We start from the raw sequence: 56,687 nt of genomic DNA on the forward strand, positions 1-56,687 counted from the left end.
CTTCAGTTGGTGGCGCAGTTCAAGAGCTTTACAATATCAGCCAGGGTGTTGAAGATGCCTCTTCAAAGCTATCATCAAGTGTGCGAGATGCGGCAAATGCGATGGAATCATCCAATTCAGCAACGAGAGTCACTCACGAATCCGTTAATGACATCGTTGAGGCTGCAGATGGCCTGAGTCAATTTACGAATACGATTGGTCAGGATATGAGCGAAGCTATGAGTGTTGCCCAGCTTGCCGTATCTGAAGCAGAAAACACGGACGAGATTGTAGGCAGACTGGTTGAAAGCGGTGTGGCAATTGGCGAAGTTATTGAACTTATCAATAGTATTGCAGATCAAACCAACCTGCTTGCACTTAATGCAACAATTGAAGCGGCTAGGGCTGGTGAAGCCGGTAAGGGCTTTGCGGTGGTTGCCAGTGAAGTGAAGCATCTTGCTGGCCAGACATCGCAGGCAACAGAGGAAATCTCTAAACAAGTGAGCTCGGTACAAGAAGTCGGTGAGCAGACTGTAATAGCGATTGCGAATATTAAAGAAACAATCGCAAGAATGAATGCAATATCTGAGCGCATTAATATGGCTGTTGCTGAGCAGCGCGAACTTACTGTTGGTGTAGCAGGAAGTGCCGGTGAGGCACATCAAAATGCATTGCAGGTAAATAGCGGTATTGAACAGCTTATGCAGGATTATAGGACCACGCAAACAACATCAGAAAGTTTGCATTTGGCTGCAGACAAGCTTGGGAAAATATCCAATACAATTAAACTAGAGTCAGAGAAATTTGTGGCGCAAATGGATGATTAGGCGCTGTGATTATAACTTGGCAACGTAAGGGGCCAAACTGTTATTGACCTAAAGGCAGGAACATCGTGCAATGTTCTTGCCTTTTTGTTTTTCACGGACTGTCACATTGAAGTGATCCAATAGTATTTGTTGGGTGCCAGCGTGTGTCTCGTCCAGATCTCCTTGCGGTAAATCTAATAAAAACAGTAATTTACGATGCCTTCCTTAGCGATGGGTGTTCACGCTAGTTTTATTTCCAGTTGAATGCTTTCTTAGCGATAGTTTTGGCGCTGGTTAGCAACCGTGGTGGTGAATCAGCACATAAACCACTTATCTTGGAAGCTGGAGTGAATTCCATGAGCAAAACTATTCTTAATTCAGCCGTTTTGGCAGGTGCGATGACTGCCGCACTTGCGGGTATGTCAGCAACGCCTGTGAAGGCCGAGAAAGCCGGCATGGAAAAATGCTATGGTGTTGCCTTGAAGGGGCAAAATGATTGTAAGGCTGGAGCTGGGACCACCTGTGCAGGGACATCAACTGTTGACTACCAGGGCAACGCCTGGAAGCTGGTACCAACTGGAACTTGTGTTGATATGAAAGTTCCAGGTGATCGCTCTGGCTCCTTGACAGAGCTGGATCGGGATCTTCCTAAATCTTAAAAGCTATGTGGGCACCAAAGTGTGCTCCGCTGTTTTGTAAGGTCGCCTGTTGTGGGTGCCTGCTTATTCGCCAAGTATCTTCCTATATATCTGGAGAGTTTTATGGCTAATTGCATCAAAAACTGGGAGAAAGAGCAGGCACGTGCATTTGTCGGCGTGGGGCTTAAAAGCGAGCACTACAACGAGATTTTACGTGATAAGCCGAGCCTTGATTTTTTTGAGGTTCATGCAGAAAACTATATGGGAGCAGGGGGAAGCCCCCATGCATATTTGGAGGCTATAACAGAGAGTTATCCGCTTTCACTGCACGGTGTGGGCTTGTCTATTGGCGGCGCTGGTAAACTGGATAGGGCACATCTACAGCGTTTAAAAATGGTGCACGACCGGTACCAACCTGTTTTGTTCAGTGAACATTTGGCTTGGTCGACACATGAGGGGACGTTCTTTAACGACTTGCTGCCATTGCCATACACTAGCGAAACGTTGAGGCGTGTTTGTGAGCATATTGATGAAGTGCAGCAAACTTTAGGGCGGCAAATGCTGCTAGAAAATCCCTCGACTTACATTGTGTTCGAGCAATCAACAATATCGGAAACTGAGTTCTTGTCTCAAGTGGCGCAAGCGACAGGCTGCGGACTTTTGCTGGATGTAAATAATGTTTTTGTTTCTTGCACAAACATTGGCTGCACACCCGAGGGTTACTTACACGCTTTTCCGCATGAGCATGTTGGGGAAATGCATTTAGGTGGTCATGCCGAAGACCAGGATGAGTTTGGCAGTGACTTCTTAATTGATGCTCATGATCGGGAGGTCAGCGATCCGGTTTGGTCTCTCTATAAGCTCGCAATTTCGCTAACGAAAGGCGCACCCACCTTGATTGAGTGGGATAACGATGTACCTGAGTTTACAAGGCTATATAGTGAAGCCGAAGCCGCACGAAGCTATCTGCAGGCTTTTCATAGACAGCGGGGTAATCGTCATGTTGCCTAGTGTTGATATGAAGAAAGCAAACAACTCTATTCAGGCGCACAATGAGTTGCAAAAAGCGTTTTCTCTAGGCCTTATTGATAGTCGCCGTGAAGTCCCAACAGGGATTGTAAAGTCTAGGGGTATTATTTCAAAGAAACGATTTGATGTGTATCGTAACAATGTTATGGCCAGTCTCATTGAAGCGTTGGCAGCGAATTACCCTGCAGTTCAGAAGCTTGTTGGTGATGACTACTTTAAAGCACTGGCAAGTATCTACATATATTCGCAGCCTCCCAGCCAGCCTGTGCTTTACGAATATGGCGAGAGTTTCGCTCAGTTTCTAGCCAGCTTTCCGGGGCTTGTAGACTTCCCGTACCTGGAAAGTGTTGCCAAATTGGAATGGTCATGGCTATCGAGCTTCCATAGTGCAGATGACCGGTCCTTTGACTTTTCAAATGAGGAGAACAGGCTTGGCAAACCCATAGGTGATTGCCAGTTTCGCCCTACGAAAAGCGTTCGGCTCATATGCTGTGACTATGATGTTACCGGAGCTTATATCCGAAATACGAGCGCAAATATTAACTGTGAAATAATGCGGCTTTATTCTTCTAAAAAGGATGAGCACTATCAGGATTTGGCAGTCGGACCTGCCTATTATTTGTTTGTACGCCCAGATCTTAGTCCAGAATTATATTGCCTCGATATGGCAGGTTTTGAGCTTTTTAATGAGCTGGTTCGTGGAAAAAGCTTGAATGAAGCACTGGTTAAAGCTGCATCAAAATCTACGCCAAATGGTGAGTTGGATGCGCAGGAATTCTTGGAAAAACTATTCAGCTCTAACACGTTAGTTCTTAGTGGGTAAGCGCATACATGTGGCTGAAGTTGTCAGGTTACGAGAAAAAAGGATGGCGGATTATGCGGCTATTAAATCGTTATACTGTTTTTTGCTCAAGGCTGTCGACTTGGTCTGATCAATGGTTTTTAGGGACATTAATGCGGTTTATTTTTGCGGCCGTATTGTTTCAGTACTTTTGGAACTCCGCGCTTACCAAGCTTGGCAGTGGCCTGACGGGAATTCTTTCGCCAAGTGTTGGCGCTTATGCGCAAATCCTGCCTCAAATGATGGAAAGGGTTGGCTATGACGTTTCGCAGGTCCCATTTATGCCGTTCGGGCTGATTGTGCTGCTTGGAATGTGGGCCGAGTTTTTGCTGCCTATTATGATTGTTTTGGGGGCGATGACACGTCTCGCATCGCTCGGGTTTATTGTATTTATTGCTGTAATGTCATACGTGGATGTTACAGGGCATCACTTGGAGGCGGCTAGTATTGGCGCGTGGTTTGATGGAAATCCGGCATCGATCATTGCCGATCAAAGGTTCCTATGGGTTGGCATACTCTGTGTATTGGTGATGAAAGGGGCGGGGCAGCTCTCGGTTGATTATTTGCTCCTTCGTCACAATCCTAGATAGATATAGTAGGTATGAATATTTAGATTTTACCGCTAATATAAATAGTTCTAGAATAATTGCTTGCCAAAAAGCATAGAATTGTTATTGCCATACTATGGAATTTTCGAGTGATAACTGGGCTGGCGCTACGCAAAGTGTGATGGCTGCCTTGGCCCGTCATACAGATGGTTTTACACCTGCATATGGTGTCGATCCATTAAGCCGCTCTATTGAGCAGAAGTTCAATACACTTTTTGAACGTGAAGTTGCTGTGTTCTTGGTATCCACCGGAACGGCTGCCAACTCGCTTGCATTGGCGCAATATGCCAAGCCGGCGGGGTCTATCTTTGCACATGAAGAAGCGCATATAGCGGTTGACGAGTGCAATGCACCGGAATTTATGACGGCGGGAAACCGGATTTTCACAATGAAGGGTGAAGAAGGTAAAATAACCGCGCAAAGCGTTAGGGCTGCTATGGATTGTGTTCCCGAAGGGGTTGTGCATCACGGTCAAGCAGCTGCCGTTTCGATTACCCAGGCCACTGAAATTGGTACACTTTATCGCCTTGAAGAAATCAGAGCGATTTCAGAGGCTGCGAAAAGCCGTGGTCTTCCCCTGCATATGGATGGTGCACGATTTGCGAATGCATTGGTTTCTCTAGATGTTACTCCTGCACAAATGACATGGCAATCTGGTGTGGATGTGCTGTCTTTTGGTGCAACCAAAAACGGTTGCTGGTGTGCCGAAGCCGTTGTGTTTTTCAATCCTGATGACGCGAAAGGCTTTGAATACTTGCGCAAAAGATCTGCGCAATTGTTTTCAAAAAGTCGGTTTATATCTGCGCAGTTTGAAGGTTACTTTGAAAATGATAGTTGGCTGGAGACAGCAAAACACAGCAATGCGATGGCGCAGCGGCTGGCAGAAGGGCTGAAGGCTCTGGAAAACGTGAAACTGCCTGTTTGGCCAGAATCCAATGAGGTGTTTCCTATTATCAAGCGCGCAGATTGTGAGCGGTTGAAGCAGGCAGGAGCCGGTTTTTATGAATGGCCCGCAAGTGATTTGGCAGCTGATGAAGTGATGATACGATTGGTGACCTGCTTTGCAACAACACCGGACTCTGTCAATTCGTTACTGAAAATCTTGCAAAAGTAACACTGACAATAATTAAAAGCGCTCCGGTCGGGCTCCGGAGCGCTTTGTTTTGTCTGGTTAGTGGGAGGAGTCTCCAGACATTTAGCGGTTAAAGTGTAACCGCAGGGATTTTTGGAACTTGTCAACTAAGGGTCTTGATATAATTGCCCCAGTGACAAGCCTCACTTCAATCAAGTGCATTTGTGTTAAGGCTAGTTAACTTTGCCCTCAATTTGTTTTCGTTCCTCAGTGGAACTCGAGACATTGATATTGATCTTGCGTGGCTTCATCGCTTCTGGAAGTTCGCGTACCAAATCAATATGCAGTAATCCATGTTCCAAACTGGCACCAACGACTTTTACGTGCTCTGCCAATTGGAAGTGGCGTTCAAAGGCGCGCGAAGCAATACCGCGATACAGAACTTCTTTTTCTTCGTTATCCTCGGCCTTTTCACCATGAATGGTAAGGGTGTGCTCCTTAGCTTCAATGGTGAGCTCAGCTTCCTTAAAGCCTGCTACAGCCATAGAGATTCTGTAGGCATTTTCGCCTGTGCGCTCAATATTGTAGGGGGGGTACGCAGGTGCTTGATCGCTATTTGCAGAATCCAACAGTGATAACATGCGGTCAAAACCTACAGTACTGCGATATAGTGGAGATAAATCAAAGTGACGCATTTTGTCCTCTCATGAGCAACTATTCACCTGTAATGCTTACAGGTGTGGTCATATTAACTCTTTGCCTCCCATCATTGGCGAGGCTTTCGTGTAGCCCCTAACTGGCGACTACAAAAAACAAATGGGAATGGGTATGACTTTTTTCAAGGGCTTGGAGAGATAAAAAAGAAAAACAGCTACTTTTTTAAATCATTGTTTTATCTTATAAAAATAATGCGTCTGAAGCTGAATGACAAATGAACAGTTCTTTTTGTGTGGGTTCAGGGCTTGGCCGGTAGGGTGTTTTCATCGCTAACAAATTGATGGAGAGACAAATGGCAAAGCGTAAAACTTCGATGAAGACAGTAATGGCCTCATTGTTGATTTCAGGATGCTTGGTTGCACTCCCAACGGTTATAACTGGTACTGCACAAGCAAAAGACCGCCTTGAACTATCATTTTCTTTTGGAGATCACAGTGCGTTCAGAGGTCATAGCAACACACCCGCTTATTATGTGGGGAACCGCTGGTTTAAAAAGAACTTTCGTTTAAACAAGCGGCAACTAAAGCAGCATCTTCGTTCAATGGGGTTTCATAGTATCCGCCGGGTACGTAGTCGGGGTGACGTTTATGTTGTGCGTGCTAAATGGCGTCGCTATGGGCCTGTAAAACTCGTCATAGATGCTTATAGCGGCCTTGTTTTGCAAGGGAACTATAAAAAGCGCTAATTACATGGGAGAACTATGGGTGTGACGAAGGTGGAAACCGGTGTTTAAAAACTATAGCTTGTTTATGGAAAGCATGTTTGTCAGACTGGGTAACATAATTATTCTAGCTGGAGTTTTGGATGCAACTCACCTCAATTGACGATAACCCCGTGCCAGATGGGGGAGAGGTTGGTGCAACGATTGTTGCAGATGGGACAAAATTACGATTTGCACTTTGGCCACCTCTTGATGGAAAAGGCATCAAAGGCACGATTACAATCGTACAAGGGCGTGCAGAGTTTATCGAAAAGTATTTCGAAGTGGTTGAAGAGTTGCGTGCCCGCGGTTTTTTTGTGGTTGCTTTTGACTTTCGCGGACAGGGAGGGTCAGATCGCTTATTGCACGACCCAGCTAAAGGACACCTAAGAAAGTTTGCGGACTACGAAAAAGACCTATTACATGTGTTGGATGATGTTTCTTTAGCAAGGTGTCCTGGTCCTCATTTTCTGCTAGGGCACTCCACCGGTGGAGCGGTAATTTTAAAGACACATCAGCAGCTTCGAACCAAGGTCGAGCGTGTGGTGTTGAGCTCGCCTCTCGTTGAAATCAAAATGCCCAATTTGATGAAGTTGTTAGCTCGCCCCCTAGCAAAGGCAATGGTATGGCTGGGTTTAGGGCGCTTTTATATTCCTGGGGGTAATGGAAAACTAACAGGTGATTATAAGAATAACAGACTCACACGTGATAAAAGACGTTTTTCGCGCAATAACCGAATTATAGAGGCAAACGAGAAGCTTGGTATCGGTTCACCTACATTCGGTTGGCTGAATAGTGTACTGAATGCATTAAAAGCAATGCAGTTGCCGTTGTTTGGGCCGCATTTGGGAATAACTGCTTTGGTTATTGCCAGTGGTAATGATCGAATTGTCAATAAGTTTGCCGCACAAAAGCTATGCTCCGCGAGCGATGCGCTTGGTTACTTGGAAGTGCAAGGTGCTGAACATGAGCTGTTAATGGAACAAGATGAAGCTCGTGAGCAATTCTGGCGGGCTTTTGATGCGTTTATTCCGCCGCAAGAGATCTAAAGCAGTGCAATTTGTAAGTAACCTACCTGCTTTAGATTGTGCTTCAAGTCGTACTGAGACAAACCTTTAGAACTAATTACCAAGCATCTTCAGCAGGTACTCATGTAACTGAGGGTCTCCTGTCGCTAGTATTTGCCCGCCATCATGGGCTGAACCACCTTGCCAGTTGGTAACTGTACCACCTGCGCCTTCAATAATCGCAATTAAAGGGAAGATATCGTAGGTCTGCAAACCGCTTTCGATAACAATGTCACAAAGACCTGCAGCAAGCATTGCATAGGCATAACAATCAGTACCATACCGTGCCAAGCGTGCCTTATTTTCAACAGCTTCGTAGAGAGGGGTCTCTTCTAACGTAAATAGCTTGGGTGATGTTGTGCACATAATGGCATCTTCCAGGCGTGAGCAGCGCCGGGTTTTTAAACGGCGCTCGCCTAGCGGTCCTTTGTAATGAGCACTTGAACCATTCCCCCAAAAGCGTTCGCCATTATAAGGTTGGCTTAACATTCCTAAGGAGGCCTCTTGCTTATGCCGCAACCCGATTAATGTACCCCAAGTAGGAATACCGGTGATAAAGGCACGAGTACCATCCACGGGGTCTAATATCCATTGGTAGTCTGAGTCTTCATTCTCAGTGCCATATTCCTCGCCGATAATGCCATGGTCTGGATATTTGCCTTGAATCAACTCTCGAATCGCCTTTTCGGCAGACTTATCAGCCACTGTTACAGGGTCGAAACCTTGATCCAGTTTATTTTCGACAGTGTCTAGACTGCGAAAGTGTTCGAGAGTTTTTTTATCTGCAGCATCAGCAAGTAAGTGCAAAAATTGAACATCGGGCAATATATTAGACATGATTATCCAATCGTTATTCTAGTTTTGAACGCTATACCATACTTTTTTAACGTAAAATAGGAACGGGTGCGCCATGTGTTTTGTCGCGGTAAGCAGTTTAATACTTCTAAATAAATAGCTGCATAAAAAAACGACTTTACTTCTTTCAGGGAAAAGTAATTAGTAAATCCAGTATTTTTATTGGATTATAATTCATATTTGTTGCTCATAGAGCACGTAAAAAATAGTATTTTTTGAAATCGACTAAAGTTGAAGCTAAGAATATTGACTTTTGTGCGATGCAATGTTTTATTGTGCACTGCAAACGAGAGTTTGCGCAGCCCCGCCAGGGGCTTTCCTCCCTTGACTTAAAACCGCTTGCCCCCCCGCAAGCGGTTCTTTTTTATTCAGCAGCCCAAACGGCAGATGTGGATTGAATCATAAGCTCGGTTATATTACTGATAAATAGCAATAGGTTATGTTGAGTGTCCCGTAAACCTGAATGCGGTAATAGGGTTGTTTCATCCATGTATAGCGCACGGTTCATTTCGATTTGTAAAGCGTGGATACCTTTGCTTGGGCGGCCATAATGTTCGGTAATAAAACCGCCGGCATAAGGTTTGTTACAAACAACATGATAACCCATTTCCCTAAGCAGTCCTGTTGCCATTGCCGTTAGAGATTGACTGCAGCTGCTGCCAAAACGGTCTCCTATCACAAAGTCTGGCCTGAGACTCCTTTGGTTTTTGACAGTTGATTGCGATGGCATACTATGAAAATCCAGTAATACTGCGAAGTTATTTTGCTGTTTTAAGAACGATAACTCTTTACTTATTTGCTTGTGATAGGGTTTGTAGAGTGTTTCAATTCTTTCAAGACCTTCTGCAACAGTTAGGCTATGCTTGTATATTTCTTTTCTTTCGGTCACTATTTTGGGAATTGTGCCAAGCCCGCCGGTGACCCTTAGTGATCGATTGTTAATGTAACTTGGAAGGCGCTCGGAAAACATTTTAGGGTCAAGCTCGTAGGGCTCGCGATTTACATCTAAATAAGCCCTGGGAAAATTAGCCTTTAAAAAGGTCAAGCCCAGTTCGGAGCAACGCTCGACCAGCATATCCACGTAAGCGTCTTCAGAATCTCTGATTTGTTGTCGGTTTAAACGCGAACTGTCGAGAAAGGATTTAAGGTATGCTCTGCCAGAGTGTGGCGAGCACACTAGAAATGGAAGGGATGGACTTGCAGGGCGAATTAATTCATGGCTTGCTACGACATGTTGCGGCTGATGGTTACATTCATTTTGTTCTGGAGCCGAGCTGAGATGGCGAATAGATGGGGCAGCATAACTATCAATTTCGCATATATGGAAAGATTGTTTGATTTGCTGCACGTTTTGAACTCCTGTAATTCTGTCGAAGCCTAACCGCATATTGGCGTTTTTTTTCAATAGTACTTTTAAAAATGAGTCTCAAAGTGATTCATTTGTAGTTGCAAGGCAAACAATTTATAGCAGTGATTAATGGAAGGTACTATGGAAGAGTTCCGGTCCTTAACTTTTGGAGTAATTGGTAATAGAGCATGTCGAGGATAATACTTGCCGAAGATGACGGAGACATGAGACGCTTTTTGGTGAACGCACTGGAAAAGGCCGGTCATGACGTTGTTTCGTTTGATAACGGAAAAAGTGCTTATGAACGGGTTCGGGAAGAACCGTTTTCTCTGCTACTGACCGATATTGTGATGCCAGAGATGGATGGAATTGAGTTGGCGCGAAAAGCTACCCAATTAGATCCCGATCTTAAAGTGATGTTTATTACAGGGTTCGCGGCAGTAGCTTTAAATCCGGATTCGCAAGCACCTAAAGATGCGAAGGTTTTATCAAAGCCATTCCATTTGCGCGAACTTGTTTCCGAAGTTGAGAAGATGTTGGCGCAGTAATGCGACATAACTTCTTGCTTTACTGATGTGAAGCAGGTAACCTATTGTTTGAAAAGATATAATAGTTTGGTTTCGGCTCTTTTAAAGCGTGGAAAGTTGCTTGGCTGGTGTGGAAACTGATCAAAAAACAGCACAAGGGGCTTGCGCTGTTTCCCAATACCTCTTATATGGCTCTCCACCGCAAGCGGTTCTCTGCTTTCGGCGCTTCGTATGAAGTTGAAAATTAGGGGCGTGTAGCTCAGCGGGAGAGCACTACGTTGACATCGTAGGGGTCACAAGTTCGATCCTTGTCACGCCCACCATTTTCGCGGTTTACCGCAAATGATGATAGATTTGTTATCCAGCGCGAATATACTTGCGCGGTAGCGGAATATGATCATGGCAGAAATGCCGATACTAACCCAGAGGATCGTGATTGTTCAGGATCCCTTGAAGGCAAATCCCAACGGGGACAGGACAATGAAGATTAAGAACTCTCTTAAGGCTCTCATGGGCCGTCATCGCGATAACCGTATGGTTCGCCGTAAGGGTCGCGTATACATCATCAATAAGAAAAACCCTCGCTTTAAAGCTCGTCAGGGTTAATCCGAAGAGCGGTATTTTACTGTCTGTGTAAAGTGCCTCCGGATTTCTTACAGTTGAAGGTCGCTGATTAAGAGTGTTTACTCTTGATTATGCGATCTTTTTTTGTTTCATATCCAGATATCCGATCAATATCTTGGCTTTCGTGTAAAGCTCTCCTTACTAAGAGGGGAGGCGACACAGGCTCAGGGCCTCTGCACAGGTTTGTAAGGGGGGACTTCTGGGTAATTGCTTTTTTAGCTACTGTTTTGAGCGGAGCTTTACCTAAAGCAGAAGACAGGCTTCAACACCAAAGTGAAATAGTTTTATCCAGATCATTTGATTTGGTTATCAGTCCCCCGCATGAGTGGTTAAAAGATCAGCTTCAAGCAATTCCAAAGCCGCCTGAGAAACAGGAGGTGCCAGCTGCCTCTAAACCTACGTTTGAAGAACTGTCTGCTGGTGGCCATATGCCAGCACAACACGGCCACAGCAAAGATGAAGTTGAACAGCTTTTAAATGCTCAATTTCAAGCGCTCAAAGACGCTGACACAACATTGATGGGTAAGCGCATAGCTACCGATATTCGTCGTTTGTTGGGGCTTACAGGCGATGCTGCAGCTGATTTGCTGATGAAAAGGTCTAATCTAGCCTTAAAGCAAGAGAACTACACCCTAGCATTGGATTTGCTTAATCATGCAACCTTAATTATCCCGCAAAATGCCGAGGTTTGGAACCGTCGCGCAAGTGTTCATTATAGAATGGACAATTATTCTCTTGCTTTGCGCGATCTACATAGAGCTCTATATTTGGAGCCAAGGCATTTTAGCGCCATTTACGGCCTTGCCAGTATCAACATGCAGTTAGACCAGCACGAACATGCCTTGCAGTTGATGAAGCGCTTGTTAGCGATTTACCCAACACATGTAGAAGCGCAAGAAGCAGTAAAGAAACTGCGAAATGTTGTGTGGGGAGAGTGGCATTAGTGCGTATTCCCGAAAAATGTCTACCGGTTTTCTGCAAGGAATACGCGTCAATAGAATAGGTTCAAGCGTTTGAGTGCTTATAAGAAGTAGCAAACTGCTTTAACCTATTTCGATTAGGCCTATATTGCTTTTACACAAAGCCATTTCAAGGCGCTTGAAAAGCAATTTATCCTACAAAAAAGGCCCGTAGAGAACTACGGGCCTTTTTGCTTGCTTTGTGCAAATTAACCGCCAACAAATGCGACACGCAACATGTTGGTTGAGCCTGGTGTACCAAATGGAACACCTGCAGAAACGATAATGCGTTGTCCTGGTGTTGCGAAGCCTTCTTTGGCAACCAGGCGACAAGCGCGATCAACGATTTCCTCTTCATTCGCTGCATCATTGCTTGCTACACAGTGTAGGCCCCAACCAATGGTCAGACGGCGTACAATGGAAAGCTCTGGTGAGAAGGCAATGATTGGTGCCTTAGGACGCTCACGCGATGCACGCAAAGCAGTACCACCGGAAGCGGTGTAACAAACGATTGCAGCCAGATCGAGTGTTTCAGCAACCTGGTGTGCAGCTGCGGTAATCGCATCAGCCCCAGTTGATTCAGGCTCTGTGCGCTGCGCATGGATAATATCGCGGTAGTGGGTATCTGTTTCCACTTCCTGAGCGATCTTGTCCATTGTGGAAACAGCTTCAACTGGATAATCACCAGCAGCTGATTCGGCTGAAAGCATGACAGCATCTGCGCCTTCAAACACTGCAGTTGCAACGTCAGAAACTTCTGCACGTGTTGGTACGGGCGAAGTGATCATGCTTTCCAGCATTTGTGTTGCTACAACAACTGGTTTACCAGCCTTGCGGCAAGCACGGATCATACGCTTTTGAAGTCCAGGAACTTTTTCCAGCGGCATTTCCACGCCAAGGTCACCACGAGCAACCATGATTGCATCGGAAAGCTCGATGATTTCTGGCAGACGATCGATAGCCTGTGGCTTCTCGATTTTCGCCAGAACACCAACGCGGCCTTGCGTGACGTTGCGTACTTCAACGAGATCTTCCGGACGCTGTACGAATGACAGAGCAATCCAGTCAACTTTGGCATCAAGGGCTGCCAACAAGTCTTTACGATCTTTGTCGGTTAGTGCGCCAACTGGGATCTCAGTATCCGGAACGCTTACGCCTTTACGGTTGGAAAGCTTGCCGCCAACTTCTACACGAGTTTCACAACGCTCGGGGGAAGCGCTGGTGACACGAAGTGTGATTTTACCGTCATCCAGAAGTAGGCGGTGGCCTTCTTGCAAACTACCAAGAATTTCTGGGTGTGGCAGGTAAACGCGGTTGACGTTTCCTGGAGTTTCATCATTGTCCAATGTAAAAGTCGCGCCATTTTCCAGCATGACTTTTTCATCGTTCTCAAAGGTACCGACACGCAGTTTAGGGCCCTGCAAGTCTGCCAAAATACCAATTGGACGACCAACTTCCTTCTCTACGCCACGGATTGTATTCACCAAGTTGTTCAGCACTTCATGGCTGGAATGGCTCATGTTAATCCGGAAAACGTCTGCACCAGCTTGCCACAATTTCTTGATTGTGGCGCCATCTGATGATGAAGGGCCGAGTGTTGCTAGGATTTTGACCCGTCTATTTCGCTTCATCGTCCACCTGTTCCTTGCTCTACCGGCTCCGTCAGCTGGAGGGTCCAGCTGCTTTGCTCACCTGTATCTATTTCAAAGAAGCCTGTTTTCTCGTAGCCACGAGCTAAACAGTCTCCAACGCCGTGAATGGTAAATTCTTTATTCGGTCGAACGCACATGTACGCTTTTCCGCTCCATTCATCAGCACTTTCGCTTTCTGTCGCGTAGATGTAAAAGTACCGTGACGCTAGATCACCTTTTACCAATGTCTCACAGCTGTTTTGTTTCACTTTCCACCAGCCTTCGCTGACCCAGTCTGTGGCATCACGGTAACCGACTGCTACTTCCACCAGTCCTTCTGTTTTGTTACACAAACGAAAATCTGCCTGAGCAGAGACTGTCGATAACAACAGGCTGACGCCAACAACTAAATATATTCCAAACTTATGTTTTGTGCGCTCGGGGAGAGTTGAGGCGCGGGAGGTAAAGTCGTTGGTTGGTTTCATATCAATCTTTGTACAGCTACAACAGCAAGTTAATGCTGTTAGATTACGTCTGTGTCAACGCGACCAGACGACCATCTGGCTTTTGGTGACATACTTAATAATAGCCGAATTGGCTGATGTAAAAGGGGCGTTAAGCCCAATTAGCGCTATTTGACGCCAATATGTTGGCATCATAATGATTTTCGAAGAAATTTGAGGCTTTTTTAATCAATTGCAATAATCGATTTTTAAGCGCTGTGGATACCGATAGGTATATCAGAATTGGGCTTGCAACTGTTTGTACTTGAAACAGTGCATCACAGAATGCTTTTTTATGCCAATATATTGAAACCTATTTATTTTATGTATTTGTAAAATTTAAAAATGCTTAGAAAACATACGGTTGTTAGAATTACGGAGATAATAAATAGAATTTTGATATTAGTTATTAATAGCTTCCAATAGTAAAGCAAGTTTTAGGGGAACAGTTTAATGTGAGAAATAATTATCCAATTAAGGCATAAAGAAATAATAAAGTGCATTTGATGAAATCGAAATGACAAGTAAATCTCAATAGTCAGCATTGATTTGTTATTTCAATGCCTGGGTCTTGCGAAATAATGCTTCAAACCAGTAAAATATATCAATAGGCATAGAAGCGCTGCCAAATCTTTAAGTATTGATGTTTTGCACGCATAAACGTGATTATATGCCACAGATTTCTCCTGTGTAAAATACTCTAAGTCATCATCTCATTTGCTAGCTTTGAAACCAATCGATTCTCTAGGGCTTGGTCGGAACTGCACAGACCGATGGCATTTGGTGGAATATAGGAATGTGGCGTTAATTTGCCATTTAATAGTTTTTACAGGGCAAAACACAGCTCAAAATGACAAGCTGTGAAGGAGCGATATTTGTGATTTTCTTAGGTTGACCTAAGCGTGTTTCTCTGGCACGCAGTCACTTCTGAAACTATCGAACATTTAAGGATGCGCATATATGACGGATCATGGCGGCGTTGCAGCAGACCATCTGCGATCATTTATCGAGAGAATCGAGCGTCTTGAAGAAGAAAAAAAAGTCATTGCTGATGACATTAAAGACGTATACGCAGAGGCTAAGGGTAACGGCTTTGATGTTAAAGTGATGCGGAAAATTATCTCTCTGCGGAAGCGGAAGCCGCATGAGCGTGAAGAAGAAGAAGCGGTAATGGAACTTTACATGCACGCATTGGGTATGCTTGCAGCTGCCGGTGAAGTGAACGCTTAAAAATCTTTTTGTTACGCGTTTGAATAAGTAAAGGCCCCGCTTTCGCGGGGCCTTTTTGTTGTAATGAAGTCGTTTTTCATGTTCTGCCATTTATAGCAGTTTGCCACTTCTTAGAAGCACTCAAACTTCTTTAACCTATTGTTTTGAAGCGTATTCTTACCCAAAAATCGGTGGGCACTTATCGGGAATACGCTCTAAGAGCTAAAGCTTGTTCTTTGATTGTAGTTGATCCACTTGATAGCTCTCCCACTAAATTTATTTTCATCTGCTATGAAGTGAAGCGGGGCATTGGATTGAGAGGTAAACAATAATGGATGTAATTTGGCTTGATCCGCAATAATATCATAATTGGTTCGTGGTTGCGGAAGTGATTTACTGTTTAATATCATTGCACTCGTGACTTGAGGTAGCGCGCTGTTGCTGATTTGGGGCCCCATTGCGTAATAGTGAAGGCTCTCAAAGTAAGAACTTGGTGTTTTAGTGGTTTTTACTGCAGGGGTTCTGGGAGCAGCGTTTTTTGTTTCTACTTGTGCAATAATGTCTGCAATTGAGTTGCCGTGTTGCGTCGGTGCATAGGCAAGCTGAATTGAAGCCGGGTTCGAGGGGTTATTACCTGCTTCACGCTTTTGCCCGTTTGGTATTGGCATTTTGTGATTGGCACTTAAAGAAGAGACTTGTAACGGCTTGTCTATAGTGTGCAAGCTTGGCTTCAACTTTGGCATTCGCGCGACAAGAACTACACTAGCCGCTTTTTTAGGTTCTTTTGAATAAAGGGCTGCACCTCGTACGAGCGCTTCCGGCTTTTCTCTCGTATTTGCTGAGGCAATCACAATGGGTTTATATGCTTGTTTTGCCTTAGGTAGCGCAGCTACTGATACGTTATTAAGGCTAGACTTATTTTTTAGCTGTGCTCGCAAGCCAGGATCGGGCTGCTTTTGTGTTTTCTTTTGCTGTGCCTCTTCTTTAGAGCCAGAGAACAAGCGACTTAAGAAAGACCCACTATCATTATCGGCATAGCTGCGCGATCTTGTATGGCCATTTCTTTTTATTTCGGCAAGGGCATAGCTATAGCCTTTTAGTGGCTTACCATCGGTTGGTACATGTATTGTGCGCCCTTTGGGGAATACTTTCTTCAACTGCGCACGCGTCATGCGTGGCCAGTGGCGAACAGAACCGGTATCCATATGAACAAAGGGGGTATTTGATCTTGGATAATAACCAACACCTCCCACATGTTCTCTCAGGCCATAGGCACGGAGTTTTGCTGTACTCACGCCAGGAATGAAAAAGTCCATGGCATGGCCTTTGGTATGCTGCGAGTTTTTGGCCACACCGCGAGAACGTTTGCGAAGCATGTTGTTTGTGGTTAAAGAGCGATAACCTGACACAACATGTATATACTTTTTAGAGCCCGACTTTTTGTAGACATCATAAATTAAATCAAATAGCTCGGGGTCCATTTTGGTGGCTTCATTACGCCGCCAATCGCGTAGGAAATGATTTAATTTACGTAGAGCAGCTTTATCGTAACGGCCATTACGCTTAAAGGTGATACTCGCGCGTTCTTTGGTATGGGTATTGTAGAGCTTTAGGGTTTTTGTGGAGGCATAGCCAACTTGGGGTGCAAGCAGAAAGCAAAGCATGATGATGAACATCATGCCTATTGCATTTTTGCCCCTGCGTTTCATTTCAGTTGAAGCAACCGTATCCCGAATGTGCCAGTGCATATACTTTTCTCATATTTAGCAGCATGTAACCCCTAGGGTAAAATATTCGCTTATTGGTTAACGAGTGTTTACCATGGTGTTGTTTTCGAGATTTATTATTCTACTAGGCATTGGCCAAGCTTGAAAAAGCAACAATTACTGATTTTTTTTGAAATACTTAAATATCACAACTTAATGATGTAAGTTAATGTGAATCTATGTGGAGCGTGGTTGGAAACCTCCATATTCCATCGCAAATGATTATGTAAAATTCATTAGATAGCTATAGTTTTAGAAATCGATACAGTTTTTTATTATGGTTATATATGTCGGGCCTACGTTGTAGTTGCCCCTTCTCATCAACGAAGGCGGTGAAGTAGCCGATGTACACCGGTATTTGTTTGGCAAAGTCAAAACGGCGTTCTTTTTTGCCCAAAGTTTTTCGGATCATTTTACTGTTAATGTTCTTTTGAAAGCCCACGAGCGCATCTGCAAAAGCAAGAGGGCGATGAATGCGAATACAGCCATGCGAAAAGGCGCGTTCGGATCGTCTAAATAATGACTTCGAGGGTGTGTCGTGCATGTAAACATTATGCCGATTGGGGAACATGAACTTAATTTGCCCAAGTGCGTTGCCACGTCCTGGCCGCTGGCGAATTCTGATCTTTTCAAATGATACACCTTCCCAGTTAATTCGGCTTGGCTTTATAATTTTCCCTTTTGCTACAATCTCATAGTTACCTTTTTTGAGGTACTCACTTGGGTCTTCCAAAATATCTGGCAGCATTTCTTTAGTCGCGATTGAGTAAGGAACATTCCAATAAGGATTGACAATAATATGTTCCATTTTATCTGCAAAAATTGGCGTCTGGTGCTTTCTCTTACCCACAACGACTTTGGTTTGGTATACAGATTTATTGTTGTGTATGAGACGAACAGTAAACTCTGGAATATTTACTTGTAGATGCAAATTGCCAAGCTCTTTAGGCATCCAGCGCCAACGCTCCATATTGGCGATAACATCTTTAATCGGATCTGCCCCAGATTTGGCATTAAGTGCCAACAGTGTTCTTGGTCCAATTACCCCATCAGGTTTTAAGGAGTTCTCACTTTGAAATTCCTTCACCCTCTCTTGCAGGTCTTTGGTGTAGATAAGCTCTTCACCTTTTGCGACCTCAAGTGAAAACCGATCTCGTAATAAGGCGATTCTCCTGTCTTTTTTAAAGGGGCGGATGAGCTTGCCACCTGGTATAACACTTGGGGTGTCGTGCTTTTGCGAGCGCAAAGTCGCCAGCTGTTGCTTAAGGTCCTGATAGCCTTTATGTGGCGGATTATAAGCTTGTAGTTTTACCTGTGGTGTCGTGCTGGTGGCTAGTTGTTCAAGCGCATCTATTGGATCAAGCTTGGCGGGTTTTAGCGTTATATTTTTTGAAAGACTACGAGGATTAACTCGGCCACTATAAGCATCTTCAGCATACTTCAGCAGCGACTGAGTTAGCCTTAACTCAGCAATTGAAAGGCTGTACTTATTGATCCTATAATTGTGTCCTAGTGTTTTGTTGGGGGTTGGGTAGTCATCGGTGTTCAGCCCCTCTTCGGAAGCCTTCGCCAACTGTTCTACCAAGCTGGCAGCATGTTTGGATAGCTTTCCATTTTTAACCCAAATCGGCTGATATCCACGATTTTCATAGAATAGCTTTACAGCTGCAAAATCCCGTCTGTCCCGAAAAGCCGTGTTATGCTCATTGCCGTGAAGTGCTTTGGCGATGTAATGACGAAGACTACCCTTTGATATAAAAAGCGGGGTTTCTGAACTGAAATGCGTCAGGATGTCAGGAGCTGCAGACGCATTATTACTAAAAAGTGCAAATGCTGTAAGAGCAATATAAAAAGTGCCTTTTATAATCTGGCTGGACATTTTTTTATTACCTGAAGTTTTTTTTAAAATAACTTAGGTACAATTAACACAAAAATATCACTATATAAAATTGTAAATAATCTAAAGTCACTTAACTAACTGAGAATTATTCATTAGCATTTATCGAGTTTTTTGTTTCTATCTTATAGTCTTTGATCTTCCTGTAGAGTGTAGATCTTCCTATTCCAAGTCTTTTTGCTACCAAAGACATTTTAAATGCATAGTGATCAAGTGCTGTTTGGATCAATTCTTTTTCAACTTCCGTAATTGAACGGATATGGCCTTCACCATTTAAAATACGCAGAAAGCCAAATAGAGGGGTCTCATCCTCGACTAGAGTTGATGGTTGAATATTGGCAACCTGCATTTCTTGAGGGGGCGTACTCTTTAAATACCGGCTATTTACTTCAGCCTTCTCATTGGGAGCATGAAATGATTCTGGCTTAATGCTGTCACTATTATTTTCAAGAGCCTGTTGGACCTGAGGGAAGTCATTGGGTAAAAGTTGAGGGCCATCGCTTAAAATAACCGCACGGAAAACGGCATTTTCAAATTGCCGAATGTTACCTGGCCAATCATAACTTTTGAGCAGTTCGAATGTTTCACTCGTAGCACCAGAAATATATAGTTTGTTTTCTTCAGCCGCAAAACGAGCCACAAATGTTCTTAGTAATTCGGGAATATCTTCAAGCCTATCTTTGAGTGGAGGAACCCAAATTGGATAGACGTTCAGGCGGTAGTAAAGGTCTTCCCTAAAGTTGCCTTCCTTTACTTGGTCCAGCAGTCTGCGATTTGTTGCGGAGATCAGACGAAAATCACACTGTATTGGTTTTCGGGCGCCGACAGGTTCGACTTCGCCTTCTTGTATCGCCCTTAATAATTTGACTTGTATGTCTAAAGACAGTTCTCCCACTTCATCAAGGAACAGAGTTCCGCCATTAGCTTCTTGAAATTTGCCACTGTGTTTTTCGTGGGCTCCTGTGAAAGCGCCTTTTTCATGGCCGAAAAGTATTGATTCCACCAAATGGTCTGGGATCGCACCGCAATTAACGGTGATAAATGGCTTGTTTTTTCTATCGCTGCTACCTTGAATTGCCCTTGCAATCAGCTCTTTACCAACGCCAGATTCGCCTTCAATTAAAATGGGTATCGTTGATTTCGCAGCCCGCTCTCCTAGCCTTAAAACCCGTTCCATGGCTTCAGATCGTGTCACTAGGCTTTTGAAAGTGAGTGTTCCATTATTTTTTTGGTGCAGACGGGTAAGTTCACCCTGGAGAGCCGAATAATTAAGCAAGTTTCGTATTGAGATGCGCAATCGCTCAGAACTTACCGGCTTGACAAAAAAGTCTTGCGCACCTGCTCTCATTGCTTCAACAACCCTATCAATTCCCCCATGAGCTGTTTGTACAATGACGGGGATTGTTGTTTTTTCTGCTCTCAGTTTTGTTAGGAATTCAATGCCATCAATTTCAGGCATAACGATATCAAGTATTATCAAGTCAATATCGTGGGAGGCTCTTCGAACTTCGTGCAGTGCCTCTGCGCCATTAACCGCTAAGAGAGTGTTATAGCCAAACTGCTTCAAGGCTTGATCCAGTAGTCTACGCTGTACGGGGTCATCATCCACAATCAGAATGCGCTGGCTCATCTATTCCTCAAATATTAATGAGAGGGCTCTCTCAATTTGCTCGGTGAAAATAATTAGAAGTTATTACTGTATCATTTTGGATCAATGCTAGGGACTTTAGGTAAACAAATACTTATATTCTCGGCTGCCTTTAAAGGAGAGTGCCAAGTCGTAATCTTGATTGTTGCAGTTTTAAAAAATGACAGCATACTGAAACCAATATGAACAAAGACTGCTGCCCTGTGAGTAGCTTTTATTCTCGAAGAAGAACTTCGATCTTTGAGGCTTACAAAATTGGCTGGAAAAATGACGAAAACATATTTACTTGATATGCGAACTTTTGATGCTGCAGAGACAGGTCACAGCAGTGACGAATTCGGCAAATTGCCCGAGTGGGATTTATCGGCGCTATATGCTGCAATGGAAGACCCAGTATTTGCTGCGGATATGGAAAAAGCAGATTCAACAGCAAAAAAGTTTGAGGCAAGTTATAAAGGCAAACTCGCTGATATTACTGCGCGTAGTGGTGAAGAGCTCGCTCAAATCATTGCCGAATATGAGCAGCTGGAAGACCTTATGGGACGGCTCGGGTCATTTGCCGGGCTTGTTTACACACAAAACACCACGGATCCTGTACGGCAAAAATTCTATGGGGACGTGCAAGAGAAGCTCACCAATATTGGTACAAGCTTGCTGTTTTTTGCTCTGGAATTGAATCGTATCGACGATAGCGTTCTAAATGAAGCAGTCAAGAACGAGAAGCTTGCTCACTTTGCACCATGGCTTGAGGATGTGCGCCTAGAGCGCCCGCATCAACTGGCTGATGAGCTGGAGCAGTTGTTCCATGAAAAGCATATAACCGGTGCAGCAGCATGGAATCGCCTGTTTGATGAAACTATTTCCAGCTCCCGCTACGAAATCGATGGTGAAGTTCTACCAATTGAGCCGGTTTTGACATTGTTGCAAGACGCTGATGGTGAAAAACGCCAGAAAGCAGCTGCAGCACTTTCCAAGACCTTTGCAAAGAACCTGAGTGTTTTCACGCTGATCACCAACACGTTGGCCAAGGATAAAGAAACTTACGACCGTTGGCACAAATTTGAAGGCATTGCCGATAGCCGTCATTTGGCCAACCGTGTGGAAGGGCCAGTGGTTGATGCGCTGGTAGACGCGGTACAAGCAGCTTATCCGCGTTTGTCTCACCGCTATTATGCGCTGAAAGCCAAATGGCTCGATGTTGAAAAAATGAACTTTTGGGACCGCAATGCACCACTACCACAAGCGGATAACCGGGTTATTCCATGGGCTGAAGCAAAAGAAACCGTTTTGGCCGCCTATGAGCGCTTTTCGCCAAAGCTTGTAGAGCTGGCAAAGCCATTCTTTGAGAAGAACTGGATTGATGCGCCCGCGCGCCCTGGTAAAGCACCGGGTGCTTTTGCCCACCCAACTGTGCCGAGTGCCCACCCGTTTGTGCTGGTGAATTACCAAGGTAAAATTCGCGATGTGATGACACTTGCCCACGAACTTGGCCATGGTGTGCATCAGGTGTTGGCAGCGGAGCAGGGTGCTTTAATGGCGCCGACACCATTGACCTTGGCTGAAACCGCTAGCGTTTTTGGCGAGATGCTCACCTTTAAAGATATGCTTTCGAAGGCCGAAAATGCCGAGCAGCGTCGAGTGATGCTGGCTTCAAAAGTCGAGGACATGCTCAACACAGTTGTGCGACAGATCGCGTTTTACAGCTTCGAGCAAAAAGTGCACACAGCGCGAAAGCAGGGTGAGCTCACAGCTGAGCAAATTGGTGAGCTGTGGATGGAAGTTCAGGCGCAAAGCTTGGGGCCTGCTATTAACCTTGAAGGTGGCTACGAGAATTACTGGACTTACATTCCGCATTTCATTCACTCACCGTTTTACGTTTACGCCTATGCGTTTGGCGATTGCTTGGTCAACTCCCTTTACGCTGTCTTTGAAGAAGACGGCGATGGGTTCCAAGAAAAGTATTTTGATTTGCTCAAGGCTGGTGGCACCAAACATCACAGCGCTTTACTGGCTCCGTTCGGGCTAGATGCCAGCGACCCGGCGTTCTGGCAGAAGGGGCTTTCCGTGATTGAGCGGATGATCGACGAGCTGGAAGCGATGGACTAATTCAGCGACTTAACAAAAGAATGGCAGCAAGGCATATGTGCTTTGCTCCCTTCTCCCCGATTTCAGTCAATACGGAGTAAGTTAATGGCAGTTGGGCATGTTTTTATGGCCATGAGCGTTGACGGGTTCATCGCTGGCCCGAATGATGAACTCGACTGGTTGAATGCAGCAGCTGTGGAGGGCGAGGATACCGGTTTTAACGACTTCATGGCGCGGGTAGATGGCCTTTTGATGGGTCGCAAAACATTCGATGTTGTTCGCGGCTTTGGTGAATGGGTATATAACAAGCCTGCAATTATTCTTAGCCGGCATTTGTCGGGGGCCGAACTTGATAGTTCCCTGACTGATAAAGTTGAAATCAAGGATTTATCGCCTCAGCAAGCTATGGACTATGCTCAATCACTGGGCTGGAAAAATGTATATGTCGATGGCGGTCAGTTGGTGCAAGCGTTTTTGAATGCAGGCTTGATCGAAACACTTACCATAACCCAGGTTCCGATCGTTCTCGGCAATGGGAAGAGGATGTTTGGTTCCATGCCGCGTTCGATAAAACTCACGCTTCAAGGAACCAAGAGTTTTCCGTCTGGTCTGGTGCAGACCAGCTATAAAGTTGGTTAGGCTAAAGCCTAAACATGCTGATCGATTAGAATAGGGTTGCCGTCCGGGTCTTCCAGCATGATGTGAGCAGGCCCCTTGCTCTCAGTGTCTGCTTGTTGGCTAAGCTTGACACCTTGAGCCAGCAATTGTTTTTGAATTTCTCTCACATCAGTAAAGTTTTCAAGCATATTAGCTTGTTGATCGAAGCCGGGATTAAAGGTCAGCATGTTTTTTTCAAAGTGGCCTTCAAATAAGCCAATAACTATTGGGCCATTGCGCAAGATGGTCCAGTTGTCGCCACAGCTGATACCCATATCAGAAAAGCCCAGTTTTTCGTAGAAATCCTTTGAAATTTTTAAGTCTTTAACCGTTAGACTTATTGAAAAAGCGCCCAGTTCCATTTTATCACTTTCATATTAGCTAAATTATTACATTCTAGGGTAGTTTACTATGTATTTTTTATTTGAAAACTACTGTTTATGCTGATTGTTTTCTGTATTTATATTTGTGTTGTATAACTTCTCTGGAGGTGTATATTTTTTCGTACTTGGGTTTTGATTATTTTGGTCAAGATATTCTCATAAGCCCATTGTAGTTGGTGAAATGTCCTGCTAAGTGCTGCTGCAGACATTATTGATTTCCCCAGCTTATATGAGGGCCCACATGATCCCGCGTTATTCCCGACCTGATATGGTCAACATCTGGTCACCTGAATCAAAGTTTCGCATTTGGTTCGAGATTGAAGCACATGCTTGTGATGCTTTGGCCGAGCTGGGGGTGATCCCGAAAGAATCAGCAAAAGTGATTTGGGAAAAAGGTGGCCCTGCAACTTTTGATATTGCACGTATTGACGAGATTGAGCGCGAAACCAAGCATGATGTGATTGCCTTCTTGACGCATTTGGCCGAGATCGTTGGTCCTGATGCCCGCTTTGTACATCAGGGCATGACTTCTTCCGATGTTTTGGACACATGCTTTAACGTTCAGCTGGTGCGTGCCGCCGACCTCCTTCTTGAAGACATGGACAAGCTGCTGGCAGCTCTAAAGCGCCGCGCCTATGAACATAAGGATACTGTCACCATTGGTCGTTCGCACGGTATTCACGCTGAGCCTGTCACATTTGGCATGAAGATGGCGCAAGCCTTCGCTGAATTCGACCGTTGTAAAAAACGCCTTGAAATTGCCCGTGAAGAAATCGCAACCTGTGCGATCTCCGGCGCTGTTGGTACATTTGCCAATATCGACCCGCGCGTTGAAGAGCACGTGGCCGAAAAACTCGGTTTGGGTGTTGAGCCTGTATCCACTCAAGTTATTCCACGTGATCGCCATGCCATGTTCTTTGCGGTACTCGGTGTGGTGGCCTCTTCAATCGAGCGTCTTGCAACAGAAGTGCGTCATTTGCAGCGTACCGAAGTACTGGAAGCGGAAGAGTTCTTCTCCAAGGGGCAAAAAGGCTCCTCAGCTATGCCGCATAAGCGTAACCCGGTTTTGACAGAGAACCTTACCGGCCTTGCCCGTATGGTGCGCTCCTACGCCATGCCAGCAATGGAAAACGTGGCGTTGTGGCACGAGCGCGATATCTCGCATTCATCTGTTGAGCGTATGATTGGCCCAGATGCAACCGTAACTCTGGACTTTGCTTTGGCACGGCTCACCAATGTGATGGAAAATCTGGTGGTTTACCCTGAACGTATGATGGGCAATATGGACCGTCTTGGCGGGCTTGTTCACTCGCAGCGTATACTTTTGGCCTTGACACAGGCCGGTTGCTCACGTGAGGATAGTTACCGTCTGGTGCAACGTAATGCTATGAAGGTGTGGGACAGCTACCAGATATCGGGAGATGCCAAGGTGGACTTCCTTACCGAACTGCTGGCGGATGAGGATGTGCGCAAACATTTGAGCGAAGAGCAGGTTCGAGAGCGCTTTGACCTTGGTTATCACACCAAAAATGTTGATGTGATCTTTAAAAGGGTATTTGGCGAGGGGTAACAATGAAGCTCTATGGTCTCAGAATTTTTGTAGATGATTTCGACAAGGCGAAAGAATTTTATACAGAGACCTTAGGGCTACCTCTCACGTGGGAGATGAGCGAGCTCGGTGCATTTGGTGCCGGGCTTGATAATGCTGAATTCATTGTCGAGGAAGCCGGTGATGAAGAAAGCGAGGGTTATGTGGGCCGTTTCGTGGGCGTTTCGCTGCAAGCAGGTAATATCATGGCGCGCTATGAAGAGCTTTCCAAGCGCGGTGTGAAGTTTACACAGCCTCCGCAACAGCAACCCTGGGGTGGCGTACTGGCCCATTTTACCGACCCGTTCGGCAATACTTTGACCTTGCTTGGAGAGGCCAACTAGGCGTTTTAAGGCAACTGGCTTGTATTTTCGCGAAGTCGTTTTTATTGCCATGCGCATTTTAGTGATGAACTCCACTAAAAAAGAAGAAATTTGCGCTCTTTGTCGGATTTGCAAAAAATCCGGCTTTGCTCTGGTGTTGGAATGCGTTTAAAAAGCGCCGAAACACTATTGGTGCAGGTATAAGCAAGATGAAGATTTCCGAAGCAGATGTATTAATTGTCCCAGGTTTATTCGGGTCTTGTGGGGCGCATTGGCAAACACGTTGGCAACAAAAGCTATCGACAGCCAGTCGTGTTGAGCAGGCCAATTGGGAAAAGCCTGTTCTGGATGAGTGGGTTGATAACTTGGTATCTGCTGTTGAAAAAGCAACTCGCCCTGTCGTTATTGTTGCACACTCATTGGGTGTCGCGACAACAGTACATGCTGCACCAAGAATCAAGCCATGGGTTAAAGGGGCATTTTTAGTTGCCTGCCCCGATTGCGACGATAGCTCAATGGTGCCTGAGAGTGTACATGCTTTTGGTCCGTTGCCAACCGCTCCACTTGGCTTTCATGCCCGCGTTGTTGCCAGTCGGAATGATCCCTATTGCACTTTCGAGCGCGCCGAGCAGTTGGCAAAGCACTGGCAAGTGAACTTTCAAGACGCTGGTGAAAGTGGCCATATCAACGTTGAAAGCGGTCAAGGCCCGTGGCCAGAGGGACTGCTGTCTTTTGCCCACTTTATGAAAGCCCTGTAAATTTACAGGTAACGCATGGTTGCATGCTTGGGCTTGGCTGTTTTTATGATTTGTATTTGCGTTCCATTGTTGTGCTATATGTAAAAGAACATAGAGTACAAATGGGCGTAGGATATGGTTGAGAGCAAAGACGAAGAGCGCAACCGCTTTACAGCACGTATTGGCCGCTATGCAAAAGTTGGTGGAAACCTGAGCGGGGTAGCGGCCAAAATGGCGGGTGCCAAGCTGTTTGGCTACGAACTAGATTCGGCTAAAAACGCCGCAGAAATCGCCGAGGCATTGGGAGGCCTGAAAGGGCCCTTGATGAAGGTTGCCCAAATGCTGGCAACAATACCCGATGCTTTGCCCCCTGAATACGCTGAGGAACTGGCCGCATTACAAGCGGATGCCCCGCCCATGGGCTGGGCTTTTGTCAAGAGGCGCATGCAAGCCGAGCTTGGCACCAATTGGCAGGCAAAATTCGCCAGTTTTGAGCACCATCCAGCTGCCGCCGCATCTTTGGGGCAGGTTCATAAAGCGGTTAGTCATGACGGTGATACGCTGGCTTGCAAGTTGCAATACCCTGACATGGATAGCGCTGTTGCTGCAGACCTTGCGCAAATGCGTCTTGCTTTATCGGTCCATAGGCGCATTCAAAGTGTTGTCGATACATCGCAAGTGGCAGAAGAAATTGCAGCGCGGTTGGTTGAAGAACTGGATTATGACCGCGAAGCGCGCAACATGTTGGCCTATAGTGATATCTTCAGCCAAGATAACGAAGTATCTGTTCCGCAATATCATAGAGAACTTTCGACGGGCCGCTTGCTAACTATGAGTTGGTTGGAAGGGGCGCGAATCCTCACTTTTAAAGAAGCTTCGCAAGAGGTTCGTAACGAAATTTCACGCATCATGTTTAAGGCATGGTGGTATCCGTTTTCGTATTTCGGCGTCATTCATGGCGACCCGCATTTAGGAAACTATACTATATCGGGCGATGAGCCGGGAGCACTCGGCCTCAACCTACTTGATTATGGCTGCATTCGAATATTTGAGCCCTCTTTTGTTGAAGGGGTTTCCATGCTTTACCATGGGTTATTGCAGAAAAAAGACGAGATGATTGTTGCCGCCTATGAGTTGTGGGGCTTTGAAAACCTTGATCGTGAACTGATTGACATATTGAATATCTGGGCACGGTTTATTTATGGGCCGCTTTTGAATGATAAAGTGCAAGCGTTGGCCGAAGGTGTTTCTGCCGCTGATTATGGCCGTCAGGAAGCATATAAAGTACATCAAGCACTCAAGGCCAAAGGGCCGCTGACTATTCCTCGTAGTTTTGTTTTTATGGATCGCGCTGCTATTGGTTTAGGCGGAGTGTTTTTGCATATGGGGGCTAAGTTAAACTTCTATCAGCTGTTTAATGCTCAAATAGAAGAGTTTGATTTGCATAAGGTAACAATGCGACAAAAACAGCTGCTCGAAAAGCATGGGCTTGAGAATGGCTAATGAGGAATGCAACTTTAGTTGCAATATACTTGATTGCCAGCTGATAAACGTAGGAGATATACTAGAGGTCAGGATTTTAGCAGGTAAGGGGAGTAATTATGGTAGAGCAAAACGATGTTTCTCAAATGGATTACAATGCGCATGAGCAGACCTATACTAGCTTTATCAAGCTCACTAAGCTTGGAACCATTACTCTACTAACTGTTGTTATTTGTCTGGCACTTATTGGCTTTGGTGGTGGCGCAGGCGCACTATTGGGCAGCTTTCTAGTTATTCTTTGTCTTGCCGCTTTTATGGTGGGCATGGCAGTTAAAAATAAACCAGCGCTGATTCCCTTGGGAGTCCTGGGATTAAGCGGGTTGTGTTCAGTTATTCTCTTGGGTTAATGAATCAAAGAGTGGCCACTTAGGTCATTATTGTCGTGTCACCCAAGAGTTGTATCATGCGAGCGGGCGTCAAACAAAAGGCAGCACAAAACTGCGGATTGTTAATAGTACTATTATTCTTGAGCTTGTGTTTGTCACAAGCAAATGCTCGCGAGGCGTACCGCCCATATAAAGACCGCCTCTTTGCATATCCGGGAATTTTAGAGGTTGGCTACAACGGCGATTACATACTTGTTGACTACCAGATCGAGAGAGATATCTATCAACGCGACTATGTGGCTGAGCAAGAAGTACATAGCGAGTATATATCTCTCAAACCCAAATGGGCGACGCGTCAGGTATCGATGCAATTGGCAGGGGTGCATCTGGACCACCGCCGTGTTGGACAAGTTACTAAGAAAACTCGCCAGATTGTGTTTTTTTTGCATGGTAAGGGAGGTGATAGCCGTTTGGGAATGAGCGATTACCGGTTTGGCGGTAATTTCAACCGCCTTAAAAACCTGAGTTATCGCAATGATGGGGTCTATATAACAGCGGACTTTACGGACTTTGGTAATAACGGTGCTGCTCAAGTGTTGGAGCTAATGCAGTATTATGCACGAAAAGCCCCGCAAGCAAATATTAGTTTAGCCTGCGCAAGCATGGGGAGCCTTATTTGTTACCAAATGGCAAATAACAGTCAGGCCCTTCAATATCTTGATGCTATGATAATTTTGGGTGGGGCCAATCATAGAGCGCTGTATCAATCAAAATTGTTCGAAAAGCGCATTCCGGTGGTGATTGCACATGGAACGAATGATCGTGCTTACGATTGGAAACAACAATTTAATCATTATGCAGCCTTTAAGAAAAACAATCCAGCATATCCGGTGCGATTGACCTTATTCAAAAATGGTTCGCACGGAACGCCAATCCGTATGATAGATTGGCGTTTAACTTTGAATTGGCTTTCAAATGCAGCGCCTAAATAGACTGCCGGTTTAATAAAACCTAGCTTGCGTTTAGTGGCGCAGAACTTGTGTGCATGGTGCGGTTTAAACCCGCTTTGGCCTCGGTGTTGTTTTGATCCAGATGCAAAGCGCCGCGATATGACTTTCGGGCGTTGGAAATTTGGCCAAGGGCTTCTTCAGCTTTACCCTTATTAATCCATGCAACGAGAAGACGATTATTAATTGTCAGCGCTGCGTTATAATCGGCTAAGGCGGATTTATAGTCTTTCCGTTGATAGTAAATCGCCCCCCTTGCGATCAGCGGAGAGTAAGCGCGGGAGTTTAAGCCAATTGCTGAGGAGAAGTCATTTAGCGCAGCTGATTGCAGCCCTTGAGCCTGATAAATCAAACCACGGTTGTGGTAGGCGCGTGCGTCTCCCTTATTCAACCGAATAATACTGTTAAAATCTCTCAGCGCTGCACTATACTGCCCTAAGTCGCGGTAAGTATTGCCGCGCCCATTTAGTGCCAAAATGTAGTTAGGACGAATGCGTAACGCTGCATTGTAATCGGCAAGAGCTTTGCTGTTATTGCCTTTCCGACGCTCGGCTAAGGCACGGTTCGCATAGGCTTGGTAAGAATTCGGGTTGATTTTTAAAGCTGAATTGAAGTCTTCGATTGCATCGTCGAGACGGCCAGCTTTCGCATATGCGATGCCGCGGGTATTATAAACATTCGGGTCGTGTGGAGCAGCTTCGACGGCATCTGTTAGACTGCTAATATTTGCACGGGACCCCACATTGCGGTCAATGGGGATATCTCTATATGAAATTCCTGAGGTGCTACATGCCCCTAAAAATGCTGTTAGGACGAGGATGCCCAGAGTTTTTTTTCTATAATAATTTTTCAGCCCGAACCGCATTGCGGCCTCCGTATTCAATTACCCGCTTCAATGCATGCCTAAACACTTAAGCAATTTTGTGTCGCCATGGCTATATATCAACAATAGCTTGCGTCGGGCACTGTTAGTTAAATTATCATATAAAACAACAAACGGACCAACTGGTTCCCCAGTTCGTCCGTTGTTTTAAGTGATATTCTGGCGAATCATCAGGGTGCGATTAACGACGACCTTTGCCCACCAGAAGACCTTCGCGTTGTGCACGTTTACGTGCAAGCTTGCGAGAGCGGCGAATTGCTTCGGCCTTTTCGCGAGCTTTCTTTTCAGAAGGCTTTTCGTAGTGACCACGAAGCTTCATTTCACGGAAGATGCCTTCACGTTGCATCTTTTTCTTAAGCGCTTTTAACGCTTGATCGACGTTATTATCGCGAACGAGAACCTGCACGCGCTATCCCTTACCTTTCGGCAGCCTGAGAAAAACCCAAGCTGTTGGCTAAATTAGATTGAGTACCTACGGGTACCAGCGAAGATATGAAGCAACTGCTTCAAAGCTGCTACACCGTTTCTTGTGGTGGGTTCCTAGCAGAATGAATTTATATTGTCCACCATCAACAATAAGAAATAGAGGTTTTGAGCAAATCTTCTCGCAAAAATACACGATGACTGTGACTCTAAGTGTATTCTAATGGTAATTTAGTGGTGTTTTTAATTTCTTCCATAACAAAACTGGAGGAAACATCTGACAATGAAACACGCGAGATTAGTGTCTTATACAGATGGTCATAGGCGCGCATGTCGGGAATCACTGCGTGAAGTATATAATCTACATCACCACTCATGCGGTACATGCCAATAATCTCAGGAATCGTTGTAACCGCTTTTTTAAAGTCCTCAAGCCATTCAGCAGAGTGTGTTTCAGTTTTGACTGCTATAAATGCGGTAAGCTCCAGGTTGACCTTTTGCCGATCAAGATGAGCAACTTTCTCGATTATATAGCCCTCTTGCTCAAGGCGTGTAAGTCGTCGCCAAATGGCATTGCGCGATAAATTAATTTTATCCGAAAGCTCCGCGAGTGAAAGCGTAGCATCATCTTGGAGTGCATTTAGCACTTTCTTGTCTAATTCATCTAACAAAACGTATGTTACTCTGTGTAATTTGGGACGATAGTCTCGAAAATATAAACTATTGCGGGAAAAATGGGAAGAATAAAATGCTAGATAATGTATTTTGATATGAATCAATATTAGGGAGGGGTTATGCGAGTTAAAATACTGGAATTGTTTCGAGCGCATCCAAGAACGGTTAATGAGAGTTATTTAGAGCATGCTCGCTTTGCTAGCTCGATTGGGTTGAAATTGTTGTTTGCGGCCCTGGCTGCATTTATCCATGCATTATTGCCATTTTTATTTGAAAAAACTGCAAGTCAGATAATCATTCAACTTTATGATAGGTTTAGTAACCGAGGGAAATCTAAGTAAAGCTACTGGGTGGGCTTTTATTTGCCGGGGTTAAAAAATGTGTTATTGCTCTTGAAGTAACGCAGGTGATGCAATAATGCCTGTTGGCTTGCTGTGGTGCTTATTGCGAAGAACGCTTTGCGTAAGCTAGGCAGTAATATCGCTACAGTTTCAGTTTTATAGACTATTGCTGACGGGTTCTCTTTCAGCATCTATTTCCATTTAGGAGCCATAACCATTATGACGCCGGTCGACAAAACCAGCGCAACCGATAGTTCCGCTTTGTGGTTGCAAGAAGGAAAAGCAACGCTGCTATTGGGCGTTCCATTGATTGGTGCGCAATTGGCACAAATGGCGATTAATTTTACCGATACCTTGATGATCGGCTGGCTCGGTGCGAAGGAGCTTGCAGCTTCAGTTATAGCTCTGCAGCTGTTTTTCATCGTGTTTTTGGCTGGCCTTGGTGTCTTGCAGGCCGTTATGCCTTTGGCTTCGCGTGCCGTTGGGCAGGGGGATGTGCGCGGCGTTCGACGTGCTTCGCGAATGGGTATTTGGGTTGCCTTAAGCTACACCACTGTTGCCATGTTGGTTTTATGGCATGGAGAGCAGATATTTGTACTTGTCGGTCAAGATCCTGAAGTTTCGAAAATTGCCGCAAGTTATTTACAAATTGTTCAATGGTCGATGTATCCGGGTTTGCTTGTGGTTGCAATTCGCTGCTTCTTGACAAGTATTGAGCGGGCGCAAGTGGTTCTTTGGGCAACTGTTGCCAGTGCCCTATTGAATGCTATTTTTGATTATTTACTGATCTTTGGTCACTATGGCTTTCCCAAGCTTGGGATCTTGGGTGCAGGTATAGCTTCGGTCGCCACAGCTACATTTTCATCTCTGATTTTAATTGGCTATGTTTATATAGATCCGCGCTCAAGGCAATACGAGTTGTTTGTCCGCATTTGGCGCGCTGACTGGAATGCCTTTGCTGAAATATGGCGCTTGGGCTTGCCAATTGCACTTACAATAGTTGCTGAGGTTGGGTTGTTTGTTGCTGCAGCCTTTATGATGGGGTGGATAGGAACCATAGAGTTGGCAGCGCATGGCATTGCCGGGCAGTTGTCAGGCATCGCCTATATGATCCCGTTGGGGCTTTCGAATGCCGCAGTCGTGCGTGTTGGTCATGCGGTGGGACGCAATGATCCTATGGCGATTAAAAGATCTGGTTGGGTTGCCATAGGCCTTGGTGGCTGTATTGCAGCGCTTGGCGCACTACTCTTTTTAGCCGCGCCGGAAACTCTTATTGGTTTCTACCTGGACCCCTCAAATCCCGAGGCTGCTCAAGTAATGAAAATAGGGGTGCCTTTGGTGTTTATTGCCGCTGTATTTATGGTTTTTGATAGTATCCAAGGCGTTGCTGCAGGTGTTTTGCGCGGTATGTCGGATACGAAAATGCCGATGCTTATCGCAGTTTGCGGTTACTGGGTTGTTGGTATCGGCTCCTCTTATGTATTGGCATTTGTTTATGATTGGGGGCCGGAAGGTATTTGGTGGGGCTTGGCAAACGGCTTGGCGTTTAGCTCGGTCTTCTTACTCTCCCGATTTATTCGGCGTGACAAGCTTAATCTTATTAAGCCATAGGCATAGAAAAACCGCTTACTGCGGTTTTTCTGGTTTTTACAAGTTAGCTTAGCGGGCTAAGGCGGTTTACGTGGCCCATTTTTCTGCCATCGCGTATTTCTGCCTTACCATATAATGTAAGCTTCGCGTTTTCTTCTTGTAAGATCGACTTCCAGCTCTTTGCATCATCGCCAATAAGGTTTTCCATGATGACATTGGAATGCCGTGTGGCTGATGCGAGTGACCAGCCGGCTACAGCGCGAGCGTGCTGCTCAAATTGCGATGTTATGCAAGCATCTTCTGTCCAGTGACCAGAGTTATGAACTCTTGGTGCAATTTCATTTACCAAAAGTGATTGCTGGCCGTCACCATCGACTACGAAAAACTCTACCCCCATCACCCCAATATAATCTAAAGAGGTTGCAATAGTTTCTGCCATGCGTTTCGCTTTTTGGGCACAATCACTATCGATGTTTGCGGGGACACTGGATGTTTTGAGAATATGATTCCTGTGATAGTTTTCAGTAGGATCATAACAGGAAATTCGGCCATCCAAACTGCGGGCAACAATTACAGAAATCTCTTTGTCGAACTCGATGAGGCCTTCAAGAATTGCAGGTTGATTGCCGAGTGCTGCTAATGCGCTTTGCGCTTCATCTACAGAGTGGATCATGACTTGGCCTTTGCCGTCATAGCCAAATCGGCGCGTTTTCAAAACGCCTTTTCCACCAAAGCGGGTAAGACTCTCGTTTAAGTCGGGCAGGCTGGTAACATCAGCAAATGGTGCTGTCGCTACACCCGCACGCGTTAACAGAAATTGCTTTTCTGTCAGTCTATCCTGTGAAACCTTAAGCGCCTTAGATCCAGGACGAACAGGAACGCGGGCTTGTAAAAACTCTGCGGTTTCAAAGGGGACATTTTCAAACTCGTACGTTACCACAGAGACTTGATCTGCAAATGCTTCTAAGGCGTCTTGGTCATCGTAGTTTGCAATGGTTGTAAGTGTTGCCACATCAAAAGCGGGGCTATCGACATCAGGGCAAAAAATATGGGTTTTCAGCCCTAGCCGTGCAGCTGCTGTGGCAATCATACGGCCCAGTTGCCCCCCTCCCAATATACCTATGGTTTCACCGGGCTTTAATATGGCTGACATGATTTCTTGACCCTATTTCTTAGTATTTGTTAATGGGTTGCAATCACTACGGATTGTTAACTGGAATTTCAGCGACAGATTGTGTTTGCTTTGTGCGCCAGTAGTCTAGATTTGCGGCTACGCTCTCATTTGTCAAAGCTAAAATTGAGGCTGCCATAAGTGCAGCATTTACCGCACCAGCTTTACCGATAGCTAATGTACCGACTGGAATGCCAGCGGGCATTTGCACAATAGAGAGTAAGCTATCTTGTCCTTTAAGGCAGCGTGATTCAATTGGCACGCCGAAAACTGGCAGGGGCGTCATGGCTGCAGTCATACCAGGCAAGTGGGCAGCACCACCAGCGCCGGCGATAATTACTTTATAGCCACTATCCTTAGCCGTTTTGGAAAAATCATATAGGCGCTCAGGTGTGCGATGGGCTGAGACAATCATAGGTTTATGTGTTATGCCAAGTGCATCAAGAGTGTCTGCAGCATGTTTCATCGTTGGCCAATCAGACTGACTTCCCATAATAATTGCAACATCGGAAACTTGAGCGTTTGTCATGATTGTCTCCTTGACATAAATGCTTGCCTATAATTGAAAATAACTTCTTTTAGTGAAGAAACTAGCGTTATTCAGTAAAGCAACCCAGATTACTATTGGATGTTTCAAGTCTTTCCGATTAATGCGACTGTTTAGATATTGCAATAGTTTGTTGTGGGTTCTTTTGTAGCAGCTAGAATCTTTTGTGGGATATTTCTAACTGCTGATTTTTAAAGAGACTGGAAATGCCTTAGCGGTAAAAATAATACGGTTATGCAAACAGAAGTTGTATATTGCCTGCAAAAAACACCTAATCATCGTTCGACAAGCTTTTAAAAAAATGTCACACTCCAATTGTGATCATAATAAGCAGGAGGATTTCGCTTCATGTCCATCCAAGCTCACCTGACTGAACTCGAGCGGCGTCATGCAGATATGGAACGCGCTATACAGTCAGCTTTGAACAGCCCATCATCTGACCCTTTGCATATCAATGAGCTGAAACGCAAAAAACTCCAACTCAAAGACGAGATTACCAAGTATAAAGATTCAAGGCTCGATTCTTAATCTGAAATGATAATCGGCCAATGTAAGCGTCATTGTTATTCAATGGCGCTTTTTCATAGGCAAACTCATATGCCGCCTAAGTAATCTACCCACCAGGAAAGTAACGGTTATTATCCTTTGAGATATATTATAGATGCGGGGGATACTGTAAAATTATAAGTTTTGTGGCATTTTGTATATTTTATAGTAAATGGATATAAAAATCTCATAATAATTACTGTTTACTTTTGTTGTACTTGGTAAAGGTAATTTATATTGTATTTATCCAATTGAAATTATGTAATTTCTGTATAATCTATTATAGTTACTATTTATTACTGAGGGGTGACAATATGACCATCTCTAAACACTTCCCAAACATTATCCAATACTTATAAGATCAATTCGGGTTGGAGAATTGCGCCTGATACCAGCAGGCGGAGGTGCAAAATGAGATGGAATAGTAAGCTTCAAAGCAGGCGCTCTGTAATGCTTTATGCAACAATGGCTTTTTTTGCCATCCTGTTGCTTGCTGTCATTGTGTTTTCTATGACACCGCAGTTCCAGTATGGGCAACAGTGGCTATTTGTACTTATTTTGTTGCCAGTGATTTTTCAGCTTTATAAAGCACGCACTGTGTTATTTACCCATCTTAGATCTCATTGGTTGCAATGGGCGGTTGTGATCTTTGTGATGAGCTCCCTTTTGCTGCCGACTACTTTCAATGTTTGCAGTTTAGGGCGCACAGCGAATACGACAGGAACCAGTTTTAGCTGCTTTCAATGGCCATTTAAGAAAGTTGTCAATCTACCATATAGAAAACAGTTTATTGGTGGCTACCCGCAAGCAAAAGAGACTACACAAATGAGTAGACTTGGCCGTATTGCGCTGTATTCAAACGCCCAAAAGTTGTTGTGGAAGATTAAAGAGAGGCCAAGTGAGGCTCTTATAAGGAGCTGTTCGCTCTCATCCGGCGAAAAGGCCTTCAATGCCATCGTGAATTAGTTTGATCGAGACGACAAACAGGCATGTGTATGTGATTTTATAGAACAGCTTTTGGTTTATGCGCTTTACAATTCGATATCCTGCATAAGTTGCCAGCGGGGCAAATGGCAGCAGGATGATTGATGTGCTCAAGTTCGTACTGTCAAATTGGCCCATTATAAAATATGGTATTAGCTTAAGTGCGTTCACTATTGAAAAGTATAGCACTGAAGTTCCAGCAAATATAACGGGCGGAAGTTGAAGTGGTAGGGTGTACATCTGGTAGGGGGGGCCGCCAGCATGACTAATAAAGCTGGTAAAACCGGATAAGCCACCCCAAAGTAATGCCTTCTTCGGGTTATGCCCCTTTGGTTCTTTGGGTAATTTTCGTTTAAGCCAATGATTTAAGATAAAGTAAAGTGATAGGCTTCCAATAATCAATCTTATATGGGCATCGGTTACGTAGGCAGCTGTCATCCAGGCAAAGATAATACCAAGAGTACTGGCAGGTAGTATTAGCTTGAGCGTATGAGAATCCCAATTGCCGCGATAGGATAACAAACCCACAATATCCATAATAACGAGTATGGGTAGGAGAATGCCTGCAGCTTGAACTGGCGATATGGTCAAACTCATTAAGGGCACTGCGATTAGTGCAATACCACCTCCAAGCCCTCCCTTAGAAAAGCCAGTCAATATGATAGCTGGTATTGCTACTAGGTAAAAATAGGGGTCAGTTATTGGATGCATAAATATAAACCTTTTTCTACCGTAGTAAGATAAATTTATCGAAATATCCATGGAAATAGGTGGGTACTCACCAGAGGGCGTACTCCCTTTTTCTAATTGGGTTTCTTCTTGGTTTACGGCACTTATCTGTAGATTATAGTAATTATATATCAGAGCGCTTTGGGGCTGTGGGAGGATACCAAATGACCAGTCGCTATCAAGAAGTCTATAATAACTGGCAAGCTAAGCCCTTGGAGTTCTGGGAAGAAGCTGCAAAGGCCATTGACTGGATAAAACCTTGGGAGAAGGTTTTTGACGAAAATGCAGGTGTCTACGGGCATTGGTTTGCTGGTGCACAGTGTAATACGAGTTACAATTGCTTGGATCGACATGTTGCTGCTGGCCGCGGCGAGCAAGCGGCATTGATTTACGATAGCCCGATTACTGACAGCAAGCAGACTTACAGCTATGCACAAATGCTTGATAAAGTTCAGCTTATGGCAGCAGCGATGCAAGCGCAAGGGGTTGGTAAAGGAGACAGGGTTCTCATTTACATGCCAATGATTCCTGAAGCAGCCATGGCGATGCTGGCCTGTTCGCGCATTGGTGCTATTCACTCGGTCGTTTTCGGTGGATTTGCGGCCCACGAACTGGCAACGCGTATAGATGACGCTAAACCAGCAATTATTGTTTCTGCATCTTGTGGTATCGAGCCTGGCCGCGTAATTGCCTATAAACCATTGCTTGATGATGCTATCGCACAATCCTCTCATAAACCTCAGGCCTGTTTGATTCAGCAACGCGACACGTTGAAGGCTGAACTTACAAGCGAGCGTGACTTTGATCTCGCCGCGGAAATGGCGAAGGCTGATGCCGAAGGCCGACGTGCTGAGTGTGTTGCTGTTGATGCGAATGACCCGCTTTACATTCTTTACACCTCCGGTACCACAGGCCAGCCTAAGGGTGTGGTACGCGATACCGGCGGACATATGGTTGCGCTACACTGGACCATGAGCAACCTCTATGACATTAAACCGGGCGAAGTTTTCTGGGCTGCTTCCGATGTGGGTTGGGTGGTTGGCCACTCCTATATTGTTTATGCACCACTGCTTTTAGGCGCAACAACCATGTTGTATGAGGGCAAGCCAGTCGGTACTCCTGATGCCGGTGCATTCTGGCGGGTCATTAGCGAACACAATGTTGTATCGCTGTTCACTGCGCCAACCGCTTTTCGTGCAATCAAGAAAGAAGATTCCGAAGCGAAATTCTTGGCGCAATACGATATCAGTTGCCTTCGCTCTCTTTTCCTCGCTGGGGAAAGGGCTGACCCTGACACCATCACCTGGGCGGAAACCGTATTGGGCGTTCCTGTATTGGATCATTGGTGGCAAACAGAAACGGGCTGGTGCATTTGTGGTAACCCACTTGGTTTGGGGCAATTACCTGTAAAGCTAGGTTCGTCCACCGTGCCAATGCCGGGTTACGATGTACAGGTGCTCGATGATGCAGGTCACCCTGTTGGTGCGGGTGAGCTGGGCAATATTGCGGTGAAGCTACCTCTACCTCCGGGGTGTTTGCCAACTCTTTGGCATGCCGAGGAGCGCTTTAAAGAGGCTTATCTAGACGAGTTCCCAGGCTATTACAAAACATCTGATGCAGGTATGAAAGACGAAGATGGCTATCTGTTTATTATGTCCCGTACGGATGACATTATTAACGTGGCTGGTCACCGTCTCTCAACAGGTGCGATGGAAGAGGTGCTGGCTTCGCACCCAGATGTTGCCGAATGTGCGGTCATTGGCATTAGCGATAACCTGAAGGGCCAACTGCCTTGCGGCTTCGTCGTGCTGAAGTCCAACGTGATGCGTGAACATGATGAAGTTGAAAAAGAACTCATCAAATTGGTGCGCCAACAAATCGGTCCTGTTGCCGCCTTCAAACTGGCCATAACCGTTGAGCGTCTGCCAAAAACACGTTCTGGTAAAATCTTGCGCGGAACCATGCGCTCAATTGCAGATGGCCAAGACTACAAAATGCCAGCGACGATTGATGATCCTAGTATTTTGGAGGAGATCGCCGCGGCAATTGAAGAGCATAAGGTGCCTAAAAGCTAGGCATTAAGCAGAGTAAAACCAAAAGGGTAGGCGCATACGCCTACCCTTGACACTTTCAGTTTGCTTTAGGTGAGGCTTTCGTTAATCGCTTGCGCACCCTCTTTAAATTGCATTTTCGCTAGCTTGGCATAGATGCCATCGTGTTTAACAAGTTCCGCATGTGTACCTGCCTCGACCAGCTTGCCACCATCAATCACCAAAATGCGATCTGCCTTGAGAACTGTGGAAAGCCTGTGGGCAATAATGAGGGTCGTACGACCAATCATAAGTTGGTCGAGCGCTTTTTGAACCAGCTTTTCACTTTCAGCATCCAAGGCGCTGGTGGCCTCGTCCAATAGCAGTACGGGGGCGTTCTTCAGCAATGCCCGGGCAATGGCGATTCGTTGGCGTTGGCCACCTGACAATGTCATGCCGCGTTCACCCACAATGGTGTCATAGCCCTCTGGTAAAGCACTGATGAAATCGTGAGCTAAGGCATGCTTAGCAGCTTGCTCGATGTCGGCTCGCGTTGCTTCGGGGTTCGCAAGGGCAATATTTTCAGCAATGGAGCTGCCAAAAATCGTGGTGTCTTGTGGCACAAGGGCAATTTGGTCGCGCAAGTTTTGTGGCGAGAGCTGGTGCAGTTTAATTCCATCCAGAGCGACATACCCTGTGTTGGGATCGTAATAGCGCATGAGCAGTTGGAACAGGGTTGATTTACCTGCACCACTAGGGCCAACCAACGCAATAGTTTCCCCTGGTTGAATTGTTAGGGACATATTGTTGAGAATGGGCCGCTGCCGCGCACCAGGATATGCAAAGCCAACCTGCTGGAACTCGATATTACCTTTTGCCGGTGTTGTAAGCTGCTCTGGCTTGGCTGGCGCGGTAATGCTGGAGGGTAGGGCAAGTAATTCGGAAAGTCGCTCGGCAGCGCCTGCTGCTTGTGTAAGCTCACCCCATACTTGGGATAGCTCGCTAACGGCACCGGCTGCCATGATCGCGTAAATCAGGAATTGGGTGAGTTCACCGCCACTCATATCATTTGAAACGACTTCACTCGCACCTACCCACAAGATACCCACAATACTAGAGGCAACAACAATAATAATTGTGCCGATTAAAACGGAGCGGGCACGAATGGCATGAAGTGATGCTGCGAAGGCTTCTTGCGTTTTACTGCGAAAGCTTGTGGTGGCATACTGTTCATTATTATAGGCCTGTATTGTTCGCATTCCCGATAGCACTTCACTGGCGTTGGCCATGGCAGTCGCGAGGCTATCTTGAGCTGTGCGACTGCGAGATTTTAACATCCTGCCAAATGCTAAAAGGGGCAGTACAATGCAAGGTATGGCAATGAGTGCAATGAACGATAAATAAGAGCTGGTTATAACCATCATGGTGATGGCACCAAGTAAGGTAAGGAATTGCCGAAGAGCAATGGAGGCACTGGCACCGAAGGCCGATTTGATTAGTGTGGTATCGGCGCTCAAACGCGAGACGAGTTCCCCAGACTTTTCCTTGTCAAAAAAGTCTGCTCCTAGTGTTGTCAGGTGCTGGAAAACATCAGCTCTCAATTCCTGCACAACGCGTTCACCGATCCACATGACAAAATAGTAGCGCAGTGAACCAGCGATAGCCATGATGATGATCACGGCGATGATGAGTGAAAAATAATCGTTGATGTGACTTGCACTGCTTGAAGAAAAGCCATTGTCAATCATCAGCCGAATACTGACAGGTAAGACAAGTAGAACAGCCGCAGCGGTAACCAAGGCCAAGAGCGCCGCGATCACTTTTTTCCGGTGTTTTGCAAGATAGGGTATGAGTGTAAAAAGCGGAGAGAGTGTTTTTCGCGATTCCTTAAAGGTATCTGTTTGTGTCATTATCAAATGGCCTTTTATACTTAAAAGTATGGGTAATTTCACAGATTGGCAATAAAAGGGCTTTTGACAAGGGCTAAACGACTATTTCTCTTGTTCTTGCCCTCTTGTTTCCCAGCAAATGATGCGGTATAGACCCTGCACGATTTATTGCTGTGCCCGAGATGTGGCGCGGCGTTGCTAGCTAATGCGCAGGTGGCCAGCCTGACTCTAAAGTTGAGATAGTGCGGCCCTCGCTGAAAGGAATGGCCATGAAAGAGGGTATTCATCCCGACTACCACGCTATTAAAGTGGTAATGACAGACGGAACAGAGTTCAACACCCGCTCTACCTACGGTAAAGAAGGTGATTCACTCCAGCTCGACATCGACCCTAACTCCCATCCAGCTTGGACTGGTGGTGACCGTCAGTTGATGGATCGTGGTGGTCGCGTATCTCGCTTCCAAGACAAGTTTGCAGGTTTCTTGGGTAAATAAGCCAAACCTGATGACTATTAAAAAGGCTCTGCAAGAAATTGCGGGGCCTTTTTAGTTTGGGTCCTTTGACTTCTCATCTTTAAATGCAGAGGCGATTTTGCTTTGTTGCCTGTGTAATGGGTTTTCAGGCTGTGTAGGCAACTGATGGTTTTTGCTTTGCACAATAGCCTGATCGAGAAGTTCGATACGCCCTTGTAAATATGAGGCTTGATTGATGAGTTGCTGGAAGCGTTCTGGTAGTTTTCGCCAATTACTAATGGTTTCTGGAGTCATTGGACTGGGTAGTTTGACTTGGCGCGTGTTTTTTGCAGCCTCATTTTGATCCAGCTCACCTTCTAGTACAGCCCTTTGCAGAAGCAGCCAAGAAGCCATCTGCATCAGCCTTGTTGTGAGACGCATGGACTCAGTTGAATATGTGAGTGCAACTTTAGCTTCTAGTTTTCGTGATTCTTTTTTCCCCGCACCATCCAAATAGTTTGCGGTTTCCTCAATAAGGTCCATGCCTTGATGGAAAAGATCCATGAAACTTTGAGAGGCCATGAGCCTTTGCCCAAGGAAAGTGGGTCTTATCGGGTATTGTGAGCCAGTTTTTTTGGGCATGTCCATCTCTTAGGCCACGAGCGCTTTAAAATAGTGCTTTCTTCATTCGATCTAATGATTGTATAGGGTACAATTGCACTTTTGCCCGCTAATAAGTAAGACCAGATTTTATATTGGTATAAATATACAGTTTAGTTGAAGTTGATTATTTGTATTAATGGCAATTTTATTTATTAACTATTAGCCGGTAACTAATAGTAGTTCAATGTCATCCTTATGTGAATCTCTAACTTTGCGTGGGGGTGAGCGTATTAACTTTTAAATAGTTCTTGAGCAGCACTATGGTGCTTCTTCTTCTGGTTCATGCTCTCTTTTGTTCTTTCAATTTCCTGTCCTAAGATTTGCAAGCGTTCTTGTAATTCTTCAATTGAAAAACCTGACAGATCTTGACCACAAATTGTTTCGTGCAGTGGTTTTCGGGGTGTTTCATCAAAAACTGACATGGCACTACCTTTCACAGAATTGCCTAACCATAATGCGCTTCTTTCCCCGCTTTTGTCCAGCTAGCGCTAACATTGAAACTAAGTTAGCTAGGTTAACAAGAGATTGGCTTGTGGAGGGTTTAATGAAAGCGGTTGTTTTTGATGGGTTTGGTGGTCCGGAGGTTCTGGCAATGCAAGAAGTGCCAAGACCAGAGCCGAAAGAGGGAGAAGTTCTTATTGAAGTAATGGCTGCAGGTGTAAATCGGCCAGATGTTTTGCAACGACAAGGTGTTTATCCGGCACCATCAGGGGCTTCGCCACACCCGGGACTTGAGGTTTCAGGTGTTGTGGTCAGCGTCGGTAGTGAAACAGATACGCACTGGCTGGGGCAGCAGGTTTGTGCGCTCGTCTCTGGTGGAGGCTATGCACAATATGTCACCGCACCAAGTGGACATGTACTTCCCGTTCCAGAAGGGGTAAACTTAGTTGATGCTGCTGGTATTGCTGAAACCTTTTTTACAGTTTGGTCCAATGTTTTTGAACAGGTAGAACTCAAAGAGGGAGAGAGTTTCCTCGTTCATGGCGGCAGTTCGGGAATAGGAACCACAGCGATACAGCTAGCAAAGGCGTTTGGAGCGCATGTTTATACAACTGTGGGCAGCGATGAAAAAGCGGCGGCAGTTACTGCGTTAGGAGCTGATTTTACAGTAAATTATAAAAAATGCGATTTTGCTAAAGAGATACTTGGGATTAGTCAAGGCCGTGGTGTTGATGTAATATTGGACATGATTGGTGGCGATTATATTGATAAAAACTACAAGGTCGCTGCCCTGGGGGGGCGTATTGCGCAAATTGCCGCACTAAAAGGCCTTGGAGAAAATGTAAATATTGCCCGCTTAATGGTTAAGAGGCTTGTTCATACCGGTTCAACATTACGACCACGCTCTGATGAGTATAAAGCGCAAATAGCGCGGGAATTACGCCATAAAGTATGGCCGCTTTTTGCCGAGGGGAAGATTCGTGTTGTTGTTGATCATGTATTTTCGCTGGAAAATGTTGTTGATGCACATCGGCATATGGAAGCAGGAAACCACATTGGCAAGATACTGTTAAAAATGCCTTGATATGATTGGCTGAATGTGGGAATAAGCGTTTATGACGCTATCGCGGTTGAGACAATTTGATTTCCAATGTTTCCCAGCGTATAGTGCGGCTAATTCCCCTAAAATTAAAGGAATCTGGCTTCGCCTAACGGATAGGACGGTGGAGCGTACAGGAGGGTTTTATAAATGGCCAATGCGCCGTTAATGCCAAAAGCCACAGCAGTATGGCTTGTCGATAACACAGCCCTTGGCTTCGACCAGATCGCAGCTTTTTGCAAGTTGCATCCCCTTGAAGTTAAGGCAATAGCTGATGGAGAAGCTGCTCAAGGTATTAAGGGTATGGATCCGGTACTTGCCGGGCAGTTGACGCGTGATGAAATTGAAAAGGCGCAAGCAAACCCGACATACCGTATGAAGGTGCTGGAATCTAAGGTAAAGTTGCCCGAGACCAAACGTAAGGGGCCTCGTTATACGCCTGTTTCCCGCCGTCAAGACCGCCCGAATGCTATTTTTTGGCTGGTTAAAAACCACCCAGAGCTACTTGATGCACAGATTGTGCGTCTTGTTGGGACCACAAAACCAACAATTGAAGCCATTCGTGAGCGTACGCACTGGAACTCGGCAAACCTAGAGGCTATGGACCCGGTGACACTTGGTTTGTGCTCACAAATTGAGCTGGATATGGCAGTTGAAAAAGCAGCGAAAAATGCACCTCAACGTCTTGTAAGCGAAGAGCCTGAAACATTGCTGTCGATTGACGAGACCACCAGTGAAGATGCGATGGCAGCCGCATTTGCAACTCCAGCGCCGAAGTCCGCTCCTGAAGAAGAAATCGACGCTGACGCTGTTTTTGCAAACTTCAGCTCTATGGAGAAAAAAGACGAAGACGAAGATTAATTTCGCAAGTCGAGCGTCTTAAACAAAAACCCCGCTGTTTTGCAGCGGGGTTTTTCTATGGCTAATTTCGTATTGGCTAGGCGGGAAACTGCTTTAACGCTGTGTCAGCTTCAGCTCGATACGGCGATTTTTTGCCAGAGCTTGTGGTGTGTCACCTGTTGCTCTTGGTTGATACTCGCCAAATCCTGCCGCTACCAGCCTGTTGGGCGCAACTCCTTTAGAAATAAGGAAGCGAACGACCGAGATTGCACGGGCAGCAGATAGCTCCCAGTTGTTACGGAAACGGCCTGTGCCAGATAGAGGACGGTTATCGGTGTGACCATCCACGCGCAAAACCCAATTAATCCCCTCGGGGATTTGCTTTTCCAGCTCAATGATTGCTTCCGCTAGAATATCCAGCTGGGCGCGTCCTTCCGGGTTGATTTCGTCATTACCAGATGAGAACAACACTTCGGACTGGAAGACAAATCTATCCCCTACAACTTCAACATCAGCACGTTTGGCGAGAATTTCTCGCAAGCGGCCGAAAAAGTCGGAACGATAGCGCGAAAGCTCTTGAACGCGCTGTGCAAGCGCTACATTCAGCCGCTTACCTAAATCAGCAATTTTGGTTTGGCTCTCTCTGTCGCGGCTTTCTGAAGCCTCCAGAGCATCTTCAAGGGCAGCAATTTGCCGTCTTAGTGCCGATATTTGCTGGTTGAGCAGCTCTATTTGCGCCATAGCACGGGCACTGACAGACTTTTCGCTCTCCAGTTGGCCGCGCAGCGCTGCCAGCTTCCCGTCAGCAGCATCCAGGTTGCCAGAATGGTCGTTTAACAAGCCTTGTAAGTGGTCACGCTCAGCGGTTGTTTGGTCCAGATTGGTTTGCAATGAAGAGATTGTGGACTGCAAATCACCCACATTGGCTTTTTGTAGTGCCAAAAGTTCTGTCAGCTCCGCGACTTGCTGATTCAAGCGGTTTAAAACACTGTCGCGCCCACTTAATTGCTGGCTTAAGAAAAACTGGGCAATCATGAAAATTGAAAGCAAGAAGATAAAGACCAGCAGCAATGCTGACATAGCATCAACAAAGCCTGGCCAATAATCTTCTGAATTGCGATCTCTACCGCGACCACGAGAAGACATGGATTACTCCTTACCTTGCTCGAGACGGTCGCTTAAGGACTTTAAAAGGCGCTCAACACGTCGTTGTTGCATGGATTGCGCTTCTGCCCAATCACGCATCATTTTTTGCTCTGTGCGAACGTGCTGCACCAATCCTTGTATGCCTTCTGCCAAGTTGCCCATGGCAGCACTGGTGGTATCACCGGTATTGCCAGCCTCGAGCGAGCGGGTGATACGCTCAAGGGAATAGCGAATGTCAACAGATGTGGTTTCACCCGTTGTATCATTGGGGTCAATGTCAGTGAGCGTTGACAACCAATCTTCAAGCTCCTGATAGAAACGGTTTTGTGCTTGTCCGGCTTGCAAATCCAAAAAGCCGAGTACGAGCGATCCGGTAAGGCCGAGCAATGAAGATGAAAACGCTATGCCAAGACCCGACATCTGAGCTGTGATACCTGAAACGAGGTCTTCAAAAATCACTGTGGCATCAGAACTGGATGCATTGAGCGTTTTAACTGTTGTTGCAACGGCGGAAACGGTTTGCATCAAACCCCAGAACGTTCCCACCAGTCCCAGGAATACGAGAAGTTTGGTAAGGTAGCGGGTAATTTCCCGGCTTTCATCCAAGCGCATGCCAATTGATTCAAGCATGGAGCGCATGGTGGTGGGTGACAAAACCATATCGCCGGCTTTGTTGCCCAATAAGGTTGCCATTGGCGCTAACAATACAGGGGGGCGGCGAACTTCTAGGCGCGGGTCCCCCATTCGAAAGCCGTTGACCCAAGAAACCTCGGGGAAAATACGGATAACTTGTCGAAAGCTTAAGATAATCCCGAGGACACCCACGCTGAAAATCAGCCCGTTGAGTGCTGGGTTTGCCATGAAGGCAGCGCTGAGCTGAACCATTAATACAAAGGCAATAAACCCTGTCAGGATGAGAAAGATAATCATGCGCCACATATAAACTTGTGGGCTAGATAAACTGTATGGATCGTAATCGCGTGCCATTGGCCAGATTGCATCACTATTTGTTAACGATACATCTTGATAGCGCGATTTCCGGTCTTTTGGAAACCGGAAATCGTCATTTACTGGCAATTCTCGTGTATGAGAAATAACTTCCCTAAGGGTTCCTCTGGGAATTAACTGCGGGCTTTCGCCAATAACTCGCGTAATTGTAAGTGGGTAAATTCATTACCAGCTACAATAGAATTGCTATCAAACATCTTGTCTTTACCAAGTGAATCACTGACATAGCCACCCGCTTCACGAATCAGCAAGATACCTGCAGCCATATCCCATGGCTTCAAACCGTTTTCCCAAAACGCATCTAGGCGCCCTGCGGCGGTCCAGGCAAGGTCAAGCGAGGCGGCACCACAGCGGCGAATACCGGCAACCTCTCCCATAACATAGCGGATTTCTTTCAAGGCGCGGCCGTGATCACCCACACCAATAAAAGGAATGCCAGTTCCAATGAGGCAATCTGGTAAGTCTTTACGGCCAGCAACACGCAAACGACGGTCGTTGCAAAATGCGCCGGAACCTCGTTCTGCTGTGTAAAGTTCGTCCATAATCGGATTGTAAATCACTGCGGCAACGATTTGCCCTTGGCGCTCTAGAGCGATGGATACAGCAAAAATCGGAATACCATGCAAAAAGTTGCTTGTGCCATCCAACGGATCAATGATCCAGCGGTGTTGGCCATCTTTACTTTCAATCTCGCCGCTTTCTTCCATCAAGAAACCGAATTTCGGGCGAGCGCGGCCTAGTTCTTCACGTAAGATTTGCTCAGCCTTCATATCTGCTTGCGATACAAAGTCGCCAGGGCCTTTACGGGAAACTTGAAGGTTCTCCACCTCACCAAAATCACGAGCAAGTGAGCGGCCCGCTTTGGTGGCTGCCTGAACCATAACGTTGAGAAGGGCGGTACGCGCCATTATCACCAATCCTTTTGGGTTTTTGTACCAGCTTTGCAGGTACGCACCTTGTTTTTATTTGTTTGTATCAGGGCAAGATTAATAGCTTGCCCTGAAATCACAATGAGTTTTTAGCTGCTACTGATTAGGATTCAGCGCGGCGAACGTATTCAACTGTTTCGGTGTCTACCACGATCTTCTCACCGGTGGTGATGAAAGGTGGTACCATGCAGCGTACGCCGTTTTCCAGCTTGGCAGGCTTATAAGAGGAAGACTGGGTTTGCCCCTTAACAACAGCGTCAGCTTCGATAATTTCCAATGTAACGTGCTGAGGCAGAGAAATGCCAATTGGCTTTTCCTCGTGCAGTTCAACAGTTACCATCATACCGTCTTGTAAGAATGCAGCGCGTTCGCCAACAAATTCCTTTTGCAGCTCTAGCTGCTCGTAGGTATCGGTATCCATGAATACCAGCATGTCGCCTTCTTCATAGAGGAACTGGAAGTCTTTTTGTTCCAAGCGTACACGCTCAACACTTTCTGTCGCGCGGAAACGTTCGTTCAGTTTACGGCCATCAAGGAGATTTTTCATCTCGACTTGTGCAAATGCGCCGCCTTTGCCTGGCTTAACGTGCTGTACTTTTACAACCGCCCACAGGGTGTCTTGGTGCAAAAGAACATTGCCCGGCTTAATTTCGTTACCATTCAGTTTCATGGGTTCACCCTATGATCATCAAAGTTGCTGATTAGGTCACTGTGTTATTGCTCGTGTCGGCGAACACGTTCTAGGACCTGCATATAAATCTTGTGGTCTGTGCACCATAAAATCGAATAGGTTTCAAGAAAAAAGAGACTATTGAAGTGTAATCTTCGTAAGTAGCCCCCGATTTCAACGCGAAACGACAAGGTACAGAATGGCGATGAGAGCTAATTGGCAACTCTTGCTGTGCGCGCCAGTAACTTTGCTAACTGTGCGGCTCTCTTTCCAGCTTGTTCTTGTTCCGCAAGTGAAAGTGATTTTGCAACTTCCTCAAGTTCACTGTCCATAATACCTAGAGAGTTGGCGTGGGTTTGCCATGCGGTGGCTTCGATTATATTAATGGGCCGACCGCGACCTTTTAAATAAATATGGGCAAGACGGTTCATTGCGATGGGGTTGCCAGCGCGTGCTGCCCGTTCAAACCAGTCTGCGGCCTTTTTTTCATCGGGTACAACACCTTCACCCTTGAAAAGCATGATGGCATATTGAACTTGTGCTGCAATGTTTCCTCGCCGCGCTGCACGGCCAAACCAAAAGGCCCCGCGACGATAGTTGCGTTTGTCTTCAGGTCCTTCAACAAAGTCCTGCCCCAAAGCATACATCGCATCAACATCGCCTGCTTCGGCTGCCTGTTCCATAAGTTTACGTGCTTTGTCTATGTTTTTGGGTAATGTATCGCCTTCCTCATAAAGGATGGAAAGGTTGTAGAGCGCAGACGGAATTTTTGCATCCGCTGCAATTTGTAAATACTTGGCGGCTTTTTGTTTGTTCTGTTTTATTTGTGAGCCATCAAGATACAACATCGCGAGGCGCAGCGCAGCTTGAGGCTCTCCAGTAGAAACGGCTAGCTCGTACCAGTCAACAGCTTTGGTGATATCTTGCGGAACGCCGCGACCGGTTTCGTAAATAACACCTATCAGTGTTTGAGCCGTTGGCTGGCCAGCTTCAGCTTGTCTTGTCGCCAAGGCAAGGGCTGTTAAATACCAACCGCGCTGGAATGCACCATAAGCAAAATCGGCATTTTTGTTTTTATCGGCTTCACTTGCTTTATATGGGGGGAGTATTGAGAGGGGAGAGAGCAATAGCCCGCGATGGTCTTTTTGCTTTTGCACTTGCTTTGGGGCAGTTAGTACCGGTCGGCTTTTCGGTGTCGGCGGCACAATAGGTGCCGCAAAACTCAAATGCGTCATTGCAATCGAAGCGATGCTAATTGCCAATAAGCGGATGCCCTGCAAAATTAGTCCTCCACTTCAGCTAGGGTATATGTTTGCAGTACTGCGTTGATTTGTGCTACCGCCTGTTCGGGGCCTCCAGAGTGGTCCCAGACCGCCTCGCGCACGGCAATGAATTCTGCACCTGTTTGTGCTGTGGTTGCAATAGAGTCAATATGGGTGCCAGCTAAAACAACGCAAGGGGTTTCAAATACTTCTGCCCACCAATTACCGAAATCAATTGATTTTTTATGTGGTTCAGGTTCTTGGTTGAGTTCCAACATGCCAAAGAAGATATAGTCGATACCCATAGAAGCAACGACCATTGCATCATGACGGGTCTTTACCCCACCGAAACCAATAATGCGATCTTCATCAAATGTGCGAATAGTGGCTTCTAAAAGTTCTTGGTCTTTGGAAATGTGTAGGCCATCAGCACCGCTACGCCCTGTCACTTGAGTGTTGTTCTCAACGAGCACAGCACAACCAGCCTCTTGTGCAATCGGCACAAGCACCTTTGCAGCGGCTTGTAGTTCGCTCTCATTGGCTTCAGGCATGGAAAGCAGCAAACTGGCCACATCACCACCTTGTAATGCGGCGCGCAGTTGCTCTGCGAATGTGTCGAGCTCGAATTTTGGTGGCGTAATAAGATAGAGACGCGGATGCACGGTGACTGGCTCCAACATGATTTGGTTTAGTCTGCGTAAAAGCAGCACATACTTATTGAGTAGTTGTAAACAGTCTTGCGATGGGAAATTCAAGAGATAAATAAAAAAGAGGGGCAAGAATGCCCCTCTGTCGACAAAACAAAGGTTATTTTGTCGCTAATAGTCGTCGTTAGGCTTTCTCTAGCGCAACAACACCTGGAAGTTCTTTGCCTTCCAGCCATTCAAGGAATGCACCGCCAGCTGTGGAGATGTAGGAGAAATCTTCACTTGCTTTCGCGTGGTTCAGCGCTGCAACGGTGTCACCGCCACCAGCAACTGTTTTCAGCTTGCCTTCTTTGGTGCGCGCTGCTGCGTGCTGTGCAGCTGCAACGGTTGCCTTGTCGAATGGCGCGATTTCGAAAGCACCAAGCGGACCGTTCCATACGAGTGTTTTAGCAGCATCGATTTTGGCTTTAACAACTTCGATAGAAGCGGCGCCAACATCGAGCATCATTGCGTCTGCTGGGATTGCGTCGAGTGCAACTGTTTCGTTCTTGGTGTTTGCAGCAAACTCCCAAGCAACAACAGCATCCGCTGGCAGAACGATTTCGCAGCCGGCTTTGTCAGCAGCGGCCATGATGCGGTTTGCAGTGTCGGCAAGGTCGTGCTCGCACAGGGATTTACCAACATTTACGCCTTTGGCAGCGAGGAAGGTGTTGGCCATGCCGCCGCCGATAACCAGAATGTCCACTTTGGAAACTAGGTTTTCCAGCAGATCAATTTTGGAGGAAACTTTCGCACCGCCAACAACAGCCAGAACCGGACGCTCTGGGGTGGAAAGGGCGGAGCCGAGAGCTTCCAGTTCGGCTTGCATGGTACGGCCAGCAAATGCAGGCAACAGTTTTGCAAGACCTTCGGTTGAACCATGGGCGCGGTGCGCTGCGGAGAAAGCGTCGTTGACAAAGATATCGCCGTTGGCAGCCAGTTCTTTGGCAAACTCAGCGTCGTTCTTTTCTTCGCCAGCGTAGTAGCGGGTGTTTTCCAGCAAGAGCACATCGCCTTCGGCCATGGCGTCAACAGCAGCTTTTGCGCTTTCACCAATGCAGTCGTCTGCAAAAGCGACAGGCTTGCCGAGCAGCTCGGCAACAGCTGGAGCAACGGGTGCGAGGCTCATTTCAGGCACTTTTGCGCCTTTAGGGCGGCCGAAGTGAGCAAGCAGAATAACTTTACCGCCAGCTGCAGAAATTTCTTTGATAGTTGGCAGAACGCGCTCAATACGAGTGGCGTCGGTAACTTTGCCGTCCTTCATTGGAACATTGAGATCTACACGGGTGAGGACGCGTTTGCCTTTGAGATCGGCATCACTGAGGGTTTTGAAAGACATGAATTTCTCCGGAAAAACAAAGGTGCGCGAGCAGCGCACTATGCCGAAAGGGGGCTGCGTCACACGGGCTGGTTTGAACAGGGGGAAGCCCGGCGCTGCCTGATATTAAAGTGAAAAAGGGCCGCTCTAGGCGGCCCCTTAACTGATTAGATAAGCTTTGCCATTGCAACAGCAGTGTCTGCCATGCGGTTGGAGAAGCCCCACTCGTTGTCGTACCAAGAAAGGATACGCACCATTTTACCGTCCATGACCTTAGTTTGGTCCATGTGGAAGATAGAGGAGTGGCTGTCGTGGTTGAAGTCAGAAGAAACGTTAGGCACTTCAGTGTAGCCCAGAACGCCTTTCAGCTCACCGTCAGCAGCTGCTTTGATTGCTGCATTGACTTCTTCAACAGTGGTGTCTTTTTTCGCTTCAAATACCAGATCCACAACGGAAACGTTTGGAGTTGGTACGCGGATTGCAACACCGTCCAGCTTGCCAGCCAGTTCAGGCAGAACCAGACCAACAGCTTTTGCAGCACCGGTAGAAGTTGGGATCATGGAAAGAGCTGCAGCGCGACCGCGGTACATGTCTTTGTGCATGGTATCCAATGTAGGTTGATCACCAGTGTAAGAGTGAATGGTGGTCATGAAGCCTTTTTCGATGCCAACAGCTTTATCCAAAGCATAAGCAACTGGGGAGAGACAGTTGGTTGTGCAAGAAGCGTTAGAAACAACCAGATCTTCAGCTGTCAATGTGTCGTGGTTTACGCCATAAACGATTGTTTTGTCAGCGCCTGCTGCAGGAGCAGAAACGAGAACGCGTTTTGCACCAGCTTCAAGGTGCAAAGAAGCTTTTTCTTTTGCAGTGAAGATGCCTGTGCACTCCATTGCAACGTCAATGCCCATTTCACCCCAAGGCAGATCCTTAGGATCGCGGATTGCAGTTACTTTAATTGGACCACGGCCAACGTCGATGGTGTCACCGTCTACAGTAACGGTTGCAGGGAATTTGCCGTGTACAGAGTCAAAACGCAGGAGGTGCGCATTGGTTTCAACCGGACCGAGGTCGTTGATGGCTACAACTTCAATGTCTGTGCGACCAGATTCAATGATTGCACGGAGAACGTTACGTCCAATGCGGCCAAAGCCGTTAATGGCTACCTTTACTGCCATGTGTAACCTCTTTCGGTATCGCGCTCATATGGTGAGCGTCGCTTTTCGGTTTACGCTGGCGTCAATGCCAGCCGTCCTAGGTATCGGCGCCTACCGGAGGGGATAGGCGCACGAAGCTCAATTAACTCTCGGTGCTATCACCAAGACGTTTTTCAGCCGCCTCTACCACAGCTTCTGCTGTAATGCCAAAGTGGCTGTACAATTCTTTGTAGGGTGCAGATGCACCAAATCCTGTCATGCCGATAAAACAGCCATCATTGCCGATAAAGCGGTCCCATCCTTGACGGATACCAGCTTCTACCGCAATTTTCACAGGACTAGCACCAATTATTGCTGCTTTGTATGCGTCAGATTGTTGCTCGAACAACTCTACACAGGGAACCGAGACAACTCTTGCAGATATACCTTTGCCATCCAAGAGCTTTTGGGCGTCAACGGCAATTTCTACTTCCGAACCGGAAGCGAAGATGGTTACCTTCGGATCCTCTTCACTATCTGAAATTACGTAAGCCCCTTTAGAACATAGGTTTTCTTGCTCATATACAGGGCGTTGTGAAGGTAGATTCTGACGGGTTAGAGCGAGTGCGCTTGGTGTTTCCTTGGCGTGTAGAGCAAGTTGCCAACACTCCAACGTCTCTGTGATATCCGCGGGGCGGAAGAAATTGAGGTTAGGAATGGCACGTAGTGCGGCAAAGTGCTCAACAGGCTGGTGGGTAGGGCCATCCTCACCCAAACCGATAGAATCATGTGTTAAAACGTGGATAACTCGTTGATTCATCAATGCTGCTAAGCGAATTGACGGGCGGCAGTAATCGGAGAAGATCAAGAAACCGCCTGAATAAGGAATCATACCGCCGTGTAGAGCCATACCATTCATGGCTGCAGCCATGGCGTGCTCGCGAATACCCCAGTGGATGTAGCGACCGGAGAAATCATCGGGTGTGATTGAAAGGGTTTGTTCGGTTTTGGTGTTGTTTGAGCCTGTCAAATCAGCAGAGCCACCAATAGTTTCCGGTAGTGCTGCGTTGATTACACCAAGGACAGCTTCGGAAGCTTTACGCGTTGCAATGGTTGGTTGCTTTTCGGCAAGCTCTTTTTTGTATTCGGCGATAATATCGTTAAAATTGGCTGGCAGATCGCCACGATTACGGCGCTCGAATTCAGCACGCAGCTCGGTTTCGCTGTTTTCAAAGCGCGCTTCCCAATCTTTTCTAGCTTGGGCTGAGCGAAGGCCGGCAATGCGCCATCCATCCATAATATCGCTAGGAATTGAAAATGGCTCGGATTCCCAGCCGAGCTCTTTACGCATGGCAGCCAGCTCTTCCGCACCCAGTGGTGCGCCGTGCACTTTGCTCGTGCCTGCTTTTTTAGGTGCGCCGAAACCAATGGTGGTTTTTGCGGCAATTAGAGTTGGTTTATCCGAGGCTTTAGCCTGTGTGAAAGCAGCAGCTAGAGCTTCGGGGTCATGACCGTCAACTTCTATTGTGTTCCAACCGGATGCTTGAAAGCGAGCAACTTGATTGGTGGAGTCTGCCATAGATACAGCACCGTCAATGGTGATGCCGTTATTATCCCAGACAACCACGAGCTTGTTGAGTTTGAGGTGGCCTGCAAGAGAGAGTGCTTCTTGCGAGATACCTTCCATCAAACAGCCATCACCCGCCAATACATATGTATGGTGATTTACAAGCTCTGTTCCAAAACGATTGGCTTGGATGCGCTCGGCAATAGCCATGCCTACAGCGTTACCAAGTCCTTGACCAAGTGGGCCAGTGGTTGTTTCGATACCGGCCCCGTGGCCATATTCAGGGTGACCACAGGTGCGGTAGCCCATTTGCCGGAAGTTTTGCAGCTGTTCAATGTCAAAATCTTCATAGCCCAATAAGTAGAGCAGGGAATACAACAACATTGAACCGTGACCGGCGGAAAGGACAAAACGGTCCCGATCTGCCCAATCTGGGTGCTTGGGATCAAATTTCAAAAATTTGGTAAATAGCACTGTGGCTATATCTGCCGCACCCATTGGTAGGCCCGGATGCCCCGACTTTGCTTTTTCTACAGCGTCAGCTGAGAGAAAACGGATTGCATTCGCCATACGATGGTGTTTTTCGAGGTCGGTCATAGTTGTCCCGTTGCTCGTTCCGGCAGGGCAGCCGGATCAAATTCTTTTTCTACGCACTCCATTGTATATAACAGCCTGCAATTGCCCCCAGACTCACGTAGGTCATATACAATAAACTCTCTTAGGTAAGCAGACATATCAGCTTGTCGACTGGTGTCAATGAAACTGAGAAAATGCCTTAAGAATATATTAGAGAACTAACTTTTTGAGTTGTAGATATTATCCTTAGAATTGTCAGGAAGTGTGATATTCTCTTCATTTCACCAAGACTGCGAAATTTATGCGCTTCCCAGTGGTTTTCAGGGAAAAAACTGTGCTTGTTAATATGTGCTGATGGCATTGAGCTTGGCAAATAATAATGTAAAACGGGTGGTTGTTGTTGGTTTTTCAATTAATTTGTGAAAAATAAAGGGCTTGCACCATTGTCACAGGCTTCTTTTAACGGCATTAACTTATTTTGGGCGTTTTTACCTTGCCTTAAGGTTATTTAATCGCCAACTTTGGTGTATTGGCACTCTTCTAAATATTCGCGCGAACAGGAATGCCCATTTGATGTTGCAGCAGCTGATGGAAAACCGGCAGGAACTTAATAAAGCACTGGAGCGTTTAACAAGCTCGGTTGCTAAGTTGGAACAGGTTGCTGGGGCACGTATGAGCGAAGCCCAATCAATGGAAACCCTAGAGATAGATGTGCAACGGTTGGCGGAAGACCGGGCCGAGCTGGCAGCGCGTCTTGATCATGCCGAAGCCAAGGCCGATAGATTAGAGAGCGTGAACAAAGATGTTTCAAGGCGGTTAGTCACGACCATGGAAACCATCCGCAGCGTATTGGAGACTCGGAGGGTTAAATAATGGCACAAATTACTGTTTCTATTAACGGGCGAAGCTATCGCATGGCCTGTGACGACGGTGAAGAAGCACGCCTTATCGGTTTGTCTCAGCGTTTTGATGAATCAATTGACGACTTGCGTGCCAGCTTTGGGGAAATCGGGGATTTAAGGCTAACCGTGATGGCTGGCATTATGGCAACGGACCAGCTTGCCGAATCGCAAAAGAAGCTCAAAGCATTGGAAGAAGAGTTTGAAACGCTGAAAAAACGAGCAGAAACAGTCGAATCTGCGTTTGCCAATAGTGATGCTGTTCTTGCCGAACGGCTCATTGAAGTATCGGATCGTATCAACAGTATAGCAGGCCTGTTAACAGGCGCTGATAGTGATTCTACTGATACTGGCGATAACCAGTAAAACTGGGCTAACGCAATTGTAAAATAACAAAAAAATTGGGTTTTGAGACTGGATTTTTACCGTGATCGCGCGTATCTAAAGCGCAGGCGTCGCTGCACGATGCGTCAGAAGCTACTATCCCCGGGGCCTTAAGCATTCCTTGGGAACTGTCCCTGCCTCGGCTCGTGGGCTTTGGCAAACGGTGCCCACCTACTTTGTAGGTTCTCCGGGATTGCACAGACTTCAACGGTCGAAGTGGCACGCCGCTTACTTTTCCCCACCAGAATAATTTATATCTGGTTCTATCGATTTATTTCTAGATCAGATATCTTACGCCGGCTCTACGTTGTGAGGGGAAAATGAACACAATAATTGCTGAGCAAAAGCAGCAGGCCCGCTTACAAGGTCAAGCGCAGCGTAAACTGCTTCCAGCGGATCGCCGCAAGCAACTTGCGATGGAATTAATCGCACATGCTGAAGCTCTTTGTATTCCACCTGCTAAATGCATTGCTGGTTATTGGCCTATTCGTGATGAAATTGATCCAAGGCCTCTTCTAAGTTCCTTTGAAGACAAAGGATACCCATTATGCTTGCCTATGGTGATCGGCTGTGATTTGGAATTTCGTCCTTCTAACAAAGCCTCCTTACTCGTATCAGCCGGGTTTGGCAGTTATGCACCGGCAGAAGGCCACGCAATACCAGATGTGATTTTATTGCCGCTTTCAGCTTTTGACAGCCGTGGAGGCCGTGTTGGCTATGGTAAGGGTTACTAT

At 46.2% G+C, this 56,687-nt stretch carries 58 protein-coding genes, 1 tRNA gene and 1 other RNA gene (2 of these 60 running past the window's edge); 33 read left to right on the forward strand and 27 right to left on the reverse strand.

The features are described 5' to 3' along the window. The 6 genes from AYK67_RS12035 to AYK67_RS12060 all read left to right on the forward strand — a co-directional run. On the forward strand, window positions 1–806 hold the 3' portion of the coding sequence (locus AYK67_RS12035) for a methyl-accepting chemotaxis protein (RefSeq protein ID WP_156453141.1). 535 nt of this gene lie to the left of the window's left edge; 806 of the gene's 1,341 nt are visible here — the last part of the coding sequence; the start codon falls outside the window, past its left edge; it ends in the stop codon at window positions 804–806. A 335-nt stretch (window positions 807–1,141) separates the two neighbouring features. Then, the gene (locus AYK67_RS12040) at window positions 1,142–1,444 is read left to right on the forward strand and encodes a BufA1 family periplasmic bufferin-type metallophore (RefSeq protein ID WP_068087303.1); all 303 of its coding nucleotides are present in this window, start codon (window positions 1,142–1,144) and stop codon (window positions 1,442–1,444) included. Window positions 1,445–1,546: 102 nt separating this feature from the next. Beyond that, a complete protein-coding gene (gene bufB, locus AYK67_RS12045; RefSeq protein WP_068086977.1) occupies window positions 1,547–2,434 on the forward strand; it encodes an MNIO family bufferin maturase in 888 nt (295 codons plus the stop codon). Next, window positions 2,424–3,275 (forward strand): HvfC/BufC N-terminal domain-containing protein, encoded by an 852-nt coding sequence (locus AYK67_RS12050; protein ID WP_068086979.1) that lies wholly within the window; start codon window positions 2,424–2,426, stop codon window positions 3,273–3,275. The genes bufB and AYK67_RS12050 overlap by 11 nt, the downstream gene beginning before the upstream one ends. Before the next feature lie 131 nt (window positions 3,276–3,406). After that, window positions 3,407–3,883, forward strand: a complete 477-nt coding sequence (locus tag AYK67_RS12055) for a DoxX family protein (RefSeq protein ID WP_208976287.1) — start codon at window positions 3,407–3,409, stop codon at window positions 3,881–3,883. 94 nt (window positions 3,884–3,977) lie between these two features. Next, window positions 3,978–5,015, forward strand: a complete 1,038-nt coding sequence (locus AYK67_RS12060) for a threonine aldolase family protein (RefSeq protein WP_068086982.1) — start codon at window positions 3,978–3,980, stop codon at window positions 5,013–5,015. Window positions 5,016–5,206: 191 nt separating this feature from the next. Here the strand turns inward: AYK67_RS12060 and AYK67_RS12065 are convergent, their stop codons facing one another. Next, window positions 5,207–5,668, reverse strand: coding sequence for an Hsp20 family protein (locus tag AYK67_RS12065; RefSeq protein ID WP_068086986.1), 462 nt, complete (start codon window positions 5,666–5,668; stop codon window positions 5,207–5,209). Between the two features lie 314 nt (window positions 5,669–5,982). Between AYK67_RS12065 and AYK67_RS12070 the strand changes: the two genes are divergently transcribed. Then, window positions 5,983–6,375: a hypothetical protein gene (locus AYK67_RS12070; RefSeq protein WP_068086989.1), complete on the forward strand. Its 393-nt coding sequence runs from the start codon at window positions 5,983–5,985 to the stop codon at window positions 6,373–6,375. Between the two features lie 119 nt (window positions 6,376–6,494). Beyond that, on the forward strand, window positions 6,495–7,439 hold the full coding sequence (locus AYK67_RS12075) for an alpha/beta fold hydrolase (RefSeq protein ID WP_068086991.1): 945 nt from the start codon (window positions 6,495–6,497) through the stop codon (window positions 7,437–7,439). Between the two features lie 72 nt (window positions 7,440–7,511). Here AYK67_RS12075 and hisN read toward each other — a convergent pair whose 3' ends face one another. Both hisN and AYK67_RS12085 read right to left on the reverse strand, forming a co-directional pair. After that, window positions 7,512–8,294, reverse strand: coding sequence for a histidinol-phosphatase (gene hisN / locus AYK67_RS12080; RefSeq protein WP_068086994.1), 783 nt, complete (start codon window positions 8,292–8,294; stop codon window positions 7,512–7,514). A gap of 382 nt (window positions 8,295–8,676) precedes the next feature. Then, window positions 8,677–9,522: an N-formylglutamate amidohydrolase gene (locus AYK67_RS12085; protein WP_068087316.1), complete on the reverse strand. Its 846-nt coding sequence runs from the start codon at window positions 9,520–9,522 to the stop codon at window positions 8,677–8,679. 326 nt (window positions 9,523–9,848) lie between these two features. Here AYK67_RS12085 and cpdR point away from each other — a divergent pair, with 326 nt between their 5' ends. From cpdR to AYK67_RS12105, 4 genes are all read left to right on the forward strand, one after another. Continuing rightward, window positions 9,849–10,208, forward strand: coding sequence for a cell cycle two-component system response regulator CpdR (gene cpdR, locus AYK67_RS12090; RefSeq protein WP_068086997.1), 360 nt, complete (start codon window positions 9,849–9,851; stop codon window positions 10,206–10,208). 227 nt (window positions 10,209–10,435) lie between these two features. Beyond that, a tRNA-Val gene (locus tag AYK67_RS12095) sits at window positions 10,436–10,510 on the forward strand. A gap of 157 nt (window positions 10,511–10,667) precedes the next feature. Further along, a complete protein-coding gene (gene ykgO, locus AYK67_RS12100; protein WP_008551489.1) occupies window positions 10,668–10,793 on the forward strand; it encodes a type B 50S ribosomal protein L36 in 126 nt (41 codons plus the stop codon). 245 nt (window positions 10,794–11,038) lie between these two features. Next, window positions 11,039–11,755 (forward strand): tetratricopeptide repeat protein, encoded by a 717-nt coding sequence (locus AYK67_RS12105; RefSeq protein WP_068086999.1) that lies wholly within the window; start codon window positions 11,039–11,041, stop codon window positions 11,753–11,755. A 224-nt stretch (window positions 11,756–11,979) separates the two neighbouring features. Here AYK67_RS12105 and pyk read toward each other — a convergent pair whose 3' ends face one another. Together pyk and AYK67_RS12115 are read right to left on the reverse strand one after the other, a co-directional pair. After that, a complete protein-coding gene (gene pyk, locus AYK67_RS12110; protein WP_068087001.1) occupies window positions 11,980–13,401 on the reverse strand; it encodes a pyruvate kinase in 1,422 nt (473 codons plus the stop codon). Then, window positions 13,398–13,886, reverse strand: coding sequence for a DUF1036 domain-containing protein (locus AYK67_RS12115; protein WP_082735786.1), 489 nt, complete (start codon window positions 13,884–13,886; stop codon window positions 13,398–13,400). The genes pyk and AYK67_RS12115 overlap by 4 nt, the downstream gene beginning before the upstream one ends. A 978-nt stretch (window positions 13,887–14,864) precedes the next feature. Between AYK67_RS12115 and AYK67_RS12120 the strand changes: the two genes are divergently transcribed. Further along, a complete protein-coding gene (locus AYK67_RS12120; protein ID WP_068087002.1) occupies window positions 14,865–15,134 on the forward strand; it encodes a DUF2312 domain-containing protein in 270 nt (89 codons plus the stop codon). Window positions 15,135–15,328: 194 nt separating this feature from the next. Here the strand turns inward: AYK67_RS12120 and mepK are convergent, their stop codons facing one another. The 3 genes from mepK to AYK67_RS12135 all read right to left on the reverse strand — a co-directional run bounded on the left by mepK (window position 15,329) and on the right by AYK67_RS12135 (window position 20,406). Further along, window positions 15,329–16,792: a peptidoglycan L,D-endopeptidase MepK gene (gene mepK / locus AYK67_RS17455; protein ID WP_082735801.1), complete on the reverse strand. Its 1,464-nt coding sequence runs from the start codon at window positions 16,790–16,792 to the stop codon at window positions 15,329–15,331. Between the two features lie 331 nt (window positions 16,793–17,123). Further along, window positions 17,124–18,758 (reverse strand): L,D-transpeptidase family protein, encoded by a 1,635-nt coding sequence (locus AYK67_RS12130; protein ID WP_068087005.1) that lies wholly within the window; start codon window positions 18,756–18,758, stop codon window positions 17,124–17,126. A gap of 106 nt (window positions 18,759–18,864) precedes the next feature. Further along, window positions 18,865–20,406, reverse strand: a complete 1,542-nt coding sequence (locus AYK67_RS12135) for a sigma-54-dependent transcriptional regulator (protein ID WP_068087008.1) — start codon at window positions 20,404–20,406, stop codon at window positions 18,865–18,867. Window positions 20,407–20,715: 309 nt separating this feature from the next. Between AYK67_RS12135 and AYK67_RS12140 the strand changes: the two genes are divergently transcribed. After that, a complete protein-coding gene (locus AYK67_RS12140) occupies window positions 20,716–22,530 on the forward strand; it encodes a M3 family oligoendopeptidase (RefSeq protein WP_068087321.1) in 1,815 nt (604 codons plus the stop codon). A gap of 84 nt (window positions 22,531–22,614) precedes the next feature. Further along, complete coding sequence (locus AYK67_RS12145; RefSeq protein ID WP_068087010.1) at window positions 22,615–23,148, forward strand: dihydrofolate reductase family protein; 534 nt, start codon at window positions 22,615–22,617, stop codon at window positions 23,146–23,148. A gap of 8 nt (window positions 23,149–23,156) precedes the next feature. On the opposite strand, the gene AYK67_RS12150 is transcribed toward AYK67_RS12145, so the two are convergent. After that, window positions 23,157–23,528, reverse strand: coding sequence for a VOC family protein (locus tag AYK67_RS12150; protein WP_068087015.1), 372 nt, complete (start codon window positions 23,526–23,528; stop codon window positions 23,157–23,159). Between the two features lie 262 nt (window positions 23,529–23,790). Here AYK67_RS12150 and purB point away from each other — a divergent pair, with 262 nt between their 5' ends. The 6 genes from purB (at window position 23,791) to AYK67_RS12180 (ending at window position 29,057) form a co-directional block, all read left to right on the forward strand. After that, entirely contained in the window at window positions 23,791–25,119 is a 1,329-nt protein-coding gene (purB, locus tag AYK67_RS12155) for an adenylosuccinate lyase (RefSeq protein ID WP_068087021.1), read from the forward strand. Window positions 25,120–25,121: 2 nt separating this feature from the next. Then, on the forward strand, window positions 25,122–25,481 hold the full coding sequence (locus AYK67_RS12160; RefSeq protein ID WP_068087022.1) for a VOC family protein: 360 nt from the start codon (window positions 25,122–25,124) through the stop codon (window positions 25,479–25,481). 188 nt (window positions 25,482–25,669) lie between these two features. Then, window positions 25,670–26,218: an RBBP9/YdeN family alpha/beta hydrolase gene (locus tag AYK67_RS12165; protein WP_068087030.1), complete on the forward strand. Its 549-nt coding sequence runs from the start codon at window positions 25,670–25,672 to the stop codon at window positions 26,216–26,218. A gap of 114 nt (window positions 26,219–26,332) precedes the next feature. Further along, complete coding sequence (locus tag AYK67_RS12170; protein ID WP_068087033.1) at window positions 26,333–27,700, forward strand: ABC1 kinase family protein; 1,368 nt, start codon at window positions 26,333–26,335, stop codon at window positions 27,698–27,700. A 98-nt stretch (window positions 27,701–27,798) separates the two neighbouring features. Beyond that, on the forward strand, window positions 27,799–28,086 hold the full coding sequence (locus tag AYK67_RS12175; protein WP_068087035.1) for an aa3-type cytochrome c oxidase subunit IV: 288 nt from the start codon (window positions 27,799–27,801) through the stop codon (window positions 28,084–28,086). A 131-nt stretch (window positions 28,087–28,217) separates the two neighbouring features. Further along, entirely contained in the window at window positions 28,218–29,057 is an 840-nt protein-coding gene (locus AYK67_RS12180; RefSeq protein ID WP_162265105.1) for an alpha/beta fold hydrolase, read from the forward strand. A gap of 19 nt (window positions 29,058–29,076) precedes the next feature. Here the strand turns inward: AYK67_RS12180 and AYK67_RS12185 are convergent, their stop codons facing one another. The 3 genes from AYK67_RS12185 to AYK67_RS12195 all read right to left on the reverse strand — a co-directional run bounded on the left by AYK67_RS12185 (window position 29,077) and on the right by AYK67_RS12195 (window position 31,049). Next, window positions 29,077–29,814, reverse strand: coding sequence for a tetratricopeptide repeat protein (locus AYK67_RS12185; protein WP_208976289.1), 738 nt, complete (start codon window positions 29,812–29,814; stop codon window positions 29,077–29,079). Between the two features lie 322 nt (window positions 29,815–30,136). Next, window positions 30,137–30,361 carry a 30S ribosomal protein S21 gene (gene rpsU / locus AYK67_RS12190; RefSeq protein ID WP_068087043.1) on the reverse strand — a complete coding sequence of 75 codons (225 nt, stop codon included), beginning with the start codon at window positions 30,359–30,361 and terminating at the stop codon, window positions 30,137–30,139. Window positions 30,362–30,587: 226 nt separating this feature from the next. Beyond that, complete coding sequence (locus AYK67_RS12195; RefSeq protein ID WP_068087046.1) at window positions 30,588–31,049, reverse strand: Lrp/AsnC family transcriptional regulator; 462 nt, start codon at window positions 31,047–31,049, stop codon at window positions 30,588–30,590. A gap of 123 nt (window positions 31,050–31,172) precedes the next feature. Here AYK67_RS12195 and AYK67_RS12200 point away from each other — a divergent pair, with 123 nt between their 5' ends. Both AYK67_RS12200 and AYK67_RS12205 read left to right on the forward strand, forming a co-directional pair. Further along, complete coding sequence (locus AYK67_RS12200) at window positions 31,173–31,394, forward strand: DUF6356 family protein (RefSeq protein ID WP_068087049.1); 222 nt, start codon at window positions 31,173–31,175, stop codon at window positions 31,392–31,394. Between the two features lie 219 nt (window positions 31,395–31,613). Beyond that, window positions 31,614–33,005, forward strand: coding sequence for an MATE family efflux transporter (locus tag AYK67_RS12205; protein ID WP_068087052.1), 1,392 nt, complete (start codon window positions 31,614–31,616; stop codon window positions 33,003–33,005). 43 nt (window positions 33,006–33,048) lie between these two features. Here the strand turns inward: AYK67_RS12205 and AYK67_RS12210 are convergent, their stop codons facing one another. After that, entirely contained in the window at window positions 33,049–34,137 is a 1,089-nt protein-coding gene (locus AYK67_RS12210; RefSeq protein ID WP_068087057.1) for a 5-(carboxyamino)imidazole ribonucleotide synthase, read from the reverse strand. A gap of 46 nt (window positions 34,138–34,183) precedes the next feature. Further along, window positions 34,184–34,684: a 5-(carboxyamino)imidazole ribonucleotide mutase gene (gene purE / locus AYK67_RS12215; RefSeq protein WP_068087060.1), complete on the reverse strand. Its 501-nt coding sequence runs from the start codon at window positions 34,682–34,684 to the stop codon at window positions 34,184–34,186. Window positions 34,685–35,050: 366 nt separating this feature from the next. On the opposite strand from purE, the gene AYK67_RS12220 reads away from it, so the two are divergent. Together AYK67_RS12220 and AYK67_RS12225 are read left to right on the forward strand one after the other, a co-directional pair. Beyond that, window positions 35,051–35,230, forward strand: a complete 180-nt coding sequence (locus AYK67_RS12220; RefSeq protein WP_068087061.1) for a YdcH family protein — start codon at window positions 35,051–35,053, stop codon at window positions 35,228–35,230. A 468-nt stretch (window positions 35,231–35,698) separates the two neighbouring features. Further along, complete coding sequence (locus AYK67_RS12225) at window positions 35,699–36,214, forward strand: hypothetical protein (RefSeq protein ID WP_068087063.1); 516 nt, start codon at window positions 35,699–35,701, stop codon at window positions 36,212–36,214. Here the strand turns inward: AYK67_RS12225 and AYK67_RS12230 are convergent. Continuing rightward, entirely contained in the window at window positions 36,176–36,943 is a 768-nt protein-coding gene (locus AYK67_RS12230; RefSeq protein WP_068087322.1) for a sulfite exporter TauE/SafE family protein, read from the reverse strand. The two genes, AYK67_RS12225 and AYK67_RS12230, sit on opposite strands and share 39 nt — an antisense overlap. A 182-nt stretch (window positions 36,944–37,125) precedes the next feature. Here AYK67_RS12230 and AYK67_RS12235 point away from each other — a divergent pair, with 182 nt between their 5' ends. Continuing rightward, on the forward strand, window positions 37,126–39,036 hold the full coding sequence (locus AYK67_RS12235; protein ID WP_068087065.1) for a propionyl-CoA synthetase: 1,911 nt from the start codon (window positions 37,126–37,128) through the stop codon (window positions 39,034–39,036). Window positions 39,037–39,101: 65 nt separating this feature from the next. Here the strand turns inward: AYK67_RS12235 and AYK67_RS12240 are convergent, their stop codons facing one another. After that, entirely contained in the window at window positions 39,102–40,901 is a 1,800-nt protein-coding gene (locus AYK67_RS12240) for an ABC transporter transmembrane domain-containing protein (protein WP_082735789.1), read from the reverse strand. A 248-nt stretch (window positions 40,902–41,149) separates the two neighbouring features. Between AYK67_RS12240 and rpmE the strand changes: the two genes are divergently transcribed. Continuing rightward, complete coding sequence (rpmE, locus tag AYK67_RS12245; RefSeq protein WP_068087326.1) at window positions 41,150–41,374, forward strand: 50S ribosomal protein L31; 225 nt, start codon at window positions 41,150–41,152, stop codon at window positions 41,372–41,374. 51 nt (window positions 41,375–41,425) lie between these two features. Here rpmE and rcdA read toward each other — a convergent pair whose 3' ends face one another. Then, window positions 41,426–41,974, reverse strand: a complete 549-nt coding sequence (rcdA, locus tag AYK67_RS12250) for a protease adaptor protein RcdA (protein WP_206597538.1) — start codon at window positions 41,972–41,974, stop codon at window positions 41,426–41,428. 251 nt (window positions 41,975–42,225) lie between these two features. Then, window positions 42,226–42,417, reverse strand: a complete 192-nt coding sequence (locus AYK67_RS12255; protein ID WP_156453143.1) for a DUF1192 domain-containing protein — start codon at window positions 42,415–42,417, stop codon at window positions 42,226–42,228. A 122-nt stretch (window positions 42,418–42,539) separates the two neighbouring features. Between AYK67_RS12255 and AYK67_RS12260 the strand changes: the two genes are divergently transcribed. Both AYK67_RS12260 and AYK67_RS12265 read left to right on the forward strand, forming a co-directional pair. Beyond that, the gene (locus AYK67_RS12260) at window positions 42,540–43,520 is read left to right on the forward strand and encodes an NAD(P)H-quinone oxidoreductase (RefSeq protein ID WP_068087071.1); all 981 of its coding nucleotides are present in this window, start codon (window positions 42,540–42,542) and stop codon (window positions 43,518–43,520) included. A 165-nt stretch (window positions 43,521–43,685) separates the two neighbouring features. Next, window positions 43,686–44,396 (forward strand): DUF1013 domain-containing protein, encoded by a 711-nt coding sequence (locus tag AYK67_RS12265; RefSeq protein ID WP_068087075.1) that lies wholly within the window; start codon window positions 43,686–43,688, stop codon window positions 44,394–44,396. Between the two features lie 93 nt (window positions 44,397–44,489). Here AYK67_RS12265 and AYK67_RS12270 read toward each other — a convergent pair whose 3' ends face one another. The 9 genes from AYK67_RS12270 to tkt all read right to left on the reverse strand — a co-directional run bounded on the left by AYK67_RS12270 (window position 44,490) and on the right by tkt (window position 54,691). Continuing rightward, a complete protein-coding gene (locus AYK67_RS12270) occupies window positions 44,490–45,521 on the reverse strand; it encodes a peptidoglycan -binding protein (protein ID WP_068087078.1) in 1,032 nt (343 codons plus the stop codon). Window positions 45,522–45,524: 3 nt separating this feature from the next. Further along, on the reverse strand, window positions 45,525–46,508 hold the full coding sequence (locus AYK67_RS12275) for a flagellar motor protein MotA (RefSeq protein WP_068087329.1): 984 nt from the start codon (window positions 46,506–46,508) through the stop codon (window positions 45,525–45,527). A gap of 134 nt (window positions 46,509–46,642) precedes the next feature. Next, on the reverse strand, window positions 46,643–47,437 hold the full coding sequence (locus tag AYK67_RS12280; RefSeq protein ID WP_068087081.1) for an inositol monophosphatase family protein: 795 nt from the start codon (window positions 47,435–47,437) through the stop codon (window positions 46,643–46,645). A gap of 124 nt (window positions 47,438–47,561) precedes the next feature. Beyond that, window positions 47,562–48,128: an elongation factor P gene (gene efp, locus AYK67_RS12285; RefSeq protein WP_068087085.1), complete on the reverse strand. Its 567-nt coding sequence runs from the start codon at window positions 48,126–48,128 to the stop codon at window positions 47,562–47,564. 212 nt (window positions 48,129–48,340) lie between these two features. Further along, window positions 48,341–49,408, reverse strand: a complete 1,068-nt coding sequence (locus tag AYK67_RS12290) for a tetratricopeptide repeat protein (protein ID WP_068087090.1) — start codon at window positions 49,406–49,408, stop codon at window positions 48,341–48,343. Window positions 49,409–49,410: 2 nt separating this feature from the next. Continuing rightward, window positions 49,411–50,169, reverse strand: coding sequence for a thiamine phosphate synthase (locus AYK67_RS12295; RefSeq protein ID WP_208976290.1), 759 nt, complete (start codon window positions 50,167–50,169; stop codon window positions 49,411–49,413). Window positions 50,170–50,221: 52 nt separating this feature from the next. Continuing rightward, window positions 50,222–51,415: a phosphoglycerate kinase gene (locus tag AYK67_RS12300; RefSeq protein WP_068087335.1), complete on the reverse strand. Its 1,194-nt coding sequence runs from the start codon at window positions 51,413–51,415 to the stop codon at window positions 50,222–50,224. 146 nt (window positions 51,416–51,561) lie between these two features. Next, complete coding sequence (gap, locus tag AYK67_RS12305; RefSeq protein ID WP_068087093.1) at window positions 51,562–52,569, reverse strand: type I glyceraldehyde-3-phosphate dehydrogenase; 1,008 nt, start codon at window positions 52,567–52,569, stop codon at window positions 51,562–51,564. 121 nt (window positions 52,570–52,690) lie between these two features. After that, complete coding sequence (gene tkt / locus AYK67_RS12310) at window positions 52,691–54,691, reverse strand: transketolase (protein ID WP_068087096.1); 2,001 nt, start codon at window positions 54,689–54,691, stop codon at window positions 52,691–52,693. 552 nt (window positions 54,692–55,243) lie between these two features. Between tkt and AYK67_RS12315 the strand changes: the two genes are divergently transcribed. The 4 genes from AYK67_RS12315 to AYK67_RS12330 all read left to right on the forward strand — a co-directional run. Continuing rightward, on the forward strand, window positions 55,244–55,543 hold the full coding sequence (locus AYK67_RS12315; protein ID WP_068087100.1) for a DUF4164 family protein: 300 nt from the start codon (window positions 55,244–55,246) through the stop codon (window positions 55,541–55,543). Next, a complete protein-coding gene (locus AYK67_RS12320) occupies window positions 55,543–55,935 on the forward strand; it encodes a cell division protein ZapA (RefSeq protein ID WP_068087102.1) in 393 nt (130 codons plus the stop codon). Before AYK67_RS12315 ends, AYK67_RS12320 begins: the two co-directional genes overlap by 1 nt. Before the next feature lie 86 nt (window positions 55,936–56,021). Further along, window positions 56,022–56,179, forward strand: a non-coding RNA gene (gene ssrS / locus AYK67_RS12325) — 6S RNA. Window positions 56,180–56,273: 94 nt separating this feature from the next. Then, window positions 56,274–56,687 carry the 5' portion of a 5-formyltetrahydrofolate cyclo-ligase gene (locus AYK67_RS12330; RefSeq protein ID WP_068087106.1) on the forward strand. Its footprint extends 156 nt past the window's final position, so only the first 414 of its 570 coding nucleotides appear in the window; the start codon lies at window positions 56,274–56,276; its stop codon lies beyond the right edge, outside the window.

This window comes from Polycladidibacter stylochi, assembly GCF_001562055.1.
In the GTDB taxonomy this organism is placed as follows: domain Bacteria; phylum Pseudomonadota; class Alphaproteobacteria; order Rhizobiales; family Stappiaceae; genus Pseudovibrio; species Pseudovibrio stylochi.

Excerpts from the sequence above, each read along its gene's own strand:
- AYK67_RS12315 (WP_068087100.1), top strand. The coding sequence starts at position 55,244 with ATGTTGCAGCAGCTGATGGAAAACCGGCAGGAACTTAATAAAGCACTG.
- AYK67_RS12230 (WP_068087322.1), bottom strand. The coding sequence starts at position 36,943 with ATGCATCCAATAACTGACCCCTATTTTTACCTAGTAGCAATACCAGCT.
- AYK67_RS12145 (WP_068087010.1), top strand. The coding sequence starts at position 22,615 with ATGGCAGTTGGGCATGTTTTTATGGCCATGAGCGTTGACGGGTTCATC.
- AYK67_RS12140 (WP_068087321.1), top strand. The coding sequence starts at position 20,716 with ATGCGAACTTTTGATGCTGCAGAGACAGGTCACAGCAGTGACGAATTC.
- purE (WP_068087060.1), bottom strand. The coding sequence starts at position 34,684 with ATGACAAACGCTCAAGTTTCCGATGTTGCAATTATTATGGGAAGTCAG.
- AYK67_RS12175 (WP_068087035.1), top strand. The coding sequence starts at position 27,799 with ATGGTAGAGCAAAACGATGTTTCTCAAATGGATTACAATGCGCATGAG.
- AYK67_RS12135 (WP_068087008.1), bottom strand. The coding sequence starts at position 20,406 with ATGAGCCAGCGCATTCTGATTGTGGATGATGACCCCGTACAGCGTAGA.
- AYK67_RS12065 (WP_068086986.1), bottom strand. The coding sequence starts at position 5,668 with ATGCGTCACTTTGATTTATCTCCACTATATCGCAGTACTGTAGGTTTT.
- rpmE (WP_068087326.1), top strand. The coding sequence starts at position 41,150 with ATGAAAGAGGGTATTCATCCCGACTACCACGCTATTAAAGTGGTAATG.
- AYK67_RS12320 (WP_068087102.1), top strand. The coding sequence starts at position 55,543 with ATGGCACAAATTACTGTTTCTATTAACGGGCGAAGCTATCGCATGGCC.
- AYK67_RS12225 (WP_068087063.1), top strand. The coding sequence starts at position 35,699 with ATGCTTTATGCAACAATGGCTTTTTTTGCCATCCTGTTGCTTGCTGTC.
- purB (WP_068087021.1), top strand. The coding sequence starts at position 23,791 with ATGATCCCGCGTTATTCCCGACCTGATATGGTCAACATCTGGTCACCT.
- AYK67_RS12255 (WP_156453143.1), bottom strand. The coding sequence starts at position 42,417 with ATGTCAGTTTTTGATGAAACACCCCGAAAACCACTGCACGAAACAATT.
- ykgO (WP_008551489.1), top strand. The coding sequence starts at position 10,668 with ATGAAGATTAAGAACTCTCTTAAGGCTCTCATGGGCCGTCATCGCGAT.
- AYK67_RS12220 (WP_068087061.1), top strand. The coding sequence starts at position 35,051 with ATGTCCATCCAAGCTCACCTGACTGAACTCGAGCGGCGTCATGCAGAT.
- AYK67_RS12115 (WP_082735786.1), bottom strand. The coding sequence starts at position 13,886 with ATGAAACCAACCAACGACTTTACCTCCCGCGCCTCAACTCTCCCCGAG.
- efp (WP_068087085.1), bottom strand. The coding sequence starts at position 48,128 with ATGAAACTGAATGGTAACGAAATTAAGCCGGGCAATGTTCTTTTGCAC.
- AYK67_RS12070 (WP_068086989.1), top strand. The coding sequence starts at position 5,983 with ATGGCAAAGCGTAAAACTTCGATGAAGACAGTAATGGCCTCATTGTTG.
- AYK67_RS12240 (WP_082735789.1), bottom strand. The coding sequence starts at position 40,901 with ATGACACAAACAGATACCTTTAAGGAATCGCGAAAAACACTCTCTCCG.
- AYK67_RS12075 (WP_068086991.1), top strand. The coding sequence starts at position 6,495 with ATGCAACTCACCTCAATTGACGATAACCCCGTGCCAGATGGGGGAGAG.
- AYK67_RS12040 (WP_068087303.1), top strand. The coding sequence starts at position 1,142 with ATGAGCAAAACTATTCTTAATTCAGCCGTTTTGGCAGGTGCGATGACT.
- AYK67_RS12265 (WP_068087075.1), top strand. The coding sequence starts at position 43,686 with ATGGCCAATGCGCCGTTAATGCCAAAAGCCACAGCAGTATGGCTTGTC.
- AYK67_RS12275 (WP_068087329.1), bottom strand. The coding sequence starts at position 46,508 with ATGGCACGCGATTACGATCCATACAGTTTATCTAGCCCACAAGTTTAT.
- AYK67_RS12200 (WP_068087049.1), top strand. The coding sequence starts at position 31,173 with ATGCGAGTTAAAATACTGGAATTGTTTCGAGCGCATCCAAGAACGGTT.
- rcdA (WP_206597538.1), bottom strand. The coding sequence starts at position 41,974 with ATGCCCAAAAAAACTGGCTCACAATACCCGATAAGACCCACTTTCCTT.
- tkt (WP_068087096.1), bottom strand. The coding sequence starts at position 54,691 with ATGACCGACCTCGAAAAACACCATCGTATGGCGAATGCAATCCGTTTT.
- AYK67_RS12210 (WP_068087057.1), bottom strand. The coding sequence starts at position 34,137 with ATGTCAGCCATATTAAAGCCCGGTGAAACCATAGGTATATTGGGAGGG.
- AYK67_RS12235 (WP_068087065.1), top strand. The coding sequence starts at position 37,126 with ATGACCAGTCGCTATCAAGAAGTCTATAATAACTGGCAAGCTAAGCCC.
- AYK67_RS12130 (WP_068087005.1), bottom strand. The coding sequence starts at position 18,758 with ATGTCCAGCCAGATTATAAAAGGCACTTTTTATATTGCTCTTACAGCA.
- AYK67_RS12060 (WP_068086982.1), top strand. The coding sequence starts at position 3,978 with ATGGAATTTTCGAGTGATAACTGGGCTGGCGCTACGCAAAGTGTGATG.
- AYK67_RS12050 (WP_068086979.1), top strand. The coding sequence starts at position 2,424 with ATGTTGCCTAGTGTTGATATGAAGAAAGCAAACAACTCTATTCAGGCG.
- gap (WP_068087093.1), bottom strand. The coding sequence starts at position 52,569 with ATGGCAGTAAAGGTAGCCATTAACGGCTTTGGCCGCATTGGACGTAAC.
- AYK67_RS12260 (WP_068087071.1), top strand. The coding sequence starts at position 42,540 with ATGAAAGCGGTTGTTTTTGATGGGTTTGGTGGTCCGGAGGTTCTGGCA.
- hisN (WP_068086994.1), bottom strand. The coding sequence starts at position 8,294 with ATGTCTAATATATTGCCCGATGTTCAATTTTTGCACTTACTTGCTGAT.
- mepK (WP_082735801.1), bottom strand. The coding sequence starts at position 16,792 with ATGATGTTCATCATCATGCTTTGCTTTCTGCTTGCACCCCAAGTTGGC.
- bufB (WP_068086977.1), top strand. The coding sequence starts at position 1,547 with ATGGCTAATTGCATCAAAAACTGGGAGAAAGAGCAGGCACGTGCATTT.
- AYK67_RS12300 (WP_068087335.1), bottom strand. The coding sequence starts at position 51,415 with ATGTCTTTCAAAACCCTCAGTGATGCCGATCTCAAAGGCAAACGCGTC.
- AYK67_RS12150 (WP_068087015.1), bottom strand. The coding sequence starts at position 23,528 with ATGGAACTGGGCGCTTTTTCAATAAGTCTAACGGTTAAAGACTTAAAA.
- cpdR (WP_068086997.1), top strand. The coding sequence starts at position 9,849 with ATGTCGAGGATAATACTTGCCGAAGATGACGGAGACATGAGACGCTTT.
- AYK67_RS12270 (WP_068087078.1), bottom strand. The coding sequence starts at position 45,521 with ATGTCTTCTCGTGGTCGCGGTAGAGATCGCAATTCAGAAGATTATTGG.
- AYK67_RS12205 (WP_068087052.1), top strand. The coding sequence starts at position 31,614 with ATGACGCCGGTCGACAAAACCAGCGCAACCGATAGTTCCGCTTTGTGG.
- AYK67_RS12055 (WP_208976287.1), top strand. The coding sequence starts at position 3,407 with ATGCGGTTTATTTTTGCGGCCGTATTGTTTCAGTACTTTTGGAACTCC.
- AYK67_RS12120 (WP_068087002.1), top strand. The coding sequence starts at position 14,865 with ATGACGGATCATGGCGGCGTTGCAGCAGACCATCTGCGATCATTTATC.
- AYK67_RS12280 (WP_068087081.1), bottom strand. The coding sequence starts at position 47,437 with ATGGCGCGTACCGCCCTTCTCAACGTTATGGTTCAGGCAGCCACCAAA.
- pyk (WP_068087001.1), bottom strand. The coding sequence starts at position 13,401 with ATGAAGCGAAATAGACGGGTCAAAATCCTAGCAACACTCGGCCCTTCA.
- AYK67_RS12165 (WP_068087030.1), top strand. The coding sequence starts at position 25,670 with ATGAAGATTTCCGAAGCAGATGTATTAATTGTCCCAGGTTTATTCGGG.
- AYK67_RS12160 (WP_068087022.1), top strand. The coding sequence starts at position 25,122 with ATGAAGCTCTATGGTCTCAGAATTTTTGTAGATGATTTCGACAAGGCG.
- AYK67_RS12170 (WP_068087033.1), top strand. The coding sequence starts at position 26,333 with ATGGTTGAGAGCAAAGACGAAGAGCGCAACCGCTTTACAGCACGTATT.